Source organism: Sphingopyxis sp. (assembly GCF_040216815.1).
Taxonomy (GTDB): domain Bacteria; phylum Pseudomonadota; class Alphaproteobacteria; order Sphingomonadales; family Sphingomonadaceae; genus Sphingopyxis.
Map to the genome: position 1 here is coordinate 454,428 of NZ_JAVJOJ010000004.1, position 55,909 is coordinate 510,336.

Consider the following 55,909-nt stretch of genomic DNA (forward strand, 5'->3'; position numbering starts at 1 on the left):
GATGGTTCGAGCGTGTCCGCGAACGCCCCGCGGTCGCACGGGCGACGGCGCGCGAAGATTTGAAGGCGCCGGCGAAATATGTCGGCCGCCATCAAAAGCTCGACGAACGCGAATGGTCGAACATGTTTGGCGATGCGAACCACGCCGCAGCGAAGCGCGGTTGACGGGGCGGGAAGGGGCGGCCGCGCGCGGCTCCACTGCTATTGGTATATGCAGCTATCGAGGCCGTCGCGCCGGACCTGACCGATGCGCGCGGCAATCGTGTTGCCATAGCGGCGCGTGAAGCCCGAGGGGCTGATCGCCTCGCGCTTTTTGGGCAGCGGCAGGATCGCCGCGATGCGCGCGGCCTCGCGCGGGGTCAGCCTCGCTGCGCTATGCTTGAAATAGCGCTGCGCCCCAGCCTCGACGCCATAGGTGCCGATGCCCGTCTCGGCGACGTTCAGATAGACTTCCATGATCCGGCGCTTGCCCCAGATCGTTTCGATCAGGAAAGTGAACCAGACTTCGGGCACCTTGCGGACATAACGCGTCCAGCCGCTGCCTTGCCACAGAAAGACGTTCTTCGCCGTCTGCTGGCTGATCGTCGATCCGCCGCGTAGCCGCTTGCCCCTGGCATTGCGCTCGATCGCGTCTTCGATCGCGTCGGTGTCGAAACCGCCGTGGCTACAGAATTTCCCGTCCTCCGCCGCGATCGCCGCGCGTACCATGTTGCGGTCGATATGCGACAGGCTGGTCCAATCCTTGGTAATGCCGTTGCTGTCGGCCAGCATCGTGAAGGTGACGGGGGGCGGCACCACGGCATAGACGAGCACCCACAGAACCGACAGGGCGACCAGCCAAAGAAGCCATTTGACAGGCCGGAGGATCCAGGAGCGCTTGCGGCGTCGTGTCGATTTCGTGGCGGGCATGACGGCTCAATAGCCGCTTGCCGATAGGCGGCAAGCGGCGGATTGTCGGGGTACGGCGTGTCAGGGCTTGGGAGGTTCGCTGCCCGGCCCGTCGCCTTCTTTCTTGTCGGCGTCCTTCTTGTCGGTCGCGGCGTCGATCGCCTCGCTCGCTTTTGCGGCCGCGCCCTTGGCGGCGTCGGCGGCATCCGACGCCAGCGAGCGCACCTTTGCCTCGGCTTCGGCCTCCCTGCCGCTCATCACGATCCACGCCATCGCCGCTGCGGCGATCAAGGCGAAGAGCGCAAGCCAGTATCCGATTTCCCAATTGACCTGGATCATCGCCATCGCGGCGCGATCCATGTCGCCGCCGCCGCCGTTTTTCGCGGCTTCGGCCATGATCGCATCCTTGCTGTACCGCCAGGTGCCGAGGAAGATCAGCACCAGCGCCGCGGCCGACGTACCGAGCACCAGCTTTGCCGCTTCGCGTCCGCGGGTGAAGAGCAGGAACAAGCCGCCCGCGATGGCCAGCAGCGCAAGGATCAGCAGCAGGTTCATCGAGGCCCCGTCGCCTGCCGACGCCGCGCGTCCCATCGTCGTGATATTACCGAAGGCAAGGCCGAAGCCCGTTGCCTCGGCGATCTTCTGTTCGGAACAGCTGATCGTCATCCACGGCAACAGGAAAGCCACCAGCGCGATGCCCTTGGGAATCCGGATCCATTTCCACATGCTGTTTCCCCTCTCGGTACGACCGACCCGACAGGCAGGCTAACCATTCGTTCCGGCAAGTCAAATGGCGGGTTCAGGGGCCAAAGCGAATGACCGCATAGGGCGCGGGAAGTCCGTCGACGGCGCGTTCGGTTTGGGTGCGCCACGCCTTGCCGTCGCGAAAATCCTGACGATCCGCATAATCACCGATGACCCGACCCGCGGCAAGGCGATAGGGCAATCCTTCCGAATCGAGCGGCGCGATCCCGTCGGAAACGTGGAAATGAAGGTGCGGCTGGGTGACATGGCCGGTCGATCCGACCCGGCCGATGATCTGGCCTTTGCGCACCCGTTCGCCCTGCCGGACCGGAATTCCCGGCATCAGATGCTGGTAAAAGGCGAAGCGGCCCCCCGGAAGTTGCTGGACGATCATCGTCCCCGTTTCGTCCTCGACGCTGGCGTGCGCGCCGGGCGCCGACGCGTCCTTCACGACCAGGATTTCGCCGTCGGCCACCGCCAGCACATCGGCGCCCGATCCGTCGGCGGCCACATCGGCCCCCGCCGAGGCGCGATCGAAACCGGCGGCAGGCATCCAGTCGATGGCATGGCGTCCGGGCAGGCGGACACGCCCGCTCACCGCATAGGGAAAGCGGCGATGGCCATTCTCCGCCTCGGGCAGTTGAACCGCGGTCCATGGACCGCCGCGCAGCGGCGCGCCGAGCGCGATCCCGGTCGCCGGTTGTGGCTGGAATGCGCCGCCCTCGATCGCCACCGGCCGACCCGCGCCCTTCGGCAACAGGGCGATGCGGTGGATCAGCGGCGCCGCGCCGCGGTCGCCCCACGGTATCGAGAGATAGAAGATCGCTCGCTGCCCGGCCGCCAGATCATGCGCATTGCCCGCCCGCTCGCCGATCCGCCGCATGATGCCGCCGGGCGCGAGGCGGGCGATCGATTCGCCCTCGGCCGTCCGCAGCTCGATGTCGGTAACGGTCAGCGTTTGTGACGAAAAATTGGTCGCGTGAAGCTCGTAGACTAGCCGGTCTTCGCCATCGATCCGCGCGACCGGCGGCGCGTGCGGGATCGTGAGGTCCAGCGAATGATAGGGGCGCGCCTCGGCCATCGGCGCGCGTGCATCGGGCGCGGCGGCGAGGAGAAGGAAAAGCAGGCTGAAGGGCATCGGCGGGTCTCCGGAAAGGATGGAGGCGCCGCCATGGCGAAGAAAAGATGCCGGGGACGAGGGCTGATCGGCGAGCGGGACTATTCGGCCGGCTCGGCGGGCGGACGCGCTGGATCGAGCAGCATGGCAAGATTGCTGCGAAAGCGGCGGCTCAATCGCAATTGTTCGCCGCCGGCAAGGCGGACATGCGCATCGCCGCGGCCGATCGGTTCGATTTCACGAACCCGGTCGACGCGGATCAGCGCGCCGCGATGGATGCGCGCAAAGTCGGCCGCGGGCAGGCGCGCGCTGAGCGAGGTCAGCGATTCCTCGATCAGGGTCGCGCGTCCCGCGGCATGGATCTCGGCATAGTCACCCGCGGCGCCGATCCAGTCGATCGTGCCCAGCGGGATACGCGTGAGGCGCCCCCGGCTGCGAATCTCGATCGCGTCGTCCGGGGTATCGGCGCCGCCCGGCGCCTGTCGGCGCGGCCATCGCAGCCAAGCGATCGTCAGCGCGACGATGCCACCATAAAGCATCGTGTTCGTGTCGAAATTGCGCACGAACATGATATCGGCCATCTCGCCCCGCGTGGCGACGCGCGCGCTGCGATAGAAAGGCCAATAGACGAGCCCGAACAGCAGCACATGCGCGTAAACGACCAGCGGCCACAGCAGGAGATAGGCCACGATCCGGCCCCACCAGGGCTTTACCCGGCGCTCGACCCACAACACTGCGCCGACGATCGGCCAGCTCAGCAAAGCCCATATCGAATATATGGCCGCGACATAGGCGAGCGTCGGCCACCAGTCCTGCGCATGGCCGCGGTAGGCCGCCATTGCATAGCCTTGCCCGGCCTGCGCGATCGCGACCAGCGACCATGCCGCCAATATCAACACGCTCCATTCGGCGCGGCTGGCGGGGAGGCGGACGCGGATCATCGAACCGCGCGCGCCGCGGCCCGCGCCATGCTCGGCCGCCGGTGGGCGTCAGCTGGTGAGGAGGCGCCGATCGCCGGCAAGCTTGAGCATCGCCTTTTGCAGCTTTTCAAAGGCGCGAACCTCGATCTGGCGAACGCGCTCGCGGCTGACGTCATAGACCTGGCTCAAATCCTCGAGCGTCTTGGGATCGTCGGTCAGGCGGCGCTCGGTCAGGATGTGGCGTTCGCGTTCGTTTAGCGTTTCGAGCGCCTCGGTGAGCAGTTCGTGCCGCACGTCGCGTTCCTGCGCCTCGGCAACGCGCTCGTCCTGCAGCGGGCCTTCGTCATCGAGCAGGTCCTGCCACTGGCTGTCGCCGTCCTCGCCCATGGGGACGTTGAGCGACGTGTCGCCCCCCATCGCCATCCGGCGGTTCATGCTGACCACCTCTTCCTCCGTAACGCCCAGGTCGGTTGCGATCTTGGCAACATGTTCGGGGCTGAGGTCGCCGTCCTCGAACGCCTCCAGATTGTTCTTCATCCGGCGGAGGTTGAAAAACAGCTTTTTCTGCGCGGCGGTGGTGCCCATTTTGACCAGGCTCCAGGAACGCAGGATAAACTCCTGAATCGAAGCGCGAATCCACCACATTGCATAAGTGGCGAGGCGGAAGCCGCGTTCGGGGTCGAATTTCTTGACGCCCTGCATCAATCCGATGTTGCCCTCGCTGATCAGTTCGCTGACCGGCAGGCCATAGCCGCGATAGCCCATCGCGATCTTGGCGACGAGGCGAAGGTGCGAGGTGACGAGCTGCGCCGCAGCTTCATTGTCGCCATGCTCCTGAAACCGCTTGGCGAGCATATATTCCTGCTCGGGCGTCAGAAGGGGAAATTTGCGAATTTCGGCGAGGTAGCGATTCAGGCTGGCTTCGCCGCCAAGCGCTGGGACCACGGCCGGAACATTGCTTTTGTTAGCCATCGGAGAGAGTCTTCCCTAAATCCTGAAACCATCGTCGCGCGGTTGGCTCCGCGCGTCAAAATAGATTTTTAATCGAAACCTAAACGCGCAGTTCATCGATCAGTTCCCGCATATCCGCAGGGATTTCGCAGTCGAGCGCGATCCTGTTACCGTTCACCGGATGAATAAAGCCCAAATGGGCCGCGTGCAATGCCTGCCGCACGAAATTCCGCGCTTTCAGCACGTCCGACAGCGGTTTGCGCGCGCGGCCATAGACGGGGTCGCCGACGAGCGGGTGGCCGATATGCGCCATATGAACACGCACCTGATGCGTCCGGCCGGTTTCGAGACGGCATTCGATCAGCGTTGCGCCCGCCAGCGGCTCGATTGTCCGGTAATGGGTGATCGCATGTTTGCCGCGCCCTTCGGCGACGACCGCCATTTTTTTGCGATTGGTGGCCGACCGGCCGAGCGCGGCATCGACCGTCCCGTTTGCGGGCATCGGCCGACCGGTGGCGATCGCCAGATAACGGCGGTCGATGCTGTGCGCGGCGAATTGTTTGGCGAGGCCCTCATGCGCCTTGTCATGCTTTGCGGCGACGATCAGCCCGCTCGTATCCTTGTCGATCCGGTGCACGATGCCCGGCCGCGCGACGCCGCCGATCCCCGACAATTGCCCCGCGCAATGGTGGAGCAGCGCGTTGACCATCGTGCCGTCGAGATTGCCCGCGGCGGGATGGACGACCATCCCCGCGGGCTTGTCGACGACGATCAGATGCTCGTCCTCATAGGCGATGACAAGGTCCAGATCCTGCGCGGCGTTGTGCGCGGGGCGCGCGGCGGGCAGGCGAATTTCGATTGTGGCGGCGGCGGCCGCCTTGATGGCGGGATCCCAGAGCGTTGCGCCCTGCGCGTCGCACACGCGGCCGCCTTTGATCAGGCTTTTCAGCCGCTCGCGCGACAGGCTGGGGAGCGCTTCGGCGAGCGCGCGGTCGAGCCGCAGCCCGGCCGCCCCCTCGGCAAGCGTCACCGTCAATATCTCGTCGTCCCCCAACATCGATCGCGATGTGGTGACAGGTGGTGGGATTACAAGTGTCGCCGGTTTCCACGCGTGTTGCTGCCCGGTCCCAGCCTTCGCCGGGATGGTGTGGCATGGTGAATGGAACAGGAACCAGCTTGCCCTTGGCCCCTCGGCTGCCCTAGGAGCGGGCCACGCCGACACAAAGCGGCGGCTGCGCTGGGGAGCCCGTTCATCCATGTCCGACGACCGCGTCGATTTCGCGTCCATGCTGGCATCGCGCCTGTGCCACGATCTTTTGAGCCCCGTCGGCGCCTTTGCCAACGGGCTGGAACTGCTGGCCGACGAACAGGATCCGGCGATGCGCGACCGCTGCATCGAATTGCTCGAACAAAGCGCGCGGACATCGGCAAACAAGCTCAAATTCTTTCGCCTCGCCTTTGGTTCGGCGGGCGGTTTCGGCGAGCTTGTCCCGCCCGAAGAAGCCAGATCGGCGATCGAGGGGATCATCGGCGACCGCGCGATCACGCTCAACTGGATGATCGGCGCCGATCCGCTGCCCAAGCCGGCGGTCAAGATCGTGCTCAACCTCGCCCTGCTGCTGGTCGATGCGCTGGTGCGCGGCGGGCGGCTCGATGTCGGATGCGAAAAGCAGGGTGCCGGCCCCGATGGCGGCATCGAAATCGCGCTGCACGTCGAGGCCGAACGCATCTTCCTCGACGCCGATGTCGAACGCCTTTTGGCCGAGGGCGAGGGCGCAGGCCCGATGACCTCGCGCACCGCGCCCGCCGTGCTGGTGCAGGCGGTGGCGCGGCAGAACGGCGGAACCGTGATGTTGGCGCGCGAAACGCCGACATCCCTGCTCGTCGGCGCTGTCCTCCGCGGGTGCTGAAATTTTCTTAAAGCCGGTCGCCGCGCGAGCGTTTTCGGCACTTTCGATTTCGATAGAGCCGGGCTGTCCCTATTCTCAGCCGCCGGAAAAAAGTAGAGAATGCGGTATATACACACGCCGCCACACGTTCATTGACGCTCAGTTCCTCCGCGCGCGCAAATATCTCATTCGGAAAGCGCGAGCGCCACAAAACATAACCTCGTTCGCGCATAAAACTGCGGGGAGCAGACTCTGCGAACAGGTTTTCAAGTATGACCACTCTTGGTTGATAGCGTTCGAAATCCAGTCCCGACAGCGCTTCGATTTCCCAGCCTTCGATATCGACCGTTATCAGGTCGATGTGTTTCCAATCCGGCCGCGCCTCGTTCAATAACGTATCTGCTCGGCAGACACGGACACAGATTTGCTGCCGGCGATCGGGTATGGAAAGTTCGGCGAACTTTCCGCGGAACCCAAGCGACGAAAAGGATTCATAGGAAACTTGCCCGTTACGATAAATTTGCCCCCCGCAATCGACGATGGTGAATATCGCGCTGTCGCAATCGGCCGAAGCAAGGGCGACCTCCGCAACATCGTGCCCGGCGTTGCGATGGAGCGCCGCAAAATGAGGGTTGGGTTCGACGCTCAATACATCCCAGCCCAGTCCCCGGAAATGAGCGCCGATGGACAGCCAATCCGGCCGAGCCGCGCCGATCTCCAGCATCGTTCCGCTTCGCAAACACCGAAAGAAGCGATCATGGACCAGCAAATCGACATCGCCTTCCGCCGACATAGGCATCCTCCTCTCAGGGAAGGCATGATGCTCCGACAGCAGTGGAGTAATCCATCTGTATTTTTTTTGAAATTCGTCGTTGGCGCAGCGCCGGTAAATCACTCTTTAACCATCGTTCTGCCAAAGATGGATATGAGGATTTGGGGCGCGCCGGGTTTGCGATGGACGATCTGCTGAACGACTTTCTGGCCGAAACGGCCGAAATCCTGTCCGATGCGGGCAGCGCGATCGTGGCGTGGGAGGCCGATCCCGCCGACCGCGCGCAACTCGACGCGATTTTCCGCCTTGTCCATACGATCAAGGGCAGCTCCGGATTCCTGACGTTGCCGCGCGTTACCGCGCTCGCCCATGCAGCCGAGGACGCGCTCGATCAGGTGCGCCGCGGCAACCGTTCTGCCAACGCCGCGCTGGTGTCGGCCGTCCTTGCCGTCCTCGACCGTCTCGGCATGCTTTGCGCGGCGCTGGGGCAGGAGGGTGTCGAGCCCGTCGGCGACGACCGCGACATCATCGCTGCCCTGTCGGAGCAGGATGGAGAAGCTCCCGCATCGGTTTCGGTCGAGGTCGCGGGGGTTCCGCTGCGCCGCGAAGACGATTTCGCCGCCGATATGCAGGGCTGGCGATCGATCCGCGTTCCGCTGCCGCTGCTCGATGGCGTGATGACGGGCGTGACCGACATCGTGTTGGCACGCAACGAATTTGCCCGGATGCTGCGCGATTCGGGCGCCGATGGCAGGGTGATCGCCGCCTTCGATCGCTTGTCGGACTCGATCGCCGGAATGCGCCAGTCGGTCAGCCAGATGCGGATGCAGCGCATCGACAAATTGTTCGCGCCGCTACCGCGTATTGTCCGCGACCTGGCGAACGATCTGGGCAAGAAGATCGCGTTCCAAACCAGCGGGGGCGAAGTCGAACTCGACCGCGAAATGATGGAGAATATCCGCGATCCGCTGATCCACATCGTGCGCAACGCAATCGATCATGGGATCGAGACACTGGAAGAGCGCGTCGCAGCGGGGAAGGATATTACGGCCACGATTTCGGTCGTGGCGCGCCAGTCGGGCAACCAGATCGAGATCGAGGTGCGCGACGACGGGCGCGGCCTGTCGCCCGACGCGCTGGTCGCGAAAGCCGTGGCAGCGCGGCTGCTGACCGCCGCCAACGCGCGCGCGCTGTCGGCGGCTGAAAAGCTCGAGCTCATCTTCCGTCCGGGCTTCTCGACAGCCACGAAGATCACCGAAGTGTCGGGCCGCGGCGTCGGCATGGACATCGTCCGGGCGAATCTGGAAAAGATCGGCGGCGTCGTCGATCTGCGCAACGACGAAGGGCGGGGGCTCACGATCCTGTTGCGCGTGCCGATGACCTTGACGATTATCTCGGGCCTGATGGTGCGGGCGGCGGGGCAATATTTTGCCATTCCGCGCGGCAGCGTGCGCGAAATCCTGCTCGAAAGCGGTGACACGGTGCGCGTCGACCGGATCGGCGGCGGCGAGTTGGCGACGGTGCGCGGCGAACAATTCCCGCTCCTGCGGCTCGAAAATATTCTGGGACGCGCGCGCGACGAGGCGGACGATGCGGAGGATCGCGCGCTGGTGATCGTGCGGCCGGGACAGGGACAAAGCTATGCGCTCAGCGTCGCGGCGATCCACGACCAGGAGGAACTGGTGATCAAACCCGCCGCGCCGATGATCATGGCGACGGGACTTTACGCGGGAACGACGCTGCCCGACAACGGGCGTCCGGTGCTGCTCCTCGACGTTCAGGGCCTGCTCGCGGTCGCTGGAATCGATGCCAGCGAAGCGGGACGCAGCCATAACGGGCTGGCCGACGCAGAGACCGATGCGGTCGCGGCGCGCAATGCGGCGCAATTGCTGCTGTTCCGCGACATGGTGGACGATCGGGTGCGCGGCATCCGTCTGCCGGTGATCGAACGCGTCGAGGATGTTCCCGCTTCGGCGCTGTTCGAAAGCGCGGGCCGGATCCAGGCGCAGATCGGCGAGGAGATTTTCGCGGTTCATGCGGCCGTCCGGCCAAGCAGCGAGGAAAATATAAAGCTTCTGCGCCTGCACGACGGCCAATCGGCGCTCTGCTACCCGATCGCCGAGGTGATCGACATCGTGCGCCTGCCCGACGCGATCCAGCCCGCGCCGCAACCCGGATTGATCGCCGGTATCGTGCTCGTCGGCGGCGATCCGGTCGAGTTGATCGATCCCTTTTGGCTGATGCAGCAACATGCCGCCGACCGTGTCGCGCCGGTGCCGCGCGCAATACATTGCCATTTTGCCGACGATCCCGACGGCTGGGGCGCCAACTTCCTCGCCCCCATCCTGCGCGGAGCGGGCTATCGCGTGACGACGGCGGGGGAGGCGGCCGACCAAACGCCGGACCTGCTCCTTTGCCTGACGGACGAGGACGGCGGGTGCGACCATGACGGCGGCGAAGTGCCGGTGATCCGCCTGCGGTCCAGCGCCGCCGCGGCCGGACCCGCGGACGACACCGTCTATCGCTACGACCGCGAGGCGTTGCTCGCCGCGATGCGCCGCCGCGTTGGGGGAACGGGGGAGTAGGCCGATGATGGACAAACTCTATCTGATTGCTCGCATCGCCGACACACGCGTCGCGCTGCGCAGCCGCGCGATCCATTCGGTCGTTACGGTGGGCACGCCGGTCGAGGTGCCCGCCGCACCGCCGCATGTCGCCGGGCTGTTCGCGCTGCGCAGCCGCATTTTTACGCTGATCGACCCGCATGTCGTCATCGGCCTGCCCGCGGCGCCGGTCGTGGCGGGACAGCGCGTGATCGTGATCGAGGTCGCCGAGCATGGCTATGCGCTGCTCGCCGACGAAATCGAGGACGTCTGCTTCATCGAGGCGCCCGAAACGCGCATCGCCGGAAAGCTGCTTCCCGGCTGGGAACGCGTCGCCGACGCGATGGTCGAACATGACGGCGCTTCGCTGCTCGTGGTCGACCCATCGAGTTTTATCTCGCTACCGGCCTTAAAGGCGGCATGATTCCGGCCGTCTATTAACGTGCTGCACACGTCTTCGCCTTAGCATGGCGATATTCCCCGGGGGGCGCGGAGTTAATTTGATGTCGAAATCCTGTCTGGTTGTCGATGACAGCAAAGTCATTCGCAAGGTCGCACGCCATATCCTTGAAAGCATGTCCTTTGCGGTCGAAGAGGCAGCCGACGGGCAGGAGGCGCTGACCTTTTGCCGTGCCAATCGTCCCGACGTCATCCTGCTCGACTGGAATATGCCGGTGATGAGCGGGATGGAATTTCTGGGGGCGTTCAACGACCTCGACTATGGCCATGAAGAACGCCCGCGCGTCGTGTTTTGCACCACGGAAAACAGCATCGACCATATTCGTGCGGCGATCGAAGCCGGTGCGGACGAATATGTGATGAAGCCGTTCGATCGCGAAACGCTCGAAGGAAAGCTGCAACTCGTCGGCATCGCCTGATCAAGGGTCCGTTTTAATGGCGCTTGCGCAATCCCTGCCTCCCGACGCCGATCCGCCCGCGCGGACGGTACGGGTGATGCTGGTCGACGACAGCCTGGTCGTACGGAGCATTTTGGAGCGGATCGTTGAGCAGCGTGCGGGCCTGCGCATCTGTGCCTCGGTTGCGTCGGCGCGCGAGGCGCTTGACTATCTGGCGCGCGAATCCGTCGACGTCGTCGTTCTCGACGTCGAAATGCCGGGCATGAACGGTATCGACGCGCTGCCGCACATATTGGAACGCGCGGCAAAGGCGCGGGTGCTCATCCTGTCGTCGAATTGCGTTGAGGGTGGCCCCGCGGCGGTCGAAGCGCTTGCGCTCGGCGCGAGCGATACTTTGGCGAAGCCGGGGCGGGGCAGCTTTTCCGGGCGCTTTGCCGACGTGCTGACCGACCGCATTCTGACGCTCGGCCATCAGCAGGATTTTCCGCCGCCCCTTCCCGTCGCGCAACGCCGCGTGCCGGCGCCGGTTTCGGCGGTTGTCGATACCGATCAGCCGATCGACTGTATCGCGGTTGCCGCTTCGACGGGGGGTATTCCTGCCTTCACCAATTTCCTCGCCAACCTCGACCCGCGGGTGACGGCGCCGATCCTGCTGACGCAGCATTTGCCCGACGCCTTCATGGAATTTTACGCGCGCCAGATCGCGATGATAACCACACGCCGCGTGCGCGTCGCGGCGGCGGGCATGGCGATCGAGCCGGATCATATCTATCTGGCGCCCGGCGATGCGCATCTGCTGGTCGTCGACAATGGCGCGCGCCGCGAGATCGCGCTCGACCGTCGCCCCGTCGACAATGGCTGTTGTCCGTCGGCCGATCCGATGCTCGATTCGGTCGCCGAAGTCTATGGGAAGGCTGGTGTGGCCGTGATCCTCAGCGGCATGGGCCGCGACGGCGCCGCCGGTGCCGCGCGCGTGAAATCGGCCGGCGGAACGGTTTTCGCACAGGCGCCCGAAAGCTGTGTCATCTGGGGAATGCCCGGCGCCGTCGCAAAGGCGGGGATCGCGGCTGCAACGCTCAATCCCGATGCGATCGCGTTGATGCTGGGCAGTTTCCTGCGCGGAACAACCAAGGGGAGGCGGCGGCAATGATGGGCGCGAGCGCCAGCGAATCGGCCTATCGTGTGCTGATGGCGGTGCTCGAATCGCGGACCGGACAGACGTTGTCGCCGGGCCGCATCTGGCGCATCGAAATGTCGCTGAAGCCCGTCATGCAGCGCCATGGCATCGCCGATCTCGACGCGCTGGTCGCGGCGCTCGTCACCTCGACCAGCCGTCAGCTGCTCGACGACACCGTCGACGCCATGCTGAACAACGAGACTTTTTTCTATCGCGAAACCAGCGTATTCGATGATATAGCTGGGAAAGTACTTGAAAGCCTTCGCACGATCAATGCCGACCGGCGGCGCCTCACCATCTGGCATTGCGGCGTATCGACGGGACAGGAAGCCTATTCGATGGCGATGCTGATCGCCGAACAGGGCGCCAAATGGGCGGGATGGCAGGTCGATATTGTCGGCACCGACGTCAGCCATCAAGCGATCGGCCGCGCGCGCGTCGGCCTGTACAGCCAGTTCGAAATTCAGCGCGGATTGCCGGTCCAGCGCATGGTCCGCTGGTTCGACCAGGCGAAAGACGGCTGGATCGCCAAGGCCGATCTTCGCCGCCGAATCGATTTTTCGGTGCAGAATATGCTGACCGACCGGCCCCCGCTGGCGTCGGCGGCGGACCTGATCTTTTGCCGCAACCTGCTGCTCTATTTTTCGCTGCCGGTGCGGAAAAAAGCGTTCGCGCAGCTGCGCGCGGCCGCAGCGCCGCAAAGCTTTCTCGTGCTCGGGGCGGGCGAAACGGTGCTCGGCCAGACCGACCAGTTCGTCGCCAGTCCGCGCCTGCGCGGCCTGTACGAACCCGCCGACCGGCAGCTCCGACGTTCCCATGCCGGGCGGTCGATCGCGGCCTGATCTTGCTTTTTGTGCGCCGGTGGCGCAAGCGACGCGCTGAACAGCACAGGACGGGCCAAAGAAGCGCATGAGCGATTTTGTCGAACGCTGGTCTCCCAATTTCGATGAGCGCGCGCTGCCCGTTTCGATGATCGTCCTTCATTATACGGGCATGAAGACCGGCGCCGAAGCCATTGACCGGCTTGCCGATCCCGACGCCAAGGTGTCTGCTCACTATGTCGTCAGCGAGGACGGCCAGATCACCCATATGGTGCCCGAGGACAAGCGCGCCTGGCACGCGGGCCGGTCGCACTGGCGCGGGATCAGCGACATTAATTCGGCGAGCGTCGGGATCGAGATCGTCAATCCGGGGCACGAACATGGCTATGTGCCGTTTCCCGATCCGCAGGTTGCCTCGGTCGTGCGGCTTGTCCATCTGATCAAGGATCGCCATGCGATCACGCGCGGTAATGTCGTCGGCCATTCGGACATTGCCCCGACGCGCAAGCAGGACCCTGGCGAGTTGTTCCCGTGGGAGGAACTCGCGCGCCGCCGCCTCGCGCTGCCGCGCCCGACCAAGAAGCTGACCGATCCCTTGTGGACCGACGCTGGCTTCCTGCTCGCGCTCGAACGGTTCGGCTATGACGTGACCGACGGTTTCGCGGCAACCGTCGCGTTCCAGCGCCGTTTTCGCCCTGAACTGATCGACGGGACGATCGACGGCGAATGCCGCGCGATCCTGCTCGCGCTGCTGTTGCCTCAGCCTGAAGGCGACACCGCGAAGTTCTGAAAAGTGTGGCTTGCGCGGGGGCGGGTGGCAACCGCTTCCGGCGGGCTGTCATTAAGCTGTTGCAAATAGGTCACAAAAGAACAGAAATATTTCGCGTTGCCGGAAAGTCGCTTTACCGATCCGTTTTTGAAGCGCATCGCGCGCCGCAGGGGAGGATGACGGTGGGTTACAAAGCCCTCCCCTGATGTTGTCCTCTCCATTCTGCCCAAATGCAGCAAGGACAACAACTGTGAGCAACACTTATATCCCCCGGTTAAAATGGACTGCCGCCCCGCTCGTGCTGAGCGTGGCGATGATTTCGGCTCCGGTGCAGGCACAGGATGCCGCCGCCGAGGAAGCGAGCGGAGACACAATCGTCGTCACGGGTTCGCGTATCGCGCGCCCCGATCTTACCTCGTCGGTTCCCGTTTCGGTGGTCAGTCAGGAACAGATCCAGCAGACCGGCGCCGCTAACATCCAGGACGTGCTCAACGAGTTGCCGTCGGTGGGCCAGAACATCAGCCGCAATTCGACGAATTTTTCGACCACGGGTAACGGCATCGCGACCGTTAACCTGCGCAACCTCGGTTCGGCGCGCACGCTCGTCCTCGTCAACGGCCGCCGTTTTGTGGCCGGCCTGCCGGGCACGTCGGTCGTCGACCTCAACACCATCCCGACCGATCTGATCAAGGACGTTCAGGTTGTGACCGGCGGTGCATCGGCCGTCTATGGTTCGGAAGCGATCGCGGGCGTCGTCAACTTCATCCTCGACGACAAGTTCGAAGGCATCCGGTTTCACGGCCAGGGCACGATCAGCGACGAGGGCGACTCGGGGCGTTATCTCGCCAGCCTGACCGCCGGCACGGCATTCGCCGATGGCCGCGGCCATATCGTCGTCAACGGCAGCTATGACCGCGACAACGGCCTGCGTTCGCGCAATCGTGGGTTCTCTGCCGTCGACAACCCGAACCGCAGCTCGTTCGCTGCGCAGGGTCTTTTCAGTCCCGACGGGCGATTCTCGTCGGACGGTACGACCTTCACCTATGGTCCGGGCAATAGTTTGAAGCCTTATGAGGGCGCGAACATCGACGGCTACAACCGCAACCAGGATCGCTACCTGGGCGTGCCGGTCGAGCGCTATCTGGTGACCGGCCTCGCGAGCTACGAATTGTCGGACAATGCGACGCTGTTTTTCGAAGGCAGCTATGCCAAGAGCAAGTCGCGTTCGAGCCTCGAGCCGCAGGCGGTCGCCAACACCGATCTCGTCAACGCCGACGGCACGCCCTATGCCGGCATTCCGCTCAGCAACCCGTTCATTCCTACGGCAATTCGCGATGCGATGATCGCCGAAGGGGTGACGTCGTTGGCTTTCCGTCGCCGCTCGAACGACATTTTCGACCGCAGCAACAAGAACGACCGCGAAACGTGGCGCGCGGTCGCGGGCCTGCGTGGCAGCTTTGCCGACAGCCTCAACTATGAAGTCTATTATGGCCATGGCGAAACGAAGGACTATACCCGTTCGGGCACGGTCTTCGGGCCGCAATATGTCAACGCGCTGAACGCCGTTGCGGGTCCGAACGGCCCCGTTTGCAGCATCAACGTCGATGCCGATCCGAACAATGACGATGCGGCATGTGTTCCGATCAACATCTTTGGCTTCAACACGGTTTCGGCCGCAGCCGCCGACTATGTAACCCGCGGCGGCCAACTGTCGGAATATCGCGCCAAGGTGAAGCAGGACGTTTTCTCGGCGACGGTTTCGGGCGAAGTGTTCGAGCTTCCGGGCGGCGCGCTGAGCTTTGCGACCGGCTTCGAATATCGCCGCGAAAAGAGCAGCGAAGATTTCGACGAAGCGACGAACCTCGGCCAGACGCTCGGCAATCTGCTGACCGACACTCGCGGCAAATATAATGTGAAGGAAGGCTTCCTCGAAGTCGTCGCGCCGATCCTGTCGGATCGTCCCTTCTTCCATTATCTCGGCCTCGAAGGCGCCGTGCGCTATTCCGACTATTCGACGGTCGGCGGCGTGTGGAGCTGGAAGGCCGGCGGTGAATGGGCCCCGATCCCCGATATCCGTTTCCGCGGTATCTATTCGGAAGCGACGCGCGCGCCGAACATCTCGGAACTCTTCTCGGCCCAGAGCGAAACCTTCCCCGCGATCGTCGACCCGTGCGACCAGCGCGAAGGCGAAGGCGACGGCGCGCCGATCACAGTTCCGGCGGGCAGCCTTCCGGCAGCCTGTCTTGCGATCCCTGCCATCGCGGCCGCCGCGAATGCTGGTGGTTTCGTCTACTCGACGGCGCAGATCCAGACGATCAACGGCTTCCTTGGCGGCAACCCCAACCTCGAAGAGGAAACCGCGAAGACCCTGACGTTGGGGGCGGTGTTCCAGCCGCGCTTCGCCCGGGGCCTCAGCCTGACGGTCGACTATTACCGGATCAAGCTGAAGAACGCGATCGGCATCATCGGCCAGCAGACCTCGCTCAACGAGTGCATGACCGGCAATGGCGACGCGCTGTTCTGCGACAATATCACCCGCGATGCGACCGGCCGGGTCACGCAGGTTGATGCGTTCAACCTGAACACCGGGTCGTTCCTTGTTTCGGGCATCGATACGCAGGTCAAATATAGCACGACCTTCGGCGATGCTGGCCGTTTCGATCTGGCCGCCTTCTGGACACACCTCCTGAAGCAGCAGCAGACCTCCTATCCGGGCGGTCCGACGCAGAAGGAAGTCGGCCAGCTCGACTGCTACAGCTGCGGCCGTTTGGGCACGGGCTTCCGTGACAAGGTCAATGTTTCGGCCACGGTTGGCTGGGACAATGTCTCGCTCAACTGGCGCGTGAATTATCTGTCGTCGGTCGTCGACGATCTCACCGATCCGAACCGCATCAGCACCGGTGCCTATTGGTATCATGACGCACAGCTGCGCTTCAGCCTCGACGACAAGAAGAAGTATGACTTCTACCTTGGCATCGACAATGTGTTCGACAAGAAGCCGCCGGTGTTCGGTGACACGAACCCTGTGACCTTCCCGGGCGCCCAGACGTCGGCGACGACTTACGACCTTTACGGCCGTCTGTTCTACGCCGGCGTGGACTTCCGCTTCTAAACACTGCCGGGCCCCGGTTCGCCGGGGTCCGCAGAAGCAGGAAGGGGCGGCTCCTTGCGGGGCCGCCCCTTTTCTTTTTGCTTCAGCCGAGCACGTCGGTGAGCACGCGCTGCCAGTTGCCGCCCATGATCTTGTCGACCTCGCGAGCCGCGAACCCCGCCTTGTCGAGCGCCGCGGCGATCGTCGCCATGCGGTGCAAATTGTTGAGTTCGGGGATCACCACATGGTCGGGCGTCCAGCCAAATCCGGCGATCTCCTGGTCGCGCATCGCGTGCCACCAGGGCAGATATTCCTTCACGCCTTCGGCATTATCGTTGTTCAGCGCGACGAGGTTGGTCTGGCCGGCCATCGGAAAGTCGTTCGAAATCCCGACCGCGTCGATACCTGCCACATTCGCGACATGGCGGATCTGTGCGATGAGATGATCGACGGTCGGAACCGCGTCGCGCGTCAACCAGAAGCTCATCATGAAAATACCCATCATGCCGCCCTTGTCGGCGATCGCGCGGATCACGGCGTCCGAGGCGCAGCGGGGATGGTCGACGATCGCCTTGCACGCGCCATGCGACAGCAGGATCGGCGTCGTGCTGCGTTTCGCGGCTTCGAGCATCGTCGGCTCCGATCCGTGCGAAACGTCGGGAACGATGCCGACGCGGTTCATCTCGGCCAGCCCCTCGATCCCCAACGCCGTCAGGCCGCTCCATTGCCGTTCGAGCGCGCCGCCGGCAAAGAGGTTGTTGTTGTGATGGGTGAATTGCAGGACGCGCAGGCCGCGGCGATGAAAGTCCGCGATCCGCGTCAGGTCGGTGCCGACAGGTTCGCACGACTGGAATTGCAGGAAGGCCGCGCAGCCGGGGCGCGAGCCGATGTCCGATCCTTTGCGCGCGACGAACGCTTCGGGCCGATCCGCAAGCCGCGCAACTGCCGCGTCGAGCGCCGCGCTGCATTTTTCAAAGGTTCGCAGATAGCGGGGAACATTGTCCGCGTCGCGGACCTCCTCGATTTCCGAAATATCGCAGATCATCCCACCAAGCCCCGCTGCGCGAAGCTCGGCAAGATCGTCGGGAAGAAAGCTCAGGCCGTCGATCATCACCTGCGGCTTCGCGGCGGCATGGGCGCCCAGACCATGCGCGGCGGCGATGGCGGCGCCAGTGGCAAGGAAGGATCGGCGATTCATCATGGGCAGGCGGGGAGGCGTCATTCTTCACTCCTGAACGGCCGTGCGGCCGGTTTGGCGAGGTTCCTCGCGACCGCCGACGGCAAATCGCGAGGGCTTTCGTGGCGCTCGCACAATGCGCGCAACATTGCTATACTCTGCTTGCCAGAGGGTCGGGCGATCGCCGCTTTCGCAAGGAAGGGGAGGAAAGTCCGGGCTCCACGGAAACCACGGTGCCGGATAACGTCCGGCGGCCCCCGCAAGGGGGTCAGGGAAAGTGCCACAGAGAGAAGACCGCCCACGGCTTCGGCCCGGCGAAAGGTGAAAGGGTGCGGTAAGAGCGCACCGCGCGGACGGCAACGGACGCGGCACGGCAAACCCCACCGGGAGCAAGGTCGAATAGGGATGGCATGAGGGAACTCAGGGCTGGTTCCGGCCCCGCCGTCCGGGTTGACTGCTGGAGCGTTCGGGTAACCGTTCGCCTAGAGGAATGATCGCCCATCCCCGGCAACGGGGTGGACAGAACCCGGCTTACAGACCCTCTGGCATCTCTCCCGACGCCCGGCCGCGGGGAACCGCGCCACCGGGGGCCGCGTTCTGAAGCAAAGCAGAAGGGAGACACGCGATGAAAGTCGTCGACGATCATGTCGAAGTGGACGAAACCGAAGCGAGCGGCGGGGTCAAAGGGCACAATGTCCGCTATGTACTGGCTTTTTCGCTGATTGCCGTGGTGATCGTGCTGTCGGCGATCTGGATCATCCCGGCGTTGCTGCAACCGTAGGGATGCGGAGTTTCCGCTTTCCTACACGGGTCCGCTCACCTACCATCGCTTTCGATGCACTGAAAGCGCGCAATGATGTGATTTCAGTGTAAAGTTGCGCAGATTTCCGCGCTTTTCCGGGCGGGCGCCGCGCGGCGTTTCAGGGGGGCGGGCATGGTTGAGCGGACGCGCGCGAGCGCTATTCTGGCTGCGGTTCTGGCGCTGCTGTTCGGCGCGCTCCCGGCCTTTGCGCAGCCCGCTGCTTGCGGCGATGCGCCACTGCGAGGCGACCGGGTCGCGCTGCTGATCGGCAACAGCGCCTATAATGACTGGGAATGGCCATCGCTCAAAAATGCGGTCAACGACATCGACCTCGTCTGCGAGGCGTTCAGGAAAGCCGGCATTGCGCCGCGGATCGTGCGCAATGCCGACATGGCGGCGCTCGACGCCGCGCTGACGCGCTTCGCAGCCGAAGCGGCGGGGGCAAAGTCGGTCATCCTCTATTATGCCGGGCACGGGTTCGAATATGGGGGGCGCAACTGGCTTGTCCCGATGGACGCGCCGCCCGCGACGCGCCGCGCCGATGTCGAGGAGCGATATCTGTCGATCGAAAAGGCGGTCGAACGGGTCGTTCCCAGGGGCGCGTTCACCTTGCTGTTCGTCGATGCCTGCCGCACCGCCGAGCCGGTCGTGCGAATTGCCGACGTCGACGCCGCGAGCGGCGAGGCGGGATCAGCGCCTTTGGGCCTGCTCGACATCGGGCAGGGCGCCGTTTTCTATTCGACGGCGAAGGGGCGCCCCGCGCTCGATTTTGCGCCCGTCGGATCGCCGGTCAGCCCCTTTGCGGCGGCGGTGGTGAAGGAACTGGCGATTCCGGGCCTGGAAATCGGCGATTATTTCAAGGTGGTATCGCGCGAAGTTTACAAGCGGACGCGCGGCATGGAACTGGGTCCGCAGCAGCCCTTTCATTACGGCAGCTGGTTCGACGATTATTATCTGGTCGCGCCGCCGGAGATACCCGCGAGGGCAGCGGCTATTTCCCCTGTTCGCCCCATGTCGGCGCCGCCACCGCCGCCTTCGACGAACGGCGCCCGCGGTCAGGCGATCGACCCGCTCGCTGACATCTCGCTCGACCGGCTGGCGATCGAGGATGAGCCGGTGCTGATCGCCGACATATTGTCGCGTCACCCCGCGGCAAAGCTCGTCGCGCTCGCCGATGGCGGCCATCCGCTTGCGCAGCAGCTTGTCGGTTATATGTTCTCGCTCGGCGTCGGGGTGCGCAAGGATGTCGCCCGCGCGCGCGCCTATCTCGAAAAATCGGCGGCGCAGGGTTTCCCGGCGGGGCAGCAGGAACTGGGTTATCTGCTCCTCCAAAATAATCCTTCGCCGGCTGACGTCGAGCGCGCCTATGACCTTTATGTCGCCGCGGCGAACGCGGGTTATACAAAAGCCAAGACACACCTTGCCTATCAGCTGACGGTCGGGACCTTCGGGCCGCCCGATTTTGCGCGATCGCAGGCGCTCTACGCCGAGGCGGCCGAAAGGGGCCATCCGGCCGCGATCTTTGCGCTGACCTTTTTCCCCGACACGCGCGCCGCCAACCTCGCCCGGCTGCGCGCGCTCGCCGGCGCGGGCAATCCGGAGGGCAATCACTGGCTGTGCGAAGCGCATTTCGCCGACAAGACGCTGGCGTTGGCGATCGAGGATTGCGGGGTGGCCGCGCGCGCGGGCTTTGCGGGATCGCGCGCGATTCTCGCCGACGCCTACCGGAAAGGAACGGGCGTCGCCGCCGATATGAAGGAAGCCGCGCATTGGGCGCGGCTGGCGCGCGACCTGCCCGAACTGCGCCAGGACCAGCGCGCGTTGATTGCGGGCATCGGCGAATGAGCGTCAGGGATAGCGGATTGCGATCACTTCCCATTCCTTTGGCCCGGCGGGAAGCTGCACCGTCCGGAGGTCGCCGACCGCCGCGCCGCGCAGCGCGCGGGCGAGCGGGCTGTTCCACCCGATCCGGCCTTCGCCCGCCTCCGCCTCGTCGTCGCCGACCAGTGTGACGATGCGCCGTGCGTCCTCGTCGTCGGCGAGTTCGGCGGTCGCGCCGAACCAGATGCGGGTCTTGTCGGGCTGTTCGGCGGGGTCGACGACCCGCGCGGCCTTCATCCGGCGCGCGAGGAAGCCCAATCGCCGGTCGATCTCGCGCAGCCGTTTGCGGCCATAGATATAATCGCCATTCTCGCTGCGGTCGCCATTGCCCGCGGCCCAGCTGATCACTTCGACCAGCCTGGGCCGCTCGTCGCCCAGCAACGCATCATATTCGGCGCGCAGCGCGGCAAAGCCCGCCGGGCTGATGATGTTGGTCTTGTCCCCCGCCATGCGGACATCACCCCGGCGTGCGTTTGCCGAGATAGAAGCTCAGCGGAGCCTTGGGCAGCGTCTTGCCCTCGCTCAGCGTGTCATAGACAACGGCATTTTCGAGCACGCGCTGGACATAATTCTTCGTCTCGAAAATCGGGATCGCCTCGATCCAGTCGAGGATGTCGATCGCCCCGGTGCGCGGGTCGCCATTGGCGCGCAGCCATTTGTTCACATTGCCCGGTCCCGCGTTATACGCCGCAACCGCGAGCGGATAGCTGCCGCCATAATAGCGCAGCATCTGTTGAAAATAGGTCGACCCCAGCGTCATATTATAATTGGTGTCGCTAGTCAGCGCGGCGCCGTCGTAATTCAGCCCCAGCTTGCCGGCGACTTCGCGCGCCGTGCCCGGCATCAGCTGCATCATCCCGCGTGCGCCGGCGTGGCTTATCGCGGCGCGGTCGAACTGGCTTTCCTGACGTGTGATCGCGTGGATGAAGGTCCAGTTGTTTTCGTGACCCGCGGGGACGCGCACGGTCGGAAAGCCCGACACCTCGACCGCGTCGAGGCTGTTCGCCTGCGCGCTCCGCCCGATCATCACGCCCAGGTCGGGGCGGCCGATCTTGGCGGCGAGCTTGCCCGCGAGCACATGGTCGGCGGGCGTGCTGGCCTTTTGCGCCAGCGCGCGGAGAAAGAGCGACTGTTCGCGCCATGCGCCGATCTCACCCAGCGCGCGTGCGGCGCGGACCAGCCGGTCGTCCTCGAACGCGCGCTGTTCCTCCGCGCTCACGGCGAGCGCGGGAGTCGGTGACGGCCGGGGCTGCGGGCGGTTCAATCGTTCGAGCGCCAACTGGCCGTAAAACTGGTCATAATGCTGCGCCGCATCGGCGAAATGGGCATTCGCGGCGGCGCGGTCGCCGGCGGCAAGGGCTGCACGGCCGGCCCAATAAAAGCCCTTGGTGCGCGTCTGCGCCGAACGCGCCGCTTCGCCATAGGCGCGATAATGCTTCGCCGCCTCGGCAGGGCGGCCGAGATCCTTGAGCGCCAGCTGGCCCGCAAGCCAGGCGAGCGACGTATAATCGTCGCGAACGCCCAGCGGCGTCTCGCGGATCACGGTGCCGGGGGGAAAGGCGTCGTCGAGCTGGCTCGCAATGCGATAGGCGGTGGTCTTGTCGCCGCCGGCATCGGCTAGCCGCGCATTGGTGAGCAATGTTTCCAGCCACTCCTCGGCATCGGTCGGTGCCGTGGCCAGCGATCGCGGCGCCGCGAGCAGCGCGCGCGCTTCGCCCACCCGGCCCGAGGCGCGTAGCCAGGTGGCCTTTGCGGTGATGTAGCCGGGGTCGGTGCGCGCGATCGACGGGTTGGCGCTTTCGACCGCCGCCGCCTGCAAGGCGGCATCGACCGCGCCGCTGCGCATCGCCAGGCGCGCGGCGAAGATCGCGCGCTTGTCGGGCGAGGTATAGCCGAGCTGGCGGCTCGCCGCCGCGGTTGCGCCCGACCAGAGCAGCTTGTCCATCCGTGCGTCATGGTCGGCGAGGGTGATTGCGCCGGGGAACATGCTGAGCGCGCGGCTCGTTTCGTAATCGTCGAGCGGCCCGCTGGTCCATGCTCGCCGGACGGCAGCGTTCGCCTCCTCCCGCCGCCCCGACGCGTTCAGCGCGACCGCCATGCGCAAGTGGCCGCTGGCGGTCTGTGGCGGATAAGCGGTGAAAAAGGCGAGCGTGCGCGCGGGGTCGAAACTGTCGAGCGCGATTGCCTTTTCGGCGCGCACGCGCAGCTTGTCGGCGTCGGGCCAGCCCTTGTTCGCCATCAGGAAGCGCGAGAGTTGATCGAAGGAGGCGCCGCTGTTCGCCGTCAGGCGCCGCCACTCCATCACCGCCTCGCCGACCATATTGGGTGCGGGCGGCGGGCCCGACACCGATGAGAGACCCATCTGGGCGCGATACCAGGCCATTTGTTCGGGTGTAAGCTCGCTGGCGGTCGCGGCGGTGGGGATAGCGAGCGCCAGCGCAAGGGCGAGGGGGGAAATTCTGGTGAGCGAGATCATGTCCGCCATATTAATGCCAAACTCCTTGCGGGGCGCTGAATAGACGTTCAATAGCGGCGCGCGGGCCGGATTCTATCGGTCCGCTCATGTCCTTGTAAAGGAGCGGAGCATGTTTTCGGGTTCGATTCCCGCCTTGGTGACGCCATTCCGCGACGGGGCGTTCGACGCGCCCGCCTTCGCGCGCCTTGTGGATTGGCAGGTCAAAGAAGGAACGAGCGCGCTGGTGCCGTGCGGGACGACCGGCGAAAGCCCGACGCTCGGCTATGACGAACATTATCGCGTGATCGATTGCTGTATCGAGGCCGCGGCGGGGCGCGTGCCGGTGATCGCCGGTTGCGGGTCGAACGACACCGCGACTGCGATCCGCCATATGCGCCACGCGCAGGCGTCGGGCGCCGCCGCGGCGCTGGTCGTCGCCCCCTATTACAACCGGCCGAGCCAGGAGGGCATGATCGCGCATTTCAAGGCGCTGGCCGATGCCAGCGACCTGCCGATCGTCGTCTATAACGTCCCCAGCCGCACGTCCTGCGACATCAGCGCCGAAACGATGTGCAAGCTCGCCGAGATTTCCACTGTCGTCGCGATCAAGGACGCGAGCGGGCATCTCGATCGTGTCACCGCCCATCGTGCAGGCGCCGGGCATGATTTCTGCCAGTTGTCCGGCAATGACGATCTGTGGCTGCCCCATGCGGTGCTGGGCGGGGTGGGATGTATTTCGGTTACGGCCAATGTCGCGCCGCGGCTTTGTGCCGATTTCGCCGCTGCCTGCGCGGCCGGCGATTGGGCGCGCGCCCTGACGCTTCACGACCGGCTGTTCGATCTGCACAAGGCGATGTTCTCCGACACGTCGCCGGGACCCGTCAAATATGCGCTGTCGCGCGTTCACGACTGGTTTTCGCCCGAAGTGCGCCTACCTATCATCGCGGCGTCCGATGCGTCGCGCAAGGCCGTCGATGCCGCATTGTCGTCGGCAGGAGTGATCTGAGCTTTCGTCATGGCCCGTCCGCAATCCGCCGCCGAGTTCGACAAGAAAAAGGTCGTCGCCGAAAACCGGCGCGCGCGCTTCGACTATAGTATCGAACAGGTTTTCGAGGCGGGGATCGCGCTGCAAGGGACAGAGGTGAAGTCGCTACGCTTTGGCGAAGGGACGATTGCCGAAAGCTATGCCGAGGTGACGGGCGGCGAGGTTTGGCTGATCAACGCCAATATCCCCGAATTCAGCCATGGCAACCGCTTCAACCACGAACCCAAGCGCCCGCGCAAGCTGCTGCTCAACTGGCGGGAGATCAACAAGCTGCACGCAGGGGTCGCGCGGCAGGGAATGACGCTGGTACCCCTTACCGTCTATTTCAACAGTCGCGGCCGCGCCAAGGTCGAGCTTGCGCTGGCGAAGGGCAAAAAGGCGCATGACAAGCGCGAGTCGATCAAGGAACGCGACTGGAAACGCGACAAGCAGCGATTGCTGAAGGATCGCGGATGAGCGGGGGCACGCCTGGAGATCATAAGGCGCGCGACAAGGCGGCGGTGATGAACTGGATCCGCCGCAACTCGCCGACGCGCGAGGAACTGCTCGCAAGCCGGTTTATCAGGCCTTTTGCGCACAGGGTCGCGCACAGCCATCTATGGCGGTTCACCCGCACGTCGGTGCCGCGCGGTACCGCGCTGGGCCTGTTCGTCGGCATCTTTTTCCTGATCCCCGGCGTGCAGATATTGGGGGTCGCGCTGCTCGCGCTGCCCGTCCGTGCCAATATCCCGATCGGCGCGGCGATGACCTTTTTGTCCAATCCGGTGACGACGCCGTTCATCATCCTCGCCTCGGTCTGGCTTGGCGATTGGCTGTTCGGGTTGCAGGCGAACAGCGCGACCTTCTCGGCGATGATCGAGCATGGCGCCTCGGCGGGCGAGTGGGTACGCTGGACCTTTTCCGACGCCGCGCCCGCCATGCTCGCGGGTCTGTTCGTGATCTCGGTCGTCGCGGCCGCGATCGGCTATGTCCTGGCCGCTGTGTTCTGGGATAATTGGATTCGCCTTCGCTGGCGGCGCAAGCTGGCCCGCGCACGCGACCAACGACATGAGGCATCGACGAGCGACACGGCGGCCGGTTGAACCCGCGATTCGCGCGCGTATAGCTGTCCCTATCGCCGAAAGACGCCGCGGATTTGCGGCGCCGCTCGCGCTTTACGTCGATAACTGGGGAATAGCATGACACATCCGATCAAGATTTCGCGCCTGATGGCGACCGCGGCCCTTGGCGCGCTGATGCTGGCCGCCGTGCCCGCTGGCGCCGAGGAAGCGCCCGCCACCGCACCCGCGGCCAAGAATGCGGGCAAGCCCGAACTCGGCACCTTCGGCTTCGATGTTTCGGGGATGGACAAGAGCGTCCGTGCCGGTGACGATTTTTACACCTATGCCAACGGCACTTGGACGAAAAACACTGAAATTCCTGCTGACAAGTCGAACTTCGGTATGTTCACCGTTCTTGCCGACCTGTCGCAAAAGCGTACGCAGGAAATCCTCGAAGCGGCAAAGGCCGATCCGAACAGCATGATCGGCCGCGCCTATGCCTCCTACCTCGATGCCGAGACAGTCGAAGCGAAGGGGCTCGCGCCGATCGAGCCGTGGCTGACCAGGATTCGCGGCGTCGACAAGGCGGGTCTTGCGAAACTGCTGGCCGAAGCCGACCGCAATGGCGTTCAGCATTTTTTCGGCGGTTTCGTGGGTCAGGACGACAAGAATCCCGAGGTCTATATCTATACGATGTTCCAAGGCGGCATCGGGATGCCCGATCGCGACTTTTACCTGAAGGATAACGAGCGCAACGCCAAGCTGCAGGCGGCCTACCTCCAGCATCTTCAGAATGTTCTGACACTCGCGGGCGAACGCGACGCCGCCGCACGCGCCAAGGCGATCTATGATTTCGAAAAGCAGATCGCGACCGTCCATTGGGACAAGAACGACAGCAGCGACGCAACCAAAGTCTATAACAAGATGACCATCGCCGACCTCACCGCGGCGGCGCCGGGATTCGACTGGGCGACTTTCGTTCGCGGCATCGGGGTGAACGAGGATTCGCTGCTCGTGTCGCAGCCGAGCGCCTTCACCGGCGAAGCGAAGCTGATCGCCGACGCGCCGATCGGCGTGATCCGCGACCTGTTGATCGTGCGCAGCCTCGACGGCTTTTCGGGCGTGCTGCCCGACGCGGTCGCGAAGGAAGCCTTTGCCTTTTACGGCACGGCGCTGTCAGGAACGCCGCAGATGCAGGAACGCTGGAAGCGCGCGGTCGATTTCACCACCGGCAATATGGGGGAAGCGGTCGGTCAGGATTATGTCGCCAGATATTTCCCGCCCGAAACCAAGGCGGCGATGGACCAGCTCGTCAAGAATGTGCTGGCGGCGATGGGCGACCGCATCGACGGATTGAGCTGGATGCAGCCCGAAACCAAGGTCAAGGCAAAGAAAAAGCTCGCCAATTTTACGACCAAGATCGGCTATCCCGACCGCTGGAAGGATTATAGCAAGCTGGACATCCGCGCGGGCGACCTGTTCGGCAACGCGCTGCGTTCCAACCAGTTCGCGCACGACGACAATATCGGCCGCCTCGGCGGGCCGATCCGCCGCTGGGAATGGGGGATGACCCCGATGACGGTCAACGCCTATGCCAATTTCGGCATGAACGAGATCGTTTTCCCCGCCGCGATCCTGCAACCGCCCTTCTTTGATCCCAACGCCGACCCGGCGATCAACTATGGCGGCATCGGCGCGGTGATCGGGCACGAGATCAGCCACCATTTCGACGACCAGGGCGCAAAATATGACGAAACGGGCAAGCTGGCCGACTGGTGGACGCCCGCCGACGTCGCGGCGTTCGAGGCGGCGGGCAAGGCGCTGATCGCGCAATATGATGCCTATGAAGTGCTGCCGGGCGAAAAGCTCGACGGTACCTTCACGCTCGGCGAAAATATCGGCGATCTGGCGGGCCTGACCGTGGCCTATGAAGCCTATAAAAAGTCGCTGGGCGGCAAGGAGGCACCGGTTCTGGATGGCATGACCGGCGATCAACGCTTCTTCCTGGGCTGGGCACAGGTGTGGCGCCGCAATTATCGCGAGCAGAATCTGTCGCAGCGGATCACGACTGATCCGCATTCGCCGTCGATCCAGCGGACTTGGGTGTCGCGCAACCTTGACCCTTGGTATAAGGCGTTCCAGGTTAAACCCGACCAGAAGCTGTATCTGACGCCCGAAGAGCGCGTTCGCATCTGGTAGAACGCCGATAGAAAGAATGTGACTTGACCGCGCAAAGCCTGTCCTCCGCTGATGGTGTTGTCATCAGGGAGGCGGGCCCTGCGGAAACAATCATGCCCCCCGCGCAGCTGTCGCGGCTCGACATCGCGCTGATCGCGGCGCTCGCCTTCGTGTCGGTTGCGCTGCTCTTCTGGACGACGCGCAGCATGACGGTGGCGGCAGGCTTTGCCGCCGGCCTGGCGGTTGCCGCGGGCGGGACGCTGCTCGTGCGCCGCCTGTTTCCTGCCGCGGCGAACCGGGAGGCCCTGCCGCCCGACTGGACGATGCTGCGCCAGGCGATCCATCACGACGACGTCGCCATTGCCGTGACCGACCGTGCGGGGCGCATGGTGTGTGCCAACGATCTGTTCGCGACCTGGATGGGGGGCTTTGTCACGCCGCCGGGCCTGCCGCTGGACGGCCGCGGCGCCGAACTGCTGAAAAATGCCGGCCGCGCGGCGTGGCGCGACGGCGAGGGGCGCGCCGAGGACATCGCCGTGGGCCCGCTGCAATTGCGCGCGCAGGTCACTCGCACCGGGCAGGCCGACGATTATCTCGTCTGGCGCTTCGCCGCGGTCGAACGGCTCGATCTGGTTGCCGAACTCACCCGCCACCTTGGCGGTCCGGCAGGGCGCACGCTGGGCCATGCCGGGGTGATGGCCGCGCTGGTGAACAGCGAGGGCCGCCTTCGCGCGGCGAATGAGGCCTTTCTGCTCCGCGCCCTGGGCGAAGTGGATTCGCGCCATTTCGCGGGGCGCGATGTCGCCCCGATGCTGCGCCTCGACGACGCCGGTTCGCTCTATTTCGCGCGCGAGGGCGACCGGGCGACGCCGGTACGCTTGATACAGATCGCGCTCGCGCCCGCCGACGGCAATTCGCCCATGTTGCTCGCCATGCTCGACGAAGAGATGGGCCCGGCCGACCGCGGTACCGCGCAAACCTATGTCGAAACGCTGCTCTCGCTATTGCCTTTCGGGCTGGCGATGGTCGATCGCGACGGGCGCTTCCTCTATATGAACCGCGCCTTCATGCGCGCGGCGAACCTGCCCGAGGGCAAGATGCCGCGTTATCCGGGCGACATTGTGGTGGGTGAGGACAAGGGGCCGCTCGCCGATATGATCCGCCGCCACAGCAGCGGACAGCAGGTCGGCGGCGACCTGTCGATCCGGCTGGCGGGGCAGAGCGGCGATCCGGTGTCGATGCGCGTAGTCGGCGTACGCGGCCTCGGCGAAGCGGCGGTGCTTTTGAGCCTCAAGGATTCGAGCGAGGAATCGCGGCTCAAGCGTCAGGTCGCGCAGGCATCGAAGATGCAGGCGGTCGGCCAGCTCGCGGGCGGTGTCGCGCACGATTTCAACAATATCCTGACCGCGGTGCTCGGCGCGTGCGACCTGATGCTGATGCGCCACACGCCGGGCGACAGCGATTATGACGACATTCAGCAGATCCGCAGCAACGCCAACCGTGCCGCCAGCCTGACGCGGCAGTTGCTTGCCTTTTCGCGGCAACAGACGTTGCGGCCGCAGATCTTGCAGCTTCCCGACGTGATTTCCGAAGTATCGCACCTGCTGAAGCGCCTGATCGGGGACACAGTGCAACTGTCGGTGCATCACGGGCGCGGGCTGGGCGCGGTGCGCGCCGATCCCGGCCAGCTTGAGCAGGTGATCATCAATCTGGCCGTCAATGCACGCGACGCGATGCCGGGCGGGGGAACATTGACGATCGAAACCTATCCGGTGTCGGCGGCCGATGTGCGTCAGCTCGATAATGAATTCATGCCCCCGGCCGATTATTGCGCGCTCAAGGTCAGCGATACGGGGACGGGTATTCCCGCCGACGTGCTGCCCAAGATTTTCGAGCCCTTTTTCACGACCAAGGACGTGGGCAAGGGGACGGGGCTCGGGCTGTCGACCGTCTATGGCATCATCAAGCAGTCGGCGGGCTTTATCTTTGCCGACAGCAAGCCGGGAGAGGGGACGAGCTTTACCATCTATCTGCCCGTCCATCGTGTTGGCGGCGAAACGCCGCCACCGCCGCCCGCCAAGCCCCGGAAGAGCCAATGGGGCAGCGGAACCATCCTGCTGGTCGAGGATGAAGATATGGTGCGGGCGGTCGCGGAACGCGCTCTGGCCCGTGCGGGTTATACGGTTGTCGCCGCCGCGCAGGGTGAGGAGGGGCTGGAACGCTTTGCCGAGATGGAAAAGGTCGATCTGGTTATCAGCGATGTCGTGATGCCGACGATGGACGGGCCGACGATGGTGCGCGCCATGCGCGCAAAGCGCCCCGGCCTGCCCGTCCTGTTCATGTCGGGCTATGCCGAGGAGCAGCTTCGCCAGTCGATCGACATCGACGATGTGTCGTTTCTGCCCAAACCCTTTTCGGTCGCGCAATTGGCGGAGGCGACATCGGCCGCGCTCGACGACGCGGTGCACCGCGGAGGACAGGATGGCTGAGCCGCGCATCCTGATCGTCGAGGACGATGTGCTGATCGGCATGATGCTCGTCGACATGTTCGACGCGCTCGGCTTGCCCGAACCTGCGCAAGCGACGACCAACGAGGAGGCGCTGGCGTTCATTGCCTCCGAACCGCTTGCAGGCGCGCTCGTCGACATCAACCTCGGCGATGAAAAGGGCTGGCCGGTCGCCGACGCGCTCGCCGAGCACGACATTCCCTTCGCCTTCACCTCGGGCGGAGGCGACGTCATCCCGCCGTCGCACGCGCATCGCAAACTGATTACCAAGCCATTCCGGATCAGCGACATCGAGGCGGCGCTGGAAGAGTTCGGAGCGTAGCAGATCAAACCGGTCGTCATCCCGGCGAAGGCCGGGATCTCATCCTCGATACCCGACGCACCGGCGAGATCCCGGCCTTCGCCGGGATGACGAAAGCAGAAATTATATTCTGTTCCCCTCTTGTTCCATGAGAACAAATGTGGCACATGGGTCCGGCGTTGCGATGCGTCCGCTGTCGCTCTAGAGCAGGAAAGGACGGCACATGGCCGGACAATTATCACTCGTCGAATCGGGGAAATCAGTGAACGGAACGGACAGGCAGAAGGCGCTTGACGCCGCATTGGCGCAGATCGACCGCGCCTTCGGCAAGGGCTCGGTGATGAAGCTGGGTTCGAAAGAAGCCATGCAGGTCGAGGCGATCTCGACCGGATCGCTGGGACTCGACATTGCGCTTGGCGTCGGCGGCCTGCCGCGCGGCCGCGTCATCGAAATCTATGGCCCCGAAAGCTCGGGCAAGACGACGCTCGCGCTGCACACGCTCGCCGAAGCGCAAAAGACCGGCGGCACGGTCGCTTTCGTCGACGCCGAACATGCGCTCGACCCCGTCTATGCGCGCAAGCTCGGCGTCAACATCGACGAACTCATCGTGTCGCAGCCCGACACGGGCGAGCAGGCGCTCGAAATCGTCGACACGCTCGTGCGCTCGAACGCGATCGACGTGCTGGTCGTCGACTCGGTCGCGGCGCTCGTCCCGCGTGCGGAAATCGAGGGCGAGATGGGCGACAGCCATGTCGGCCTGCAGGCGCGGCTGATGTCGCAGTCGCTGCGCAAGCTCACCGGTTCGATCAGCCGGTCGCGCTGCATGGTGATCTTCATCAACCAGCTGCGCATGAAAATCGGCGTGATGTACGGCAATCCCGAAACCACGACGGGCGGCAATGCGCTCAAATTCTATGCTTCGGTCCGCCTTGACATCCGCCGCACCGGCCAGATCAAGAATGGCGACGAGATCGTGGGCAATACGACGCGCGTGAAGGTCGTCAAGAACAAGGTCGCACCGCCCTTCAAGCAGGTCGAGTTCGACATCATGTACGGACAGGGAATTTCGAAGATCGGCGAAATTCTCGACATCGGCGTCAAGGCCGGGCTGGTCGAAAAATCGGGCGCCTGGTTCAGCTATGACTCGATCCGTATCGGGCAGGGCCGCGAAAATGCCAAGAATTTCCTGACCGAGAATCCCGAACTCCGGGAGCGGCTGGAAGCCGCGATCCGCGGCCGCACCGACGCGGTCGCCGAGGAAATGATGGCGGGCCCCGACGACGAGGGCGACGATATCTGACGATCGTTCGGCCGGTCTGCGTTCGCGCGGGACCGGTCGACGAACGGCGGCGGGCCCTCGCGGTCTCCTTGCACCGCGGACACCTGCAAGCCCCTCTCCCCCGCAGGTGGCCCGCTCGCCGTTGATCGATCCTCTGGTGCGCGCTCTTTGTTCGAGCGTGCGATAGGAGCGTTTCGGGGCGGGAGCGGTCGCTTTTCATTTTCCTCATACCGGACTTGATCCGGGATTCATTGGCGCGACGCGGGAAGGGTGGATTGCGGATCAAGTCCGGGATGACGGTGAAATTCATGTCCGCCATCTCGATCGCGCACGGTCGCATATGATGGTCTGCACGGGGCGCCGTGCCTTGCGCGACCGCTGACAACGGCTACAGATGGACCATGACCGCGATCCGCCTCTTTGGCTTCCCTACCGATATCAACAGCAGTTTCGAACGCGGTGCGGCGGGTGGTCCCGCCGCGATCCGCGCCGCGCTGTGGAGCGACCGCGGCAATATGGCGAGCGAGTTGGGACCGGAAATCGGCATCGATATTGCTTTTGCCGACGACGGCGACCTGCCGCTCACCGAGCGGACGGCCGAAGATGACGCCGCGATCCGCCGCCATGTCGCGATGCTGTGCGAAGATGGCGAAGTGCCGCTGGCGCTCGGCGGCGACCATGCCGTGACCTTCCCGCTGGTCGAAGCGGCGGCGGCATGTTTCGGACCGGTAACGATCCTGCATGTCGACGCGCACCCCGATCTTTACGACGATTTCGGCGGCAATCCGCGGAGCCACGCATCGCCCTTTGCGCGCATCTGCGAAGCAGGGCACGCCAAGCGGCTGGTGCAAGTCGGCATTCGCACGCTGAACCGCCATTGCCGCGATCAGGCGGCGCGCTTCGGGGTCGACATCGTCCCGATGGCGGGCTTCGTTCCCCAAGCCGTGCCGATACTCGACGGGCCGCTCTATATCTCGGTGGACCTCGACGGAATCGACCCCTCGGAGGCGCCCGGCGTCGCGCATCCCGAACCCGGCGGGCTGACCGTGCGCGAACTGATCGCTGTGCTTCACAAGCAGACCGCGCCGATCGTCGGCGCCGACATCGTCGAACATCACCCCGGCCGTGACGTGGGCGGCGTCACCGCGATTTTGGGCGCAAAACTCGTGCGTGAGCTTGCGGCGCTGATCGACCGTAACGGTCCCTACCGAAACTGATCCGCAAAGGAGAACGCCATGACCCTGATCGTTCATCACCTCAACAATAGCCGATCGCAGCGCATCTTGTGGCTGCTCGAGGAGATCGGCGTGCCGTATGAGATCAAATTTTACGATCGCGATCCCGTAACCAACCTGGCGCCGCCCGAACTCGTCGCGATCCACCCGCTCGGCAAGTCGCCGGTGCTGGAGGATGACGGCCGCGTCATCATCGAATCGGGGGCGATCACCGAATATTTGTGCGAGCGCCACGGCGGCGGGCATCTGGTCCCCGAACGCGGCACCGACGAGCATGTCAGCCACCTCGAATGGCTGCATTTTGCCGAAGGGTCGGCGATGACGCCGATCCTGCTGCGCATCTATACCGCGCGGCTCGGCGAGGCGGCGGCGCCGCTCGAACCGCGGATTGCGCAGCAACTCGACGCGCATTTTTCCTATATGGAAAGCCGCGTGGGCGCGAACGGCCATTTCATCGGCGACGGCCTGTCGGCGGCCGACATCATGCTGAGCTTCCCCGCCGAAATCGCGGTGATGCAGGGCATGGCGCCGCGCTATCCAAAGCTTGCCGCCTTTGTGAACGCATGTCACGCGCGCCCGGCGTGGCAGCGTGCGCGGGAGAAGGGCGGCGCCTATTATGGCTATTGAGCAGCGCTGGTGCGCGCTGCTGGTTGCCGGCGCCTTGCTGGCGGGCAGCGCCGCGGCGCAGAGCCCGTTGCTCGACGCGAAGGTGGAGCGCGAGGTCCATGCCGCGACCGGCGAGGCCTTCACGCCGGCAGCCGCCGACGAGGCCGAGGCGATGGACCGTTTCGCCGCTTATACGCTGGCGCTGGCGCGGCGGGACTTTGACGCGGCCTATGGCATGTTGCGGTTGTCGTTCCAGGCGTCGAGCCCGCGGCTGGAATGGGAGATGAATTTCCGCAAGCGGGCGGCGCTGTGGGCCGATGGCAGGATCCGCGTGTTGCGGCTGAGCTGGTACAGCGATCCCGCCGGGCAACCCCGCGGTCTTTATGCGGCGTTCGACTTTCGCGGCGACCGCAAGGATGGAACGATGGATTGCGGCTATGTCGCCGTGCATCGCGCCGAACCCGGCGCGCCTTTCACCATTGTGCGAACCGACACGACCGAAGTGCCGGTGCAGTTCATGGAAGAGGGCGTACCCAAGGCCGAGGTGCTGCGGCAGCTTCCCTGCTATTTGGGCAAGGGGATCGCGACTGACTTCTGATCATGCCGGACGATTGCCGCAGCGGCGACGAAGCGGCTTGTCGCACCGCCGCAAAATGCCTAATTCGCGCGCATGACATCGACCAACGACATTCGCCGCTCCTTCCTCGATCATTTCGCGGGTGCCGGGCATCATATCGAACCATCGGCGCCGCTGGTGCCGTATAACGACCCGACGCTGATGTTCGTCAACGCGGGCATGGTGCCGTTCAAAAATGTCTTCACCGGGCTCGAAAAGCGCTCCTACAGCACCGCGGCATCGTCGCAGAAATGCGTGCGTGCGGGCGGCAAGCATAACGATCTCGACAACGTCGGCTATACCGCGCGGCACCATACTTTCTTTGAAATGCTGGGGAATTTTTCCTTCGGCGACTATTTCAAGGAAGCGGCGATCCACCATGCGTGGACGCTGATCACGAAAACATGGGGGCTTGCGCCGGAGAAGCTGACCGCGACGGTCTATCACACCGACGATGAGGCGTTCGATCTGTGGAAAAAGATCGCGGGGCTGCCCGACGAGCGGATCATCCGCATTGCGACGAGCGACAATTTCTGGTCGATGGGCGACACCGGGCCGTGCGGGCCATGCAGCGAAATCTTTTACGATCATGGCGACCATATCTGGGGCGGCCCGCCGGGATCGCCGGAGGAAGACGGCGACCGTTTCGTCGAGATCTGGAATCTGGTGTTCATGCAATATGAGCAGCTTCCCGGCGGCGAGCGCGTCGACCTGCCGCGGCCGAGCATCGACACCGGCATGGGGCTGGAGCGCGTCGCGGCGGTGCTGCAGGGTGTCCACGACAATTATGACACCGACACGTTTCAGGCGCTGATCGCGGCATCGGTCGAGCTGACCGGCGTTGCCGCCGAGGGCGGCAGCCAGGCGAGCCACCGCGTGATCGCCGACCATCTTCGCGCATCGAGCTTTCTCGTCGCCGACGGCGTGCTGCCGTCGAACGAGGGGCGGGGCTATGTGCTGCGCCGGATCATGCGCCGCGCGATGCGCCACGCGCATCTGCTGGGCGCCAAAGACCCGTTGATGCACCGGCTGCTGCCGTCGCTCACCGCCGAGATGGGCGCCGCCTATCCCGAGCTGATCCGTGCGCAGCCGCTGATCGCCGAGACGCTGGAGCGCGAGGAGACGAAGTTCCGCCAGACTCTCGACAAGGGGCTGAAGCTGCTCGACGAAGCGACCGCCGGCATGGGCAAGGGCGACACGCTGGCGGGCGAGGTCGCGTTCAAACTTTATGATACCTATGGCTTCCCCTATGATCTGACCGAAGATGCGCTGCGCGCGCAGGATATATCGGTCGACCGTGCGGGCTTTGACGCGGCGATGGCGCAGCAGAAGGCGGCGGCGCGCGCGGCGTGGAAGGGCAGCGGCGAAAAGGCGTCGGACGAAATCTGGTTCGACCTTGCCGAAGCGAACGGCAGCACCGAATTTACCGGCTATAGCTCGACCGCAGGCGAAGCGACGGTCATCGGGCTGGTCAGGGACGGCAAGCCGGTCGACGAAGCCGGGGCGGGCGACGCGGTCGTCGTGCTGACCAACCAGACGCCCTTTTATGGCGAAAGCGGCGGTCAGATGGGCGACAGCGGGACGATCGCGACATTGGAAGGCGCGAAGGCGACGGTCAGCGATACCGGCAAGCCGCTCGGGCGGCTGCACACGCATCAGGCGAAAATCGAGGCCGGGACGCTGAAGGTCGGCGACACGGTGCAATTGACCGTCGATGCCGTGCGCCGCGACCGCATCCGTGCCAACCACAGCGCGACGCACCTGCTGCACGCGGCGCTGCGGAACCGGCTGGGTGGGCATGTGACGCAGAAGGGCAGCCTGGTTGCCGAGGATCGCTTCCGCTTCGACTTTTCGCACCCGAAGGCGCTGACCGCCGAAGAGATCGCCGACATCGAGGCGCAGGTGAACGCGCAGATTCGGGGCAACGAGCCGGTGACGACGCGGCTGATGACGCCGGACGACGCCGTCGCGGCGGGCGCGCTAGCACTGTTCGGCGAAAAATATGGTGACGAGGTGCGCGTGCTCAGCATGGGCAGGGCCGATGAGAACAGCTATTCGGTCGAACTGTGCGGCGGAACGCATGTGCGCGCGCTGGGCGACATCGCGCTGTTCAAGATCATCGGCGAAAGCGCGGTTTCGTCGGGTGTCCGCCGTATCGAGGCGCTGACCGGCGAAGCGGCGCGCACCTGGCTGAACGCCCGCGACGAGGCGCTGAAAGCGGCGGCGGGGGCGCTCAAAACCTCGCCCGAAGAGGTGCCCGCGCGCGTCGCGGCGCTCGCCGAGCAGCTCAAGAAGGCCGAGCGCGAGCTGGCCGATGCGAAGAAGGCGCTGGCGCTTGGCGGCGGCGGAAGCGGCGGCGGTGCAGCCGCTGGTGCGGCGGTCGAGCAGGTCGGCGATGTCGCCTTTCTGGCGCAGGTCGTCGACGGGCTCGATCCCAAGGAGCTCCGCGGCACGGTCGATGGCCTCAAAAAGCAGGTCGGCAGCGGCGTCGCGATGCTCGTCGCGATCAATGACGGGCGCGCCTCGGTTGCAGTCGGCGTGACCGACGACAAGACGGGCAGCCACAGCGCGGTCGACCTGGTCAAAGCCGCGGTCGCCGCGCTCGGCGGGCAGGGCGGCGGCGGCCGCCCCGACATGGCGCAGGGCGGCGGTCCCAATGGCGGCGCGGCGAGCGACGCCGTCGCGGCGGTCAAGGCCGCGCTCGCCTGAAACGGACGGATGTGAAACCCAGGAAAAAGACGCGGCGCATCGATCACGCCGAACGGCTGATCGCGGCGCCGCTGGTCGATGTGTTCGCGGCGTTCACCAGCGCCGACGCGCTCGCGCGCTGGCTACCGCCCGAGGGCGCGAACGGGACGTTCGAGCATGTCGACCTCCGCGCAGGCGGCGGCTTTCGGTTGCGGCTGACCTTCGACGACGCGCAAGCCGAGACCAAGAGCGATGACGACAGCGATGTGGTCGAGGTGTTTATCCCGACGCTCGATGAGGGGCGGCTGATCGTGTGGGAGGTCGAATTTGTGTCCGACGACCCGCGCTTTTCGGGGATGATGGCGATGCACTGGTATCTGTCGCGGCAAGGCGGCGGCACGCTGGTCACGATCGACGCGCATCATGTGCCGCCGGGGATTTCGGCGAAGGATCATCTGGCCGGGCTGAACAGTTCGCTCGCGAATCTGGCGGCGGTGGTGGAAAACTAAAGCCCCTCCCCTTTAGGGGAGGGGTTGGGGTGGGGCCTGTCAGATCGCGCAAGGCCGCTGGCCCCCACCCGCTGCGACTAACGAACAAGTTCGTAAGTCTCGCTGCCCTCCCCTGAAGGGGAGGGCGGGTTATGTCTCCACCCCCTTTGCCTTCCCCCACGCGCGCGCCGCCGTATACCCCAGATAGCCGGTGCCGAAGAGCGCGTAGAGCGGTTCGGGAATGCCGGCGAGATAGGCGTTCATTCCGTCGGCTATGCCCTTGGCCATCTCGGGCCGCGCGGCGGCGATCAGGCCCATGGGGATGGCCCAGAGCAGCAGCGCATACATGACGTAAAGAAAGCTCGGCCGCGCGCGGCTGGTCCACGGATCGGCGCTGTTCGCTTCGGCAACGATCGCGGTCATGCGGGTGCGGATCGCCTCCATCTCCTGACTGCCCTCGAGCTTCAACAGCTCGAGCTTGGCGCGGTCGCGCGCTTCGGGGTCGGGAATGATCTTGTCGATCAGCTTGGCGATGGGGCCGATCAGGCCTTCGATGATGCTCATAATGATGTCCTCTCGCTTCAAAGGTCAGAAAAAGTCAGCCCAATGGTGCGCAGAAAAGCTTCAGTTCGGGCCGATGCGGTTGGCGAGCCAGCCGTAGAGAAAGGCTTCCTGGCTGGGGCGGCGTTCGGCGAGCGCGATGTAGCGTTCGCCTTGCAAGGCCTCCATCGCGCGCACGAGCACGGTCTCGCCGCCCTTGCCGCGCGCTTTCAGAAAGCCGTCGAGCGCCGCCAGCGTGCGCGGGCCGATCATGCGGTCGACCGCGATGTCGGGATAGTCGCGCGCGCTGCGGTTGAGCGCGTTGAGCGCGCGCTGAAGAAATCCGGTGGCGGTTTCGGTGCCCATGTTGACGCCGGTGTCGAACAATTCGGCGGCGATCGCCGCGGCGCGCAGCGCCACCTTGTCGAAACCGGGACGCAGCCAATAGATGCGGCGGTAAATGGCGGCGGCCTCGGCGCGGGGCAGTGCGCGCATCGCGCCCGTATAACCCTGCGAACGGGCGACCGCTTCGGTAATTCCCCAACAGGTCGGACCGCCGCGGTCGGCGGGGTGGTTTACATATCGCCCTTCGCGGTCGATGACGGCTTCGATCAGCGCATCGGCGTCCAGCGCCAGGGCACGAGGTTGGGACATGATTCGCTCCTTATGGTTTTCGGAAGATCATAAACGAACCATATGGGAACAATGTAGGAAAGGATTTTATCATGCGGGCGTTGCAGGTGCGCGAATTGCTGCCCGATCATGGCGGGGTCGCGCTTGCCGACCTGCCGGTGCCAGACGTCGGGCCGGGCGAGGTGCGTGTGCGCGTGCGCGCCGCGGCGGTGAATTTTCCCGACCTGTTGATGACGCGCGGCGCCTATCAGCTGAAGCCCGACCTGCCGTTCGTCCCCGGCCTGGAATTTTCGGGTGAGGTCGACGCGGTGGGTGCCGGGGTGACGGGATGGTCGGTCGGCGACGCGGTCGTCGGCGGCAACCGCTTTGGCGCGATGGCCGAATATACGGTCGTTCCCGCATCGGCGCTCCGCCCCAGGCCCGCGGCGCTGGGCTGGGACGCGGCGGCGGCCTATCCGGTCGCCTATCTCACCGCCTATGTTGCGTTGCTGCGCGGCGCGCGCGTCGAACCGGGCGAATGGGTGCTGGTCCACGGCGCGGCGGGCGGGGTCGGGCTGGCGACGGTCGATCTCGCAAAAGCGATTGGCGCGCGCGTGATCGCGGCGGCGAGCAGCGCGGACAAGCGCGCGGCACTGGCGCGGCTCCATGCCCCCGACGCGGTGATCGCCGCGGCGCCGGGTTTTCGCGACGAGGTGAAGGCGTTGACCGCGGGGAAGGGCGCCGACGTCATCGTCGACCCGGTGGGCGGCGATGTGTTCGACGAATCGACGCGCTGCATCGCCTTTGGCGGGCGGCTGCTCGTCGTCGGCTTTGCATCGGGGCGCATTCCCGACCTGTCCGCCAACATGCCGCTGATCAAGGGATTTTCGGTGGTCGGCGTGCGCGCGGGCGAATATGGCCGCCGCTTTCCCGAACGCGGCGCAGAGAATCTGGCGGCGATCGACGCGCTGGCGGCCGAGGGGCGTATCCGCCCGCACGTCCACGCCGCGCTCGACCTTGCCGACTGGCGCGCGGGGTTCGCGATGCTGGAGGAGCGCGCGGTGGTGGGCAAGGTCGTGCTGCGGCCCTGACCTTGGCGCCGTAGCCCTAAAACAGCGTCCAGATCGGGTTGGCGGGGTCGCTGAGCAGCTTCACCGTCAGCGCCGCCGACATCAGCACCAGCACCGGACGGACGCCGCGGCCGCCATAGCGGATCGCGAGGCGCGCGCCGAGCTGGTTGCCCGCGACATTGGCGGCCGCCATCGCGATCCCGAGCAGCCATAGCATGTGACCACCGATCGCCATGGCCAGCACGCCGGCCAGATTGGTGGTAAGGTTGAGCAGCTTTGTGTTGCCGATCGCGCGGACGAGGCCGAGCCCGCCGAGTGCGACGAGCGCGAGGGTGAAAAAGGAACCGGTGCCGGGACCGAAGAAACCGTCGTAGAAGCCGATCGCGAGCGCGATGAGGACCAGCCCGGCCTGACCGACGCGCGCATGGCGATCGACGTCGCTCATCGGCGGGGCGAGAAGGAAATAGAGCCCCATCAGGATGAGCAGGACCGGCACGAAGGCGGAAAGGAAGTCGGAACTGATGAACTGAACCGTCGTCGCACCGGCGGCGGCGCCGACGAAAGTGGCGGCGGCGGGCCAGGCGAAGCGCGCAATGTCGACATGGCCGCTGCGCCAGAAGGTGTAACAGGCGGACGCGGTGCCGATCATGCTTTGCAGCTTGTTCGTCGCGAGCGCCGATACCGGCGGTACCCCGGTGGCCATCAGCGCGGGAATGGTCAGCAGCCCGCCGCCGCCGGCAAGCGCGTCGATCGTGCCCGCGACAAAGGCGACCGCCATCAGCAAGGCAATGGTTTCAGCGGCAAATTCCATGGCGGCGCCTTAGGCGCGGCTGCGGCCGCTGGCTAGATGCAGACGCCGAAATAGTTGCGCGGTGCAGGCCTCGGCAAAGCCCTGTTACTTTTGATGAAATTGGTCGGGACGAGAGGATTCGAACCTCCGACCCCCACACCCCCAGTGTGATGCGCTACCAGGCTGCGCTACGTCCCGACCGGCCCTGTTGGGCAGGCGAGGCCCCTAGCGCGGGTTGGCGGGGGATGCAAGGCTCTCCTGCGCAAAGCGCGACCACCCGTACGCACAATCGGCGCCGCGGGCTTGATGTGGCGCACGCGCTTCCCATTTTGTGCGGGCCAACCGTGGGGGAGGGCGCGTACGACAGGTTGCGCGCGCGGCCCCTCGTGTGATAGGCGCCGCGCCATCCTTGCGTGCCGGTCTCCTTGGGGATTGCGCCACGCTTTCGAACGGAAAGTCTTTCATTCATGTCGACGCAATTGCTTCTGACCCAGGCGGCCGGATCGGGCGGCGGGGCAGCCGGTTTCCTGATGCTGGTGCCCTATATTCTGATCTTTGCGGTTTTCTGGTTCTTCCTGATCCGCCCGCAGCAGGTGCGCGCGAAGGAACATCGCGCCAAGATCGCCGCGGTCAAACCGCGCGACCAGGTCGTCACCGGCGGCGGCATCGTCGGCAAGGTCACGCGCGTCGACGATGATTATGCCGACGTCGAAATCGCGCAGGGCGTCAAGATCAAGGTCGTCAAGGCGACGCTGGCCGACGTTCTTCAACCCGGCGGCAAGCCCGCGAACGACTGACGCGACGGGGTCGGCGGCAACGCACGGGCCCCCTTTGCAATCGGATCACAGACCATGCTCGATTTCCCGCGCTGGAAGACCATCGGCATCAGCATCATCCTGCTGCTCGGCGTCCTTTTTGCCATCCCCAGTTTCCTGCCGACCAAGACGTTCGAAAGCCTGCCCGGCTTTGCGCAGGCCAAGGTCAATCTGGGGCTCGACCTTGCCGGCGGCAGCCATCTGTTGCTCGAGGCCGATATTGCCGACCTGCGCAAGACGCAGCTCACCAATATGGAAAAGACGGTGCGCACCGCGATGCGCGGGCAAAGCGGTCCCGACGACGACATCGCGATCGGCGAACTGTCGACGGCGGGCGGCCGCATCAGCTTCCTTGTTCGCGACCAGGCAAAGCTCGACGAGGCGCGCGAGCGGCTGTTCAGCGAGACGCAGGGCGCGGGGCTGACCGGGCAGCGCGACTGGAACATCGATGTCGTCGATTCGACGCGCATCGTCATGTCGCCGACCACCGCCGGGCAGACACAGGCGGTCGCCGACGCGATGGATACGGCGCGCGACATCATCGACAAGCGCGTCAACGAGCTGGGCACGCGCGAGCCGACGATCATCCGCGAAGGCAACGACCGTATCGTCGTGCAGGTGCCGGGGCTTCAGGACCCCGCCGCGCTCAAGGCGCTGATCGGGCAGACCGCGCGGCTTGAGTTCCGCATGGTCGACGCCAATGCCGACCCCAATGAAGCCGCCGCGGGCCGCGTGCCGGTGGGCAGCGAGATCGTTCCCTATGCCGAAGGTGAAGGCAATGGCGCGGCGTTCGAGGTGCTGCGCCGCCAGGTGATGATCAGCGGCGAACAGCTGATCAACGCGCAGCAAAGCTTTGATCCCCAGACGAACGAACCGGTCGTTTCGATCCGTTTCGATTCGGGCGGGTCGAGCATCTTCGCCAAGGTGACGGCGCAGAACGTCGGCAAAAGATTCGCGATGGTGCTTGACGGCAAGGTGCTGTCGGCGCCGTCGATCAACGAACCGATCCTGGGCGGCAGCGCGCAGATTTCGGGCAGCTTCAGCGTCGCAAGCGCGAACAACCTGGCGATTTCGCTGCGGTCGGGCGCGCTGCCGGTGAAGATGGAGGTCGTCGAGGAACGCACGGTCACGCCCGAACTCGGCGCCGATTCGATCCGCAAGGGCGCGATCGCGGGCATCATCGCGACGGTCGCCGTGCTCGCCTTCATGATCGTCGTTTATGGCCGTTTCGGCATTTATGCGAACGTCGCGCTGGTCTTTAACATCGCGCTGATCGTCGCGATCATGGCCGCGTTCAACGCGACGCTGACACTGCCGGGCATCGCGGGTTTCGTGCTCACCATCGGCGCCGCGGTCGACGCGAACGTGCTGATCAACGAGCGTATCCGCGAAGAATTGAAGCGCGGGCGCCGCGTGTTCCAGGCGGTCGAGCTTGGCTATTCGGAAGCGAGCCGCGCGATCTTTGACGCCAATATCACCAACGTGATCGCGGCAGGGCTGATGTTCTGGTTCGGATCGGGCCCGGTCAAGGGCTTTGCGGTCGTGCTGACGATCGGCATCATCACCAGCGTGTTCACCGCGGTGACGGTGACGCGCCTGTTCGCCGCGCGCTGGCTGCACAAGACGCGCCCCGCGTCGCTGAATATTTGAGGAGGGACCGGTCATGCGTCTCCTGAAACTCGTCCCCGACAACACCAACATCCAGTTCCTGAAATGGCGCAACATCGCCATGGTCATCAGTTTCCTGATGATCGCCGCGTCGATCGCGCTCGTGGCCGTGCGCGGATTGAACCTGGGCGTCGACTTTGTTGGCGGCCAGTCGGTGCGCGTCGAATTTACGCAGGACATGCCGCCGATCGACGAAATCCGCGAAAAGGTCGGGGCCATCGGCCTCGGCGAAGCGACGATCCAGCAGTTCGGGTCGGACAAGGCGGTGTCGATCCGCACTGCGCTGCCCGAAGGTGACAAGGCCGCGGCCGAGCGTGCGGGGCAGCAGCTCGTCGCGGGGATTGCAAAGGCGTTTCCGACCGCGAAGACTGGGTCGGTCGAAACCGTGTCGGGCAAGGTGTCGGAGGAGCTGCTGCGCACCGGCGCGCTCAGCCTGATCCTCGCGATGATCGCGATTTCCATCTATATCTGGATCCGTTTCGAATGGCAGTTCGGGGTGGGCGCGTTGTTCGCGCTGTTCCACGACGTTGCGCTGACCTTTGGCTTTTTCGCGCTGACGCAGATGCAGTTCGACCTCAATATCGTCGCCGCGCTGCTGACCATCATCGGCTATTCGCTCAACGACACGATCGTGGTGTTCGACCGGATTCGCGAGAATCTGAAGAAATATCGCAAGATGGAAATCATTCCGCTGCTCGACCTCAGCATCAACGAGACGCTGGCACGCACGGTGATGACCAGCTTTACGATGCTGATCGCGCTCGCGGTGCTGCTGTGGGTCGGGCCCGATGTCATCTTCGGCTTTACCGCCGCGATGCTGCTCGGCATTTTTGTCGGCACCTATTCGTCGGTCTATATGTCGGCGCCGATCCTCGTCTGGCTGAAGGTCGGTCCCGACAGCTTCGTGCCGCGAACGACCGCCGTGACCGAAGGCGCCGAGCGCGTTTCGAGCAAGAACGACGACGGCGCGGTGGTTTAAGCCGAGAGCGGAGCGGATGTTGTCTTAGGGGTGGAAAGCGGACTTCTTCAATTCCGTCATCCCGGCGAAGGCCGGGATGACGATGGAAGAGATGTCGTATTCCGGTCGAAACTCGACCTCCCGGCCGTCCGCGCCGCTCTAGCGGCGCGCGCAGCGCCTCAGATGGTCGGCCAGTTCGCGGCCGTTTCGGTCCCAGTCGAAGCGCCCGCTGAGGGTGGCGGCCACCTCGTCGGGTGACGGCGGCGCTGCGAGGACAGCCGCGACGGCGTCGGCGATCGCGCCCGGCGTGCGCGCCACGATGCGGCCCGCGACGGGCAGGCGCACGAGTTCGGCGGCGCCGCCCGCGTCGCTGATGATGATGGGCGTCCCGCAGGCGAGCGCTTCGACCCACGCATTCGCCAAGCCTTCGCTCGCCGACGGCATGACGACGGCGTCGGCGGCGCGATACAGCTGCGGCAGGTCGGAATTGGCGACAGGCCCCAGGAAATGCACGCGCCCTTCGACGCCAAGCCGGTGCGCGAGCGCGCGATAGCGGCCCTCTTCCTCGCCCGCGCCGGCGAGCCAATAATGCACGCCGGGCAGCGCGGGCAGCGCCGCGATCACCAGCGCCTGTCCCTTGCGCTCGATCAGCGCGCCGACCGAGAGGATCGCCGGGGCATCGGCGCCCATGCCGAACGCCGCGCGCGCCGCGGCGCGGTCGCCGGGGTGAAAGCGTGCATGGTCGATGCCGGTGTAATGGACCGTCACCTTGGCGGGATCGATGCCGATCGCCGCCATGTCGCGGCGCATCGCGGCGGACACGGCGAGCAGGCCTGCCGCCTTGGCCCCGGCCTCGATCACCTGCGGCGCCGTTGCGGGATCATGGCCGAAATGGCTGATATCGGCGCCGCGCGCCTTGGCTGAAAAGGGCAGGCCGAGCGTATCGGCCACACGCATCGCGGCGGAGCCGTCGGGATAGAAGAATTGCGCGTCGACGACGTCGAAACCCTGCCCGGCGACGGCACCCAGCACGGCGCGCGCAACCGCCGCCGGATTGAAACGTGCGCTGTAGCGCGGAATGAGCGTAAAGCGGGGCCGCAGAATGGAAAGACCGTGCCATGTCTCGGCGCGCGGCAGGCCGCGTAACGCCCGGTAGCGCGGGTGCAGCGAGAGCGGGAAAGGCGGGAGGCCGACCGGGGCGACGATGGTGAGCTCGATGCCGGGCTGCGCCGCGAGCGCGCGCAGGCTTTTTTCGACGAACAGGCCGAAGTTGGGGCGCGCCGCGTCGGGGAACAGGGTGGCGATGGACAGGATGCGCAGGGGAGTCACGCGCGGCCGCTCGCAATGACGGATATTTTGGTCACAGGCTGCGCATCAGTCGCACCGCGACCGCGGCCCAGGGCGGATTGCTGACGACCTGCTGGCGCTGTCCGGTGCCGAGCGGGAGCAGGTGCAGCTTTTCGCCGTCGACATTGAGGAGGCGCGCGAAGAAGAAGCGGCCGGCGGGGCGCGGGACGAGCAGGTCGCGGTTGAGCGCCTGCGTCCAGTCGCCCTCGATCCGGCGGCACCAGATTTCGTCGCCCGCGCGATAATCCCCGATCGAGGAGGTGACGCGCACCGCGACCATATCCTCGCCGGGCCGCGCTGCGAGCGCCTGTTCGGTCTGCGTGGGAGCGTGCGCGCCGTCGGCGCCGAGCAGCGCGGTGATCGTCAGCTGGGCATCCTGCGGCAGACGGACGAGCTCGGCTGCATCGACCCCCAGCGCCGCGGCGATGCGGTTCATCCAGCCGAGCGACAGTGTGCGCGTCCCCGTTTCGAGGCGGCCGATCGTCTGCGCGGTGGTCGGCGGGTCGCAGCGAAGGGCGACCTCTTCGAGCGTCAGTCCTTTGGCGCGGCGGACGGAGCGGATGCTGTTAATCACTGGCGCGACCTTTTCGATAACCAAATCGGTTTTTTCTTTCCTACATAATCATCCAATGTCAAGCCCGTCTCCCGCCGAAGGAGATCGACATGACCGCACGCCGCCTCGAAACGCATATCCATCCCGACGACCGCATCGACCCCGGCAAGGCGGGGCCGCAGGTCATGCGGCACGTCACCGTCAATGTGGCCGAAAGTCCGGTCGCCTGGCTGGCATCGCGCGGGTTGTTGACATCGGCGCAGCGGCTGGCGGGCGAGCGGCTGCGCGCCGATTATGAGCGCGCCGGGTTGGGCGCGCGCGTTACGATGCGCTGGGACGCAGCGCCGCCGGGCAAGAGTCGCGGCGGAACGCGCGCCGCCGACGCGTCGCTCGCGCGGATCGATGCGCACCGGCGCTTTCACGCCGCGCTTGATGCCGCAGGACCAGGACTCGCCGACATTTGCTGGCGCGTGATCTGCGCGGGCGAGGGGATTGGCAGCGCGGAAAAGGGGCTGGGCTGGCCGGCGCGATCGGGCAAGCTGGTGCTGGGGTTGGCGCTCGACCGCCTCGCGCGCTTCTATGGCACGCGATAGCAAAGTTCGTTTTTTGCCGGACGGACGATTGCCAGCGCGATCGCGCCGCCCTATTTCCGTTGCATCACGAAACCGAAATCCGACGGGAGATGCGCCATGACCGACCTGCCCCAAACCAACCTGACCATGCTGACGCTCGTGAAGGCGCAAGGCGAGCTCGAAGTCTCGCTCGAAGCGCGGCCGATGCCCGAACCCAAGCCGCATGAAGTGGTGGTGAAGCTGCTCGCGGCGCCGATCAACCCATCGGACCTTGGGCTGCTGTTCGGCGGTGCCGACATGACGACCGCGCGCGCATCGGAGCGGGGTGGGCTGCCCGTGCTGACCGCCGATGTGCCGCCCGCGGGTATGCGCGCGATGGCGGGGCGCGTCGGCGAAGCGATGGCGATCGGCAATGAAGGTTGCGGGATCGTCGTCGCGGCGGGGTCATCGGCGGAGGCGCAAGCACTGCTGGGCAAGACGGTCGCGGTGCTGGGCGGCGAAATGTATGCCGAATATCGCTGCCTGCCCGTTCAGATGGCGATGCCGCTGCCCGATGGCACCGATCCCCGCGACGGCGCCTCCTGTTTCGTCAACCCGCTCACCAGCCTGGCCTTTACCGAAACGATGCGGATGGAGGGACACAGCGCGATCGTCCACACCGCGGCGGCGTCGAACCTGGGGCAGATGCTGGTCAAGATTTGTGCGAAGGACGGCATCCCGCTCGTCAACATCGTGCGCAGCGAGGCGCAGGTGGCGCTGCTCAAAGGCATCGGGGCGCACTATGTCGTAAACAGCAGCGCCGACGATTTTATGGACCGGCTGATCGACGCGATCGCCGAAACGGGCGCGACGATCGGTTTCGACGCAACGGGCGGCGGCAAGCTGGCGGGGCAGATATTGACCGCGATGGAGGCAGCGGCGGTGCGGCGCATGACGACGTACAGCCGCTATGGTTCCGATACTTTCAAGCAGGTTTATATCTATGGCGCGCTCGACCTGTCGCCGACGACCTTCTCGGCGCGCAGCTTCGGGTTGACGTGGGCGCTTGGCGGCTTTCTGCTGACGCCTTTCATGGCGAAGGCGGGCGCCGAGGTCGTTGCGCGGATGCGCCAGCGCGTCGTCGACGAACTGACGACGACCTTCAAGAGCCACTACAGCCACGAAATCTCGCTGACCGAAGCGCTCGATGTCGCAACGGCGCAGGCCTATAATGCCAAGCGGACGGGGGAAAAATATCTGATCCGCCCGCACGGATAGGAAAGGGCCCACCGGCGGTGGCCGGTGAGCCCTTGATGTCGGGATTATGGGTGGGCCGGTAAATGGGGCGCCCTGTGGCGACCGGCCCTCGGCCGCTCTATGGCGCGAGGATCGCGACGGTGAGGTAGAGCAGCAACGGCAGGCCGAAGCCGAGGAGCGTCAGGGCGACAAAGGCAACGCGCGTCCACAAGACATCGAAGCCAAAATGGTCGGCGATCCCGGCGCACACGCCAAAGATCATGCCGTTTTGGCGATTCTTGCGAAAACCCTGTTTCATTTCTTTCCTTTCCATCCCGGCCCTGCGGGCCGGCGTTCTTTTCGGAGGAGGTTGTCAGCCGATCAGACGATCAGCTGGCCAACCTGCGCGCCATTCTGGCCGACGATTGCGAGCAGCATCGCCGAAGCATAGAGCGAAGCGAAAGCGGCGAGGGCATAGCTTTTGACGGCGTTGACGTTGAAATGAGCCATGATGTTATCCTTCCTTGAACCTTCCATCCGGCCTATCCGGTGGATGCCAATGACAATGCAGGAGGCGTGCCAATTGCATTCATCGGCGGTTAAGCGCGGTTTTTGGGTTCCCGAAAAAATTTCACTGAGCGAAATTTATCGAGATATGTGAAATATTCCCGATCTCCGGTGAAAATTTCTTGTGATCATAGCTGGGGATGGCGCCGGCCGGGCTGGCGTCGTCGCATTTGCTGCGGTAGGCGCGGTTGGGCATGACGCTGATCCGCCTCTCGCTGACCGATTTTCGCAATCACGCCGGCGCGGATCTGGCGGCAGGACCGGGTCTGGTCGCCCTGCATGGGGAGAATGGCGCGGGCAAGACGAACATATTGGAAGCGGTCTCGCTGCTCGCGCCCGGACGCGGGCTGCGCCGCGCGCCACTGCCCGAGATGGTGCGCGACGGCGCGGTGGGAGGGTTCGCCGTGTTCGCGGAGGTCGCCGCGCAAGCGGGGCTGCCGCCGGTCGCGCTGGGAACCGGGATCGAGCCGGCGCAGCCCGGCCGCCGCATCGTCCGCATCAACGGCGCCGCCGCCGCGGCGACCGCGCTCGGCGAGTGGCTGGCGATATTATGGCTGACCCCCGCGATGGACCGGCTGTTCGTCGAAACGGCGGGCAACCGGCGGCGTTTTCTCGACCGCCTTGTCCTCGCGCTCGATCCGCGCCACGCGCAGCATGGCAACAGGTACGAAGCGGCGTTGCGCGCGCGCGGGCGGCTGCTCGCCGATCTGGCGGCTGCGGACGCCGCATGGCTCGCGAGCCTGGAGGCCCAGCTCGCCGAACATGGTGCGGCGCTCGACGCGGCGCGGCTGGAGACGCTCGCCGCGCTTTCGGCCGAGCTGGCGGGGCAGCCCGATGCGCCCTTTGCGCGGCCGTTGCTCACGCTGGTGAATAGCGAAGGCAAGGAACGCAGCGCGCCCTATACGGTCGACGCGCTGAAGGCGTTGTTTGCCGCGCGCCGGCGGATCGACGCCGCCGCGGGCCGCGCGACCGCGGGGCCGCATCGCGACGATCTGGCGGCGGTCCACGCCGCGACGGGACGCGCCGCGGCGCGCTGCTCGACGGGCGAGCAAAAGGCAATGCTGCTTTCGCTTGTCCTTGCCCACGGTGATTGCGTCGCGCGGCGGCGCGGGCAGCGCCCGGTGCTGCTGCTCGACGAAGTGGCCGCGCATCTCGACCCGCTGCGCCGTGCGGCGCTGTACGAGCGGCTGGCGGGGCAGGGAGGGCAGGCGTGGCTGACGGGCACCGAGGCCGCGCTGTTCGACGCGATGCCGGGCCCGGTGACGCGCTATCTTATTGCGGGCGGGCGGATCGCCGCGGGGTAACGCCGCAATTAATGGGTGATGGTGAAGCGATTGCCGCCGAAAGTGTAGCTCAGCGCGACGCCGACCGACGGCTGGTTACGCGAGCCGAGTTGGCGCGTGACCGGGGAATCGGCGGCATCGCCGACCAGCCGGTCGTAGCGGCCATAGACCCCGACGCCCCAGCGGCGGCTCAATTGGTGCAGATAGCCCGCGGTGAGGCCGATCGATTGCACTCCGCCGCCGGGCGAAAACGCGGGAAGCCCCGATGCCGTCGCTGCGGCCGGCCCCACACCGAAATAGGCGCGGGTGTATTTGGCGTCGCCAAGCGTCACGCGCGGGCCGATCGAAAACAGCCAGTCGTCGCCCGACCGCGCGACATAATCGGCGCTGACTTCGCCCACCCAGCCCTTGTGACCCGACAGGCCTTTGCGGCCCTCGACACGCAGGCGGAGCGCCGGGGTCAGGCTCATCTGCGCAAAGCCGCCTGCCTCGAAAGAGAAGCCGACCTTTGGCAAGTCGGCGCCAATGTCCGACGCCTTGCGTTTGCCAATGAAACCGAGCGCCGGACCGAAAGCGAAATCGCCCGAATGGATAAGTGGCGAACCAAAGCTTTCGTCGGGGGCCTCAAACTCGAATGTTTCGCCTTCTCGTGCGCGCGACAGGTCGACATAGGGGCCGATGCTGAATTTGTCGGCGCCGGGCCATGACGGCGACAGCTGGGGTCCGAGGATCAGGCGTGTGCGTTTTGCCGGGGTCTCCTCATCCGCGTGGGCCGATGCCGACACAGCCAGAACGACGAGAGGAGATATGGCGAACGCGAAACGGAAAGCTGAGATCACAAGGAAATTCCTTTTGTTTCAACTATAAATGTCCCGTGACACGCCTTGGTTCCCATGTAGCCCTGCCCGAACTGCCGTCATCCCGGCGAAGGCCGGGATCGCGCCGGTGCGAAAAGCCGAGAGGGTGAGATCCCGGCCTTCGCCGGGATGACGATAGAGAAAGGAATGCGTGTAGGGCCGGTCAGATCGGCGACCAGTCGCCGCCCTTATCCTCTTCGTCGGCATCGGGACCCGGTTCGGGCTGACCGATGGCTTCGAGCAACTTGTCGAGCACGGGTTCGATCCCCGCGCCGCTCGCGCCAGACAGCGCCATCACCGGGTGGCCGCTTTCGGCTTCGAGCTCGGCCGATAGCGCGGCGATCAGTTCGTCGTCGAGCGTGTCGACCTTGTTGAGCGCGACGATCACCGGCTTGTCGGTGAGATCGGCGCCATAGGCTTCGAGCTCGTCGCGCACGATGCGGTAGCTGGTCGCGACGTCCGCGTCATTGGCGTCGACCAGGTGCAGCAGCACCCGGCAGCGTTCGATATGCCCCAGAAAACGGTCCCCGATACCGGCGCCTTCGGCCGCCCCCGCGATCAGGCCCGGAATGTCGGCGACGACGAACTCATGCCCCTTGTGGCTGACGACGCCGAGCTGCGGGCGCGTGGTGGTGAAAGCATAGGCGCCGACCTTTGCCTGCGCATTGGTTACGGCGTTGATGAAGGTCGATTTCCCGGCATTGGGCAGGCCGACGAGGCCCGCGTCGGCAAGCAGCTTCAGCCGCAGCCACACCCACATTTCCTCGCCCGGCCAGCCCGGCCCGTGCTGGCGCGGGGCGCGGTTGGTCGAGGTCTTGTAGCTGGCATTGCCGCGCCCGCCGTCGCCGCCGCGCAGGAAATGGATGCGCTCGCCCTCTTTGGTCAAATCGGCGAGCAGGCTGCGCTCGTCATCGTCGGCGAGAATCTGCGTGCCCACCGGCACCTGGATGACAAGGTCGGGGCCACCCGCGCCGGTGCGGTCGCGGCCCGCGCCGGGGGTGCCGCGCTTCGCCTTGAAATGCTGCGTGTAGCGGAAGTCGATGAGCGTGTTGAGCCCGGCCACAGCCTCGAACACGATGTCGCCGCCCTTGCCGCCGTTGCCGCCGTCGGGGCCACCATATTCGATATATTTTTCGCGCCGGAAACTGACGGCGCCGGGGCCGCCGTCGCCCGACTTGATGAAAATCTTGGCCTGATCGAGAAAGTGCATCGCGGGTCTCTAAAGCAGCGTCGGGTGGGATAGCATAGCCTTCTTTGGTCATTCCCGCGAAGGCCGGAATCTCGCCCGCGCTTTTCGCTGCGACGGCGAGATTCCGGCCTTCGCCGGAATGACGATTCAAGGGAGGCTCGCGCCGCTCTAGGCGCAATGACCTGCTTTGGCTAGTTGGGGGCGACGCGGCTTGCGTTGCCGCCCGCCGCGCGTACAAGCGGCGCAGGGCCAAACGCCACAGACAATCAAAATGGGGAGCCACCGCATGTCCGACAGCCTGCTGCGCCGAAAGTCGATCGTTCCGGATCAGCCGGGGGGACAGGGGCTGGCGCGCACCCTGGGCTGGCCGCACCTCATTGCGCTGGGCGTCGGCGCGATCGTTGGCACCGGGATTTTGACCCTGATCGGCGTCGGCGCCGACAAGGCGGGCCCGGCAGTGATCCTGTCCTTTGCCGTGGCGGGGCTGATCTGCGCCTGCGCGGCGCTCGCCTATGCCGAAATGGCGACGATGATCCCCGCGTCGGGCAGCGCCTATACCTATAGCTATGTCGTGATCGGCGAAATCATCGCCTGGGTCGTGGGATGGAGCCTGATCCTCGAATATTCGCTGGTGGTAAGTGCGGTGGCCGTCGGCTGGTCGGGCTATGCCGCGCCGCTGCTCGATGCATGGGCGGGAGTGCCGATGGCGCTGATGCAGGGGCCGGAGCTTGGCGGCATCGTCAACCTGCCCGCGATCGCGATCATCGCCGCGGTGGCCGGAATGCTGCTCGTCGGCACGCGTGAAAGCGCGACGGTCAACGCGATCCTTGTCGTTGTGAAGGTTGCGGCCCTTGCGGTGTTTGTTGCGGTCGCGCTGCCTGCGTTCGATGCAGCAAATCTTGAACCCTTCAGCCCTTATGGCTTTTCCAAGCATATGGGCCCCGACGGCGTCGAACGCGGGGTAATGGCGGCAGCCGCGATCATCTTCTTTGCCTTTTACGGCTTCGACGCGATCGCAACCGCGGCGGAGGAAACGAAGAATCCCGACCGCGACCTCAAGATCGGCATCGTCGGGTCGATGTTCGCCTGTGTCGCCATCTATATCGCCGTCGCGGTCGCTGCGGTCGGCGCGATCGCCTATACACGCTTTGCCAACAGCCCCGAACCGCTGGCGCTGATCCTGCGCGAACTGGGCAGCCCGCTCGCGGCGCAATATCTGGCCGTGTCGGCGGTGGTCGCACTGCCGACCGTGATCCTGGCCTTTTTCTATGGGCAGAGCCGCATCTTTTTCACCATGGCGCGCGACGGGCTGCTCCCGCCGAGCCTCGCGAAGCTGTCGCCGCGCGGGACGCCGGTGCGGATCACCATTTTCACCGCAATTGTCGTCGCGATTCTAGCGGGCTTCATTCCGCTGGGCGAACTGGCCGCGCTTGCGAATGCGGGGACGCTCGCCGCCTTTACCGCCGTGTCAGTCTGTATGCTGATCATGCGCCGCCGCGCGCCCGAGGCACCGCGAACATTCCGCACGCCGATGCCGTGGGTGGTGGGCCTCGGCGCGATCGGCGGCTGCATCTATCTTTTCTTCAGCCTGCCCGTGCAGACGCAGATATGGTTCCTGATCTGGAACGCGGCGGGGTTGGCCGCCTATTTTCTTTATGCGCGCCGCCATGCGGTCGCTGGCTGACCTGCGCGCGCGCGCGATCGCGACGGGACAGCTCGGCCGATGATCCGTTTCAATCGTTCACAGCAACGGCTGGCCGCTGCGCTGTCGGCCCTTGCCGGTTTTGTGGACGCGGTCGGTTTTGTCGAGTCGGGGGGTTTTTTCGTGTCTTTCATGACTGGCAATTCGACGCGGCTTGCGGTTGGGGTTGCCGAATGGTCCCATGCGGGTCTGGTCGCGGGCATGCTTATCCTGCTGTTTGTTGCGGGGGTGATCGCCGGATCGCTGCTTGCCGCGCGCGCGGCTGGACGGCGGAGCGGCGTGGTCCTGCTGGCCGTCGCCGTGTTGCTGGGAGCGGCGGGAGGACTTCGGCTCGCCGACCAGATGGTTGGCGCCATTGCGTGTCTGGCGATCGCCATGGGGATGGTCAACGCCGCGGTCGAAGGGCGCGGCGGCGCGGTGGTCGGCGTCACCTATATGACCGGAACGCTGGTTCAGATGGGGCAGAAGATCGCCAATGCCCTCCGTGGCCGGGGCGACGGGCGCTGGTTGCCGCATCTGGCGCTGTGGTCGGCGCTTGTCGTCGGCGCGATGGCAGGCGCACGCGTGACGATATGGTCGCCGCTGGCGGCCTATGCGGCGGCGCTGGCCGGCGCGACCGCGCTCGGCTGCCGGACGGCATGGATGGCGCACCGGTCCTGACGACGCGCCTTGACTTTACGGACATTCGAGCTATGAGCGCGGCCGTGTTGTCGCGGGTTCGCCCACGGCAATTCCGTCCGAGACAGTTGGTGAAGGGAATTGGCCCTTCTTAATTTCCAACCGAGACGGGGACAGTCTTTATTCGGTCGCCCGCCTGATGCGTCAGGCGCCAGCGGCTTGACCGACCCCATCGGACATCGCCAACGTAAAGGACAGGCGGGTTTCGCCCAACTGCCCTTTGCGTCTGTTAGCCGCCCGGCGGCGCGTGTCCGCACGCGCATCCGGGCATGAGTGGAGAAACAGGCATGGATCGTGCTGAAAAGGCCGAAGCCGTATCCTCGCTGAACGCTACGCTGTCGAATGCCGCCTCGGTTGTGATCGTTCGCAACCTTGGCCTTACCGTCGCCCAGTCGACGGTGCTTCGCCAGCAGATGCGCGACGCGGGCGCGAGCTTCAAGGTCGCGAAGAACCGCCTGGCCAAGATCGCGCTCGATGGCACGTCCTACACCGGTATCGGCGACCTGCTGACCGGACCCACGGCGATTGCCGCCTCGGCCGACCCGGTCGCGGCTGCAAAGATCGCGGTGGAGTTTGCCAAGACCAACGACAAGCTTGAAATCGTTGGCGGCGGCATGGGGGATGTGATCCTCGACGTGGAAGGCGTGAAGGCGCTTGCATCGCTGCCGTCGCTCGACGAACTGCGTGGCAAGCTTGTCGGCCTGCTCCAGGCTCCGGCCACCAAGGTTGCCCAGATTGCGGCGGCCCCGGCTGGTCAGCTGGCGCGGGTCTTTGGTGCCTATGGCGCCAAGGAAGCGGCATAAGACTCTTACCTACCGTAACAATTCACCGGGCTTTCCCGGTTCTGATGGAGAATGAAAATGGCTGATCTTGCAAAGATCGTTGAAGACCTGTCGGCGCTGACCGTTCTGGAAGCTGCCGAGCTTTCGAAGCTGCTCGAAGAAAAGTGGGGCGTTTCGGCCGCTGCTGCCGTTGCGGTTGCCGCTCCGGGTGGCGCGGGCGCCGCTGCTCCCGCCGCTGAAGAAAAGGACGAGTTCGACGTCATCCTGACGGGCGATGGTGGTCAGAAGATCAACGTCATCAAGGAAGTCCGCGCGATCACTGGCCTGGGTCTTGGCGAAGCCAAGGCGCTCGTCGAAGGCGCGCCGAAGGCCGTGAAGGAAGGCGCCAACAAGGCCGAAGCCGAAGAGATCAAGAAGAAGCTCGAAGCTGCCGGCGCGACCGTCGAACTGAAGTAATCGGTTCGCCTCCGGCGGATTATCCCGCCGTGCTGACACAAGAAAAGGGCGGTGCCGCAAGGCGCCGCCCTTTTTCATTGCGCAGGGCCGCTGCGTTCAAGAGCGCGAAAAGCCAGGGCGCAGTTTGCGGCTACCGTGCGCCGGTTCGGGGCGACGAACTTCCTGCTCGTGCGTTGCAGCGGGGACGTCGCGTTGGGCGATCTCCCACGCGCTGACGGGCTTGCGCGCCCTGTCTTCCTGCGCGCGGAGCGTCCCTTCGTACGCAAGCCGCTCCTGCCGATCGAGAAAGCGCGCGCGCTTCAGTCGCTTGGATAGGGTGGCGAAAGGGTTGTCGGGGGTCGGCCCCACCATCGCCATCGCCTCGTGGCGCCCCATGCTACCGCTGGGGGCGGCCGCAAAGGCCGGGGTCGAGCGCGCTGCGGCAGGCTGCGCGGTATAGGCCGGTGTCACCGATGGCTGGTTGGAGGCCTGATCGACGCGTTCGGAAACCGTTACCGGTTCGACATATTCGGATTCAGCATAATGGATCGTGGCGGCATGGCCGCGGCGACGACGCGCGAGCACCAGACCGGCGCCGCCGAGCGCGAGCAGCAAAGCGGCGCCTCCGGCGAGTTCCCATGGGAACGAGTCATCGGCGGCAGTGTCCGCGGCGACGGGTGCCGGATCGGCTTGGGGTGTCATCTCCGTGACGACCGAAGGTGCAGCGGGCGCAGGCGCTTCAATAGGTTCAGCAACGGCAGGTTCGGGCGCGGTTGCCGGAGCGGGCTCAGCGCGCATCGGAGCCACGGCCGGACGTGCGCTCCGCTCAGCCCGCGCGGGAGCCTCGCGGCGCGTAGGCGGCGGAGCGACCTCTACCTCGGCGGGCGCGGTTACGGGGGGATCGATGTCCAGCGGGACGCGGATGACGGGCGCGGGCGCCGTCGGCTGGGTCGATGGCGCAACGGTTGGCGCGGTCGTCGCGGTGCGCGGCGTCGCCGGTTCAGACGTTGTCGGCGCGACGGGGGGCGGCGATACCGCAACCGGCGGCGTCATCGAAATCGTGGGCGCCTCCTGCGCGAAAGCGGTGGGGGCGGACAGTAGCAGGAACGCGGCAATCGCGCTCGTGGCGGGGCGGGAGAGGGCGTTACATTTGGTCATAGTGAAGGCGAAACGAGCCAGACATGGAAAATGCTGCCCGAAACGGGCGGCTTCCACGGCGAACCGTGCGCGGCGAACGGCGCGGCGAGGTTTTCGCCGCTTCCACCCCCGAAGATGACAGACGTTTTGCACATTGATGGCAGGCGCGTCACAAATGCGTCATTCCCGCGCAACTTCGGTGTGATCAACGCCGCGCATGAGAATCACCGACCTTGCGCCTAC

The 55,909-nt window shown here is 65.3% G+C and carries 55 protein-coding genes, 1 tRNA gene and 1 other RNA gene (2 of these 57 only partly in view); 36 read left to right on the forward strand and 21 right to left on the reverse strand.

The genetic code is table 11. From position 1 onward, the window contains the following. Positions 1–164, forward strand: partial view of a glutathione binding-like protein gene (locus tag RIA72_RS05935; RefSeq protein ID WP_350031400.1) — the final stretch only. It extends 562 nt beyond the left edge of the window; 164 of the gene's 726 nt are visible here — the last part of the coding sequence; its start codon lies beyond the left edge, outside the window; its stop codon occupies positions 162–164. Positions 165–200: 36 nt separating this feature from the next. Here the strand turns inward: RIA72_RS05935 and mtgA are convergent, their stop codons facing one another. The 6 genes from mtgA to RIA72_RS05965 all read right to left on the reverse strand — a co-directional run bounded on the left by mtgA (position 201) and on the right by RIA72_RS05965 (position 5,676). Beyond that, complete coding sequence (gene mtgA / locus RIA72_RS05940) at positions 201–908, reverse strand: monofunctional biosynthetic peptidoglycan transglycosylase (RefSeq protein WP_350031401.1); 708 nt, start codon at positions 906–908, stop codon at positions 201–203. Positions 909–968: 60 nt separating this feature from the next. Beyond that, positions 969–1,613 carry a hypothetical protein gene (locus tag RIA72_RS05945; protein WP_350031402.1) on the reverse strand — a complete coding sequence of 215 codons (645 nt, stop codon included), beginning with the start codon at positions 1,611–1,613 and terminating at the stop codon, positions 969–971. A 73-nt stretch (positions 1,614–1,686) separates the two neighbouring features. Beyond that, positions 1,687–2,769 (reverse strand): M23 family metallopeptidase, encoded by a 1,083-nt coding sequence (locus RIA72_RS05950; RefSeq protein ID WP_350031403.1) that lies wholly within the window; start codon positions 2,767–2,769, stop codon positions 1,687–1,689. Positions 2,770–2,849: 80 nt separating this feature from the next. Continuing rightward, positions 2,850–3,689 (reverse strand): LytR/AlgR family response regulator transcription factor, encoded by an 840-nt coding sequence (locus RIA72_RS05955; protein ID WP_350031404.1) that lies wholly within the window; start codon positions 3,687–3,689, stop codon positions 2,850–2,852. A 48-nt stretch (positions 3,690–3,737) separates the two neighbouring features. After that, positions 3,738–4,640 (reverse strand): RNA polymerase sigma factor RpoH, encoded by a 903-nt coding sequence (gene rpoH / locus RIA72_RS05960; protein WP_350031405.1) that lies wholly within the window; start codon positions 4,638–4,640, stop codon positions 3,738–3,740. A gap of 79 nt (positions 4,641–4,719) precedes the next feature. After that, a complete protein-coding gene (locus tag RIA72_RS05965) occupies positions 4,720–5,676 on the reverse strand; it encodes an RluA family pseudouridine synthase (protein WP_350031406.1) in 957 nt (318 codons plus the stop codon). A 199-nt stretch (positions 5,677–5,875) separates the two neighbouring features. On the opposite strand from RIA72_RS05965, the gene RIA72_RS05970 reads away from it, so the two are divergent. Then, positions 5,876–6,529: a histidine phosphotransferase family protein gene (locus RIA72_RS05970; RefSeq protein WP_350031407.1), complete on the forward strand. Its 654-nt coding sequence runs from the start codon at positions 5,876–5,878 to the stop codon at positions 6,527–6,529. Between the two features lie 7 nt (positions 6,530–6,536). Here RIA72_RS05970 and RIA72_RS05975 read toward each other — a convergent pair whose 3' ends face one another. After that, positions 6,537–7,403 (reverse strand): FkbM family methyltransferase, encoded by an 867-nt coding sequence (locus tag RIA72_RS05975; protein WP_350031408.1) that lies wholly within the window; start codon positions 7,401–7,403, stop codon positions 6,537–6,539. A gap of 38 nt (positions 7,404–7,441) precedes the next feature. Here RIA72_RS05975 and RIA72_RS05980 point away from each other — a divergent pair, with 38 nt between their 5' ends. The 7 genes from RIA72_RS05980 to RIA72_RS06010 all read left to right on the forward strand — a co-directional run bounded on the left by RIA72_RS05980 (position 7,442) and on the right by RIA72_RS06010 (position 16,619). Continuing rightward, positions 7,442–9,865, forward strand: a complete 2,424-nt coding sequence (locus RIA72_RS05980) for a chemotaxis protein CheA (RefSeq protein WP_350031409.1) — start codon at positions 7,442–7,444, stop codon at positions 9,863–9,865. Positions 9,866–9,869: 4 nt separating this feature from the next. Further along, positions 9,870–10,307: a chemotaxis protein CheW gene (locus RIA72_RS05985; protein ID WP_350031410.1), complete on the forward strand. Its 438-nt coding sequence runs from the start codon at positions 9,870–9,872 to the stop codon at positions 10,305–10,307. Between the two features lie 79 nt (positions 10,308–10,386). Next, complete coding sequence (locus RIA72_RS05990) at positions 10,387–10,761, forward strand: response regulator (protein ID WP_058802094.1); 375 nt, start codon at positions 10,387–10,389, stop codon at positions 10,759–10,761. 16 nt (positions 10,762–10,777) lie between these two features. Further along, entirely contained in the window at positions 10,778–11,890 is a 1,113-nt protein-coding gene (gene cheB, locus RIA72_RS05995) for a chemotaxis-specific protein-glutamate methyltransferase CheB (RefSeq protein ID WP_350031411.1), read from the forward strand. Next, positions 11,887–12,759, forward strand: a complete 873-nt coding sequence (locus RIA72_RS06000) for a CheR family methyltransferase (RefSeq protein WP_350031412.1) — start codon at positions 11,887–11,889, stop codon at positions 12,757–12,759. The genes cheB and RIA72_RS06000 overlap by 4 nt, the downstream gene beginning before the upstream one ends. Before the next feature lie 67 nt (positions 12,760–12,826). After that, positions 12,827–13,528, forward strand: coding sequence for an N-acetylmuramoyl-L-alanine amidase (locus RIA72_RS06005; protein WP_350031413.1), 702 nt, complete (start codon positions 12,827–12,829; stop codon positions 13,526–13,528). Between the two features lie 229 nt (positions 13,529–13,757). Further along, positions 13,758–16,619 (forward strand): TonB-dependent receptor domain-containing protein, encoded by a 2,862-nt coding sequence (locus RIA72_RS06010; RefSeq protein WP_350031414.1) that lies wholly within the window; start codon positions 13,758–13,760, stop codon positions 16,617–16,619. Positions 16,620–16,701: 82 nt separating this feature from the next. Here the strand turns inward: RIA72_RS06010 and RIA72_RS06015 are convergent, their stop codons facing one another. Continuing rightward, a complete protein-coding gene (locus tag RIA72_RS06015; RefSeq protein WP_350031415.1) occupies positions 16,702–17,820 on the reverse strand; it encodes a membrane dipeptidase in 1,119 nt (372 codons plus the stop codon). A 120-nt stretch (positions 17,821–17,940) separates the two neighbouring features. Between RIA72_RS06015 and rnpB the strand changes: the two genes are divergently transcribed. The 3 genes from rnpB to RIA72_RS06030 all read left to right on the forward strand — a co-directional run bounded on the left by rnpB (position 17,941) and on the right by RIA72_RS06030 (position 20,422). Continuing rightward, positions 17,941–18,325: RNase P RNA component class A (gene rnpB / locus RIA72_RS06020), an RNA gene on the forward strand. A 75-nt stretch (positions 18,326–18,400) separates the two neighbouring features. Beyond that, the gene (locus tag RIA72_RS06025; protein WP_338425080.1) at positions 18,401–18,556 is read left to right on the forward strand and encodes a hypothetical protein; all 156 of its coding nucleotides are present in this window, start codon (positions 18,401–18,403) and stop codon (positions 18,554–18,556) included. Positions 18,557–18,709: 153 nt separating this feature from the next. Further along, the gene (locus tag RIA72_RS06030) at positions 18,710–20,422 is read left to right on the forward strand and encodes a caspase family protein (protein WP_350031416.1); all 1,713 of its coding nucleotides are present in this window, start codon (positions 18,710–18,712) and stop codon (positions 20,420–20,422) included. 3 nt (positions 20,423–20,425) lie between these two features. Here the strand turns inward: RIA72_RS06030 and RIA72_RS06035 are convergent, their stop codons facing one another. Continuing rightward, a complete protein-coding gene (locus RIA72_RS06035) occupies positions 20,426–20,908 on the reverse strand; it encodes a GreA/GreB family elongation factor (RefSeq protein ID WP_350031417.1) in 483 nt (160 codons plus the stop codon). 7 nt (positions 20,909–20,915) lie between these two features. Continuing rightward, the gene (locus RIA72_RS06040; RefSeq protein ID WP_350031418.1) at positions 20,916–22,943 is read right to left on the reverse strand and encodes a lytic transglycosylase domain-containing protein; all 2,028 of its coding nucleotides are present in this window, start codon (positions 22,941–22,943) and stop codon (positions 20,916–20,918) included. Positions 22,944–23,043: 100 nt separating this feature from the next. Between RIA72_RS06040 and dapA the strand changes: the two genes are divergently transcribed. The 12 genes from dapA (at position 23,044) to RIA72_RS06100 (ending at position 36,917) form a co-directional block, all read left to right on the forward strand. Next, positions 23,044–23,919, forward strand: coding sequence for a 4-hydroxy-tetrahydrodipicolinate synthase (gene dapA / locus RIA72_RS06045; protein WP_350031419.1), 876 nt, complete (start codon positions 23,044–23,046; stop codon positions 23,917–23,919). Positions 23,920–23,928: 9 nt separating this feature from the next. Further along, a complete protein-coding gene (smpB, locus tag RIA72_RS06050; protein ID WP_350031420.1) occupies positions 23,929–24,414 on the forward strand; it encodes an SsrA-binding protein SmpB in 486 nt (161 codons plus the stop codon). Next, positions 24,411–25,040 (forward strand): DUF2062 domain-containing protein, encoded by a 630-nt coding sequence (locus RIA72_RS06055; RefSeq protein ID WP_502957936.1) that lies wholly within the window; start codon positions 24,411–24,413, stop codon positions 25,038–25,040. Before smpB ends, RIA72_RS06055 begins: the two co-directional genes overlap by 4 nt. Before the next feature lie 96 nt (positions 25,041–25,136). Then, positions 25,137–27,197, forward strand: a complete 2,061-nt coding sequence (locus tag RIA72_RS06060) for a M13 family metallopeptidase (RefSeq protein ID WP_350031421.1) — start codon at positions 25,137–25,139, stop codon at positions 27,195–27,197. Between the two features lie 92 nt (positions 27,198–27,289). Then, positions 27,290–29,665: a hybrid sensor histidine kinase/response regulator gene (locus RIA72_RS06065; protein WP_350031422.1), complete on the forward strand. Its 2,376-nt coding sequence runs from the start codon at positions 27,290–27,292 to the stop codon at positions 29,663–29,665. Further along, entirely contained in the window at positions 29,658–30,005 is a 348-nt protein-coding gene (locus tag RIA72_RS06070) for a response regulator (protein ID WP_350031423.1), read from the forward strand. Before RIA72_RS06065 ends, RIA72_RS06070 begins: the two co-directional genes overlap by 8 nt. A gap of 202 nt (positions 30,006–30,207) precedes the next feature. Continuing rightward, on the forward strand, positions 30,208–31,284 hold the full coding sequence (gene recA, locus RIA72_RS06075) for a recombinase RecA (RefSeq protein WP_350031424.1): 1,077 nt from the start codon (positions 30,208–30,210) through the stop codon (positions 31,282–31,284). 380 nt (positions 31,285–31,664) lie between these two features. Beyond that, on the forward strand, positions 31,665–32,480 hold the full coding sequence (speB, locus tag RIA72_RS06080) for an agmatinase (RefSeq protein ID WP_350031425.1): 816 nt from the start codon (positions 31,665–31,667) through the stop codon (positions 32,478–32,480). An 18-nt stretch (positions 32,481–32,498) separates the two neighbouring features. Then, positions 32,499–33,125: a glutathione S-transferase family protein gene (locus RIA72_RS06085; RefSeq protein ID WP_350031426.1), complete on the forward strand. Its 627-nt coding sequence runs from the start codon at positions 32,499–32,501 to the stop codon at positions 33,123–33,125. Then, complete coding sequence (locus tag RIA72_RS06090; protein ID WP_350031427.1) at positions 33,115–33,702, forward strand: hypothetical protein; 588 nt, start codon at positions 33,115–33,117, stop codon at positions 33,700–33,702. The genes RIA72_RS06085 and RIA72_RS06090 overlap by 11 nt, the downstream gene beginning before the upstream one ends. Before the next feature lie 72 nt (positions 33,703–33,774). Beyond that, positions 33,775–36,429, forward strand: a complete 2,655-nt coding sequence (alaS, locus tag RIA72_RS06095; protein WP_350031428.1) for an alanine--tRNA ligase — start codon at positions 33,775–33,777, stop codon at positions 36,427–36,429. Between the two features lie 11 nt (positions 36,430–36,440). Further along, the gene (locus tag RIA72_RS06100; RefSeq protein WP_350031429.1) at positions 36,441–36,917 is read left to right on the forward strand and encodes an SRPBCC family protein; all 477 of its coding nucleotides are present in this window, start codon (positions 36,441–36,443) and stop codon (positions 36,915–36,917) included. 129 nt (positions 36,918–37,046) lie between these two features. Here RIA72_RS06100 and RIA72_RS06105 read toward each other — a convergent pair whose 3' ends face one another. Together RIA72_RS06105 and RIA72_RS06110 are read right to left on the reverse strand one after the other, a co-directional pair. Beyond that, positions 37,047–37,460 carry a holin family protein gene (locus RIA72_RS06105; RefSeq protein ID WP_350031430.1) on the reverse strand — a complete coding sequence of 138 codons (414 nt, stop codon included), beginning with the start codon at positions 37,458–37,460 and terminating at the stop codon, positions 37,047–37,049. Between the two features lie 60 nt (positions 37,461–37,520). After that, on the reverse strand, positions 37,521–38,090 hold the full coding sequence (locus tag RIA72_RS06110; protein ID WP_502957937.1) for a glycoside hydrolase family 108 protein: 570 nt from the start codon (positions 38,088–38,090) through the stop codon (positions 37,521–37,523). Positions 38,091–38,161: 71 nt separating this feature from the next. Between RIA72_RS06110 and RIA72_RS06115 the strand changes: the two genes are divergently transcribed. Then, positions 38,162–39,139, forward strand: coding sequence for an NADPH:quinone oxidoreductase family protein (locus RIA72_RS06115; protein WP_350031431.1), 978 nt, complete (start codon positions 38,162–38,164; stop codon positions 39,137–39,139). 16 nt (positions 39,140–39,155) lie between these two features. Here the strand turns inward: RIA72_RS06115 and RIA72_RS06120 are convergent, their stop codons facing one another. Then, the gene (locus RIA72_RS06120) at positions 39,156–39,929 is read right to left on the reverse strand and encodes a TSUP family transporter (protein WP_350031432.1); all 774 of its coding nucleotides are present in this window, start codon (positions 39,927–39,929) and stop codon (positions 39,156–39,158) included. A gap of 100 nt (positions 39,930–40,029) precedes the next feature. After that, positions 40,030–40,106: transfer RNA gene (locus RIA72_RS06125), tRNA-Pro, on the reverse strand. A gap of 269 nt (positions 40,107–40,375) precedes the next feature. On the opposite strand from RIA72_RS06125, the gene yajC reads away from it, so the two are divergent. From yajC to secF, 3 genes are read left to right on the forward strand one after another with little or no spacing between them, the layout of a single operon-like run. Next, positions 40,376–40,705 carry a preprotein translocase subunit YajC gene (gene yajC, locus RIA72_RS06130; RefSeq protein WP_338425102.1) on the forward strand — a complete coding sequence of 110 codons (330 nt, stop codon included), beginning with the start codon at positions 40,376–40,378 and terminating at the stop codon, positions 40,703–40,705. A gap of 54 nt (positions 40,706–40,759) precedes the next feature. Next, complete coding sequence (gene secD, locus RIA72_RS06135; RefSeq protein WP_350031433.1) at positions 40,760–42,373, forward strand: protein translocase subunit SecD; 1,614 nt, start codon at positions 40,760–40,762, stop codon at positions 42,371–42,373. 13 nt (positions 42,374–42,386) lie between these two features. After that, the gene (secF, locus tag RIA72_RS06140; RefSeq protein WP_350031434.1) at positions 42,387–43,370 is read left to right on the forward strand and encodes a protein translocase subunit SecF; all 984 of its coding nucleotides are present in this window, start codon (positions 42,387–42,389) and stop codon (positions 43,368–43,370) included. Between the two features lie 138 nt (positions 43,371–43,508). Here secF and RIA72_RS06145 read toward each other — a convergent pair whose 3' ends face one another. Continuing rightward, positions 43,509–44,678, reverse strand: a complete 1,170-nt coding sequence (locus RIA72_RS06145; RefSeq protein ID WP_350031435.1) for a glycosyltransferase — start codon at positions 44,676–44,678, stop codon at positions 43,509–43,511. A 31-nt stretch (positions 44,679–44,709) separates the two neighbouring features. Then, positions 44,710–45,270, reverse strand: coding sequence for a helix-turn-helix domain-containing protein (locus RIA72_RS06150; RefSeq protein ID WP_350031436.1), 561 nt, complete (start codon positions 45,268–45,270; stop codon positions 44,710–44,712). An 89-nt stretch (positions 45,271–45,359) separates the two neighbouring features. On the opposite strand from RIA72_RS06150, the gene RIA72_RS06155 reads away from it, so the two are divergent. Both RIA72_RS06155 and RIA72_RS06160 read left to right on the forward strand, forming a co-directional pair. Further along, positions 45,360–45,842 (forward strand): DUF6456 domain-containing protein, encoded by a 483-nt coding sequence (locus tag RIA72_RS06155; RefSeq protein ID WP_502957938.1) that lies wholly within the window; start codon positions 45,360–45,362, stop codon positions 45,840–45,842. A gap of 96 nt (positions 45,843–45,938) precedes the next feature. Continuing rightward, entirely contained in the window at positions 45,939–47,078 is a 1,140-nt protein-coding gene (locus tag RIA72_RS06160) for a zinc-binding dehydrogenase (RefSeq protein ID WP_350031437.1), read from the forward strand. A gap of 97 nt (positions 47,079–47,175) precedes the next feature. Here the strand turns inward: RIA72_RS06160 and RIA72_RS06165 are convergent, their stop codons facing one another. Beyond that, positions 47,176–47,355: a PspC domain-containing protein gene (locus RIA72_RS06165; protein ID WP_350031438.1), complete on the reverse strand. Its 180-nt coding sequence runs from the start codon at positions 47,353–47,355 to the stop codon at positions 47,176–47,178. 62 nt (positions 47,356–47,417) lie between these two features. Beyond that, on the reverse strand, positions 47,418–47,546 hold the full coding sequence (locus RIA72_RS06170) for a hypothetical protein (protein WP_350031439.1): 129 nt from the start codon (positions 47,544–47,546) through the stop codon (positions 47,418–47,420). 251 nt (positions 47,547–47,797) lie between these two features. Here RIA72_RS06170 and recF point away from each other — a divergent pair, with 251 nt between their 5' ends. Further along, positions 47,798–48,907: a DNA replication/repair protein RecF gene (recF, locus tag RIA72_RS06175; RefSeq protein ID WP_350031440.1), complete on the forward strand. Its 1,110-nt coding sequence runs from the start codon at positions 47,798–47,800 to the stop codon at positions 48,905–48,907. Between the two features lie 8 nt (positions 48,908–48,915). Here recF and RIA72_RS06180 read toward each other — a convergent pair whose 3' ends face one another. Then, complete coding sequence (locus RIA72_RS06180) at positions 48,916–49,725, reverse strand: MipA/OmpV family protein (RefSeq protein ID WP_350031441.1); 810 nt, start codon at positions 49,723–49,725, stop codon at positions 48,916–48,918. A gap of 181 nt (positions 49,726–49,906) precedes the next feature. Further along, complete coding sequence (obgE, locus tag RIA72_RS06185; protein ID WP_350031442.1) at positions 49,907–50,953, reverse strand: GTPase ObgE; 1,047 nt, start codon at positions 50,951–50,953, stop codon at positions 49,907–49,909. Positions 50,954–51,218: 265 nt separating this feature from the next. Here obgE and RIA72_RS06190 point away from each other — a divergent pair, with 265 nt between their 5' ends. The 4 genes from RIA72_RS06190 (at position 51,219) to rplL (ending at position 54,550) form a co-directional block, all read left to right on the forward strand. Then, on the forward strand, positions 51,219–52,616 hold the full coding sequence (locus tag RIA72_RS06190) for an amino acid permease (RefSeq protein ID WP_350031443.1): 1,398 nt from the start codon (positions 51,219–51,221) through the stop codon (positions 52,614–52,616). Positions 52,617–52,655: 39 nt separating this feature from the next. Further along, positions 52,656–53,294 carry a YoaK family protein gene (locus RIA72_RS06195; RefSeq protein ID WP_350031444.1) on the forward strand — a complete coding sequence of 213 codons (639 nt, stop codon included), beginning with the start codon at positions 52,656–52,658 and terminating at the stop codon, positions 53,292–53,294. 305 nt (positions 53,295–53,599) lie between these two features. Continuing rightward, positions 53,600–54,115, forward strand: a complete 516-nt coding sequence (rplJ, locus tag RIA72_RS06200; RefSeq protein WP_350031445.1) for a 50S ribosomal protein L10 — start codon at positions 53,600–53,602, stop codon at positions 54,113–54,115. Positions 54,116–54,172: 57 nt separating this feature from the next. Continuing rightward, on the forward strand, positions 54,173–54,550 hold the full coding sequence (gene rplL / locus RIA72_RS06205) for a 50S ribosomal protein L7/L12 (protein ID WP_350031446.1): 378 nt from the start codon (positions 54,173–54,175) through the stop codon (positions 54,548–54,550). 96 nt (positions 54,551–54,646) lie between these two features. On the opposite strand, the gene RIA72_RS06210 is transcribed toward rplL, so the two are convergent. Further along, on the reverse strand, positions 54,647–55,231 hold the full coding sequence (locus RIA72_RS06210) for a hypothetical protein (protein ID WP_350031447.1): 585 nt from the start codon (positions 55,229–55,231) through the stop codon (positions 54,647–54,649). Positions 55,232–55,883: 652 nt separating this feature from the next. On the opposite strand from RIA72_RS06210, the gene RIA72_RS06215 reads away from it, so the two are divergent. Further along, positions 55,884–55,909 carry the beginning of a D-alanine--D-alanine ligase family protein gene (locus RIA72_RS06215; RefSeq protein WP_350031448.1) on the forward strand. The gene runs 1,003 nt beyond the window's last position, so 26 of the gene's 1,029 nt are visible here — the first part of the coding sequence; it begins with the start codon at positions 55,884–55,886; its stop codon lies off the right edge, out of view.

Coding starts and splice junctions, on each gene's coding strand:
- mtgA (WP_350031401.1), bottom strand. CDS start 908: ATGCCCGCCACGAAATCGACACGACGCCGCAAGCGCTCCTGGATCCTC.
- RIA72_RS05945 (WP_350031402.1), bottom strand. CDS start 1,613: ATGTGGAAATGGATCCGGATTCCCAAGGGCATCGCGCTGGTGGCTTTC.
- RIA72_RS05950 (WP_350031403.1), bottom strand. CDS start 2,769: ATGCCCTTCAGCCTGCTTTTCCTTCTCCTCGCCGCCGCGCCCGATGCA.
- RIA72_RS05955 (WP_350031404.1), bottom strand. CDS start 3,689: ATGATCCGCGTCCGCCTCCCCGCCAGCCGCGCCGAATGGAGCGTGTTG.
- rpoH (WP_350031405.1), bottom strand. CDS start 4,640: ATGGCTAACAAAAGCAATGTTCCGGCCGTGGTCCCAGCGCTTGGCGGC.
- RIA72_RS05965 (WP_350031406.1), bottom strand. CDS start 5,676: ATGTTGGGGGACGACGAGATATTGACGGTGACGCTTGCCGAGGGGGCG.
- RIA72_RS05970 (WP_350031407.1), top strand. CDS start 5,876: ATGTCCGACGACCGCGTCGATTTCGCGTCCATGCTGGCATCGCGCCTG.
- RIA72_RS05985 (WP_350031410.1), top strand. CDS start 9,870: ATGATGGACAAACTCTATCTGATTGCTCGCATCGCCGACACACGCGTC.
- RIA72_RS05990 (WP_058802094.1), top strand. CDS start 10,387: ATGTCGAAATCCTGTCTGGTTGTCGATGACAGCAAAGTCATTCGCAAG.
- cheB (WP_350031411.1), top strand. CDS start 10,778: ATGGCGCTTGCGCAATCCCTGCCTCCCGACGCCGATCCGCCCGCGCGG.
- RIA72_RS06000 (WP_350031412.1), top strand. CDS start 11,887: ATGATGGGCGCGAGCGCCAGCGAATCGGCCTATCGTGTGCTGATGGCG.
- RIA72_RS06005 (WP_350031413.1), top strand. CDS start 12,827: ATGAGCGATTTTGTCGAACGCTGGTCTCCCAATTTCGATGAGCGCGCG.
- RIA72_RS06015 (WP_350031415.1), bottom strand. CDS start 17,820: ATGACGCCTCCCCGCCTGCCCATGATGAATCGCCGATCCTTCCTTGCC.
- RIA72_RS06025 (WP_338425080.1), top strand. CDS start 18,401: ATGAAAGTCGTCGACGATCATGTCGAAGTGGACGAAACCGAAGCGAGC.
- RIA72_RS06030 (WP_350031416.1), top strand. CDS start 18,710: ATGGTTGAGCGGACGCGCGCGAGCGCTATTCTGGCTGCGGTTCTGGCG.
- RIA72_RS06035 (WP_350031417.1), bottom strand. CDS start 20,908: ATGGCGGGGGACAAGACCAACATCATCAGCCCGGCGGGCTTTGCCGCG.
- RIA72_RS06040 (WP_350031418.1), bottom strand. CDS start 22,943: ATGGCGGACATGATCTCGCTCACCAGAATTTCCCCCCTCGCCCTTGCG.
- dapA (WP_350031419.1), top strand. CDS start 23,044: ATGTTTTCGGGTTCGATTCCCGCCTTGGTGACGCCATTCCGCGACGGG.
- smpB (WP_350031420.1), top strand. CDS start 23,929: ATGGCCCGTCCGCAATCCGCCGCCGAGTTCGACAAGAAAAAGGTCGTC.
- RIA72_RS06055 (WP_502957936.1), top strand. CDS start 24,411: ATGAGCGGGGGCACGCCTGGAGATCATAAGGCGCGCGACAAGGCGGCG.
- RIA72_RS06060 (WP_350031421.1), top strand. CDS start 25,137: ATGACACATCCGATCAAGATTTCGCGCCTGATGGCGACCGCGGCCCTT.
- RIA72_RS06065 (WP_350031422.1), top strand. CDS start 27,290: ATGCCCCCCGCGCAGCTGTCGCGGCTCGACATCGCGCTGATCGCGGCG.
- RIA72_RS06070 (WP_350031423.1), top strand. CDS start 29,658: ATGGCTGAGCCGCGCATCCTGATCGTCGAGGACGATGTGCTGATCGGC.
- recA (WP_350031424.1), top strand. CDS start 30,208: ATGGCCGGACAATTATCACTCGTCGAATCGGGGAAATCAGTGAACGGA.
- speB (WP_350031425.1), top strand. CDS start 31,665: ATGACCGCGATCCGCCTCTTTGGCTTCCCTACCGATATCAACAGCAGT.
- RIA72_RS06085 (WP_350031426.1), top strand. CDS start 32,499: ATGACCCTGATCGTTCATCACCTCAACAATAGCCGATCGCAGCGCATC.
- RIA72_RS06090 (WP_350031427.1), top strand. CDS start 33,115: ATGGCTATTGAGCAGCGCTGGTGCGCGCTGCTGGTTGCCGGCGCCTTG.
- alaS (WP_350031428.1), top strand. CDS start 33,775: ATGACATCGACCAACGACATTCGCCGCTCCTTCCTCGATCATTTCGCG.
- RIA72_RS06105 (WP_350031430.1), bottom strand. CDS start 37,460: ATGAGCATCATCGAAGGCCTGATCGGCCCCATCGCCAAGCTGATCGAC.
- RIA72_RS06110 (WP_502957937.1), bottom strand. CDS start 38,090: ATGTCCCAACCTCGTGCCCTGGCGCTGGACGCCGATGCGCTGATCGAA.
- RIA72_RS06115 (WP_350031431.1), top strand. CDS start 38,162: ATGCGGGCGTTGCAGGTGCGCGAATTGCTGCCCGATCATGGCGGGGTC.
- RIA72_RS06120 (WP_350031432.1), bottom strand. CDS start 39,929: ATGGAATTTGCCGCTGAAACCATTGCCTTGCTGATGGCGGTCGCCTTT.
- yajC (WP_338425102.1), top strand. CDS start 40,376: ATGTCGACGCAATTGCTTCTGACCCAGGCGGCCGGATCGGGCGGCGGG.
- secD (WP_350031433.1), top strand. CDS start 40,760: ATGCTCGATTTCCCGCGCTGGAAGACCATCGGCATCAGCATCATCCTG.
- secF (WP_350031434.1), top strand. CDS start 42,387: ATGCGTCTCCTGAAACTCGTCCCCGACAACACCAACATCCAGTTCCTG.
- RIA72_RS06155 (WP_502957938.1), top strand. CDS start 45,360: ATGACCGCACGCCGCCTCGAAACGCATATCCATCCCGACGACCGCATC.
- RIA72_RS06160 (WP_350031437.1), top strand. CDS start 45,939: ATGACCGACCTGCCCCAAACCAACCTGACCATGCTGACGCTCGTGAAG.
- RIA72_RS06165 (WP_350031438.1), bottom strand. CDS start 47,355: ATGAAACAGGGTTTTCGCAAGAATCGCCAAAACGGCATGATCTTTGGC.
- RIA72_RS06170 (WP_350031439.1), bottom strand. CDS start 47,546: ATGGCTCATTTCAACGTCAACGCCGTCAAAAGCTATGCCCTCGCCGCT.
- recF (WP_350031440.1), top strand. CDS start 47,798: ATGACGCTGATCCGCCTCTCGCTGACCGATTTTCGCAATCACGCCGGC.
- obgE (WP_350031442.1), bottom strand. CDS start 50,953: ATGCACTTTCTCGATCAGGCCAAGATTTTCATCAAGTCGGGCGACGGC.
- RIA72_RS06190 (WP_350031443.1), top strand. CDS start 51,219: ATGTCCGACAGCCTGCTGCGCCGAAAGTCGATCGTTCCGGATCAGCCG.
- RIA72_RS06195 (WP_350031444.1), top strand. CDS start 52,656: ATGATCCGTTTCAATCGTTCACAGCAACGGCTGGCCGCTGCGCTGTCG.
- rplJ (WP_350031445.1), top strand. CDS start 53,600: ATGGATCGTGCTGAAAAGGCCGAAGCCGTATCCTCGCTGAACGCTACG.
- rplL (WP_350031446.1), top strand. CDS start 54,173: ATGGCTGATCTTGCAAAGATCGTTGAAGACCTGTCGGCGCTGACCGTT.
- RIA72_RS06210 (WP_350031447.1), bottom strand. CDS start 55,231: ATGACACCCCAAGCCGATCCGGCACCCGTCGCCGCGGACACTGCCGCC.